Origin of the sequence: Streptomonospora nanhaiensis, assembly GCF_026642255.1 — a bacterium.
GTDB lineage: Bacteria > Actinomycetota > Actinomycetes > Streptosporangiales > Streptosporangiaceae > Nocardiopsis > Nocardiopsis tropica.
Genome location: NZ_CP113264.1, coordinates 4,843,838 through 4,901,508, shown reverse-complemented (window position 1 = coordinate 4,901,508; position 57,671 = coordinate 4,843,838). Strand labels below are relative to the sequence as shown.

The window sequence follows — 57,671 nt, the reverse complement described above, 5'->3', positions numbered from 1 at the left end:
CCGGGTCCCTGGTCAGGTTCACGTAGACCTTGCCCGGGGAGGCCGAGCGCATGGGTCGCGGCCCCGAGTCCGGCCCGGGCTCCGGCCCCAGCGCGCGGACCTTGACCGGCACCGGGACGGTGGAGTCCGGGTTCTGGCCCAGGTGCGTGGTCAGTTTCTGCAGAAGGAGCTCCCGGCCGCCGGCCGTCAGCTCCAGCCCGTTCGAGGCGAGGTCGTTCACCAGGTTCTGGAGGGCGGCCCCGGGGTCGGCGGGCTGGACCTGCCTGCCGCTGCCCTCGAACCCGGGGCGCACCTGTGCGTTGTCGGGCTTCTTCGGGTTGGGCTGCGGACTCAGGTCCACCCTGTCGCCGTCGCGGGTCGCCTTGTCCATGACCAGGTCGGCCTGCTGCGCGTCGCGGGAGTGCACGTAGCCCGAGAGCAGGTCCTTGACGGGAACGGTCCACCCGTGGAACCGGGTGTTCCAGCTCAGGGGAGGCCCGATGCTCCAGTTCTTCGCGAACTCGATCGCCTGGGTGAGGTGGCCGGAGGCGCGGAAGGCGTACGCCTTGGTGATGTTCGGGATGAACAGCACGGACGACGTGAACGCGGTCGCCTGGGTGTTCGACGTGCCGCGCGAGAAGAACGTGCGGGCGATGGAGGGGCCGACCAGCGGGATCGGTCGGACGGCCTCGGTGGGCAGGGAGTCGTCGGAGGGGTGCGGGTTCGGGTTGCGGCCCCCGCTTCCCCCGAACTTGAGGCCGACGCTGCCGGTCAGGGAGGAGTTGGTGGACACGAACACCTCGGTGCCGCCGTTCCACCGCATCTGGGCGTCGACGGGGCGGAAGTCGGTGACGGTGTCGATCTCGACCTTGGTGGCGACGGTGGCGCGGACGTCGTGCGGTGACCGGAAACCGCCGCTCATCTCCTGGCGGATACGGGAGCCCGACGGCGTGGTGGCGCTCTTGCTCGTGGCGAGTTCCTCCGCCGACAGGTGGTTCTCGAACTGTCGGCCGCCTCCGGACGACTGGGAGAGGAAGGAGTCGAGCTTGAGCCGGAATCCGTCGTAGAGGCCGCCGCGGGGCTCGGAGAAGGTCCGGAACGTCTCCTCCAGCAGCCCGCGCATGCCCCGGCTGCCGGTGTCGAAGTGGGTGTTGACGCGCTCGAAGGTGCCGCCGATGCCGCGGATCGCCTGGGCGCGGGTCTGGTTCAGGGTCGGCGGTCCCTGCTGGGGCCCACTGTCAGGGGCGCCGTCCCCGTTCCGGTCGCCGCCCGCCGGAACGGTCTGCGGCGTCGTGCCGGAGGTGGTGTCCGCGGTGGTGCCGGGGGGAGGCGGCGGGGAGAGGACGACGGCCTGGTTGTCGTTGGTTCCCGCGGTGGTGCCGGGGGAAGGCGGCGGGGAGAGGACCACCGCCCGGTTGCCGTCGGCGACGGTGGTCGTCACGGTGCCCGCGGGGGGCGCGGTGGTGTTCGGGGGAGGGGTGACGACCTGGGCACTCTCGCCGAACAGACGTCCCCAGGTGTGGACGGCCCCGTCCCGGATGACGGTCCAGCGGCCGCCCCGGTCACCGCCCGGCGTACCGCCGGGGGTGGTCTGCGGGACGAAGTTCCGGCGGATCATGTCCCGTGCCTGCTCGGGCGTGAGCGGCTGCCGGCCGCCGGTCGTGTCGGACTCCGTGTCCCCGGAGGTGTCCGTCCGCGTGGAGTCCTCACCTCGGGTGTCCGCGGCGGTCGCGGGGGTGTTCCGCGTCTCCTGACCGTCGGAGGAGGTGGCGGTGTCGCCGTCGCGGGTCGTGCCCGCCGGGTCGGACACGGTGGCCGGGGAGTCCGTGGCCATCGGGGGCATCTTGGGCGTGAGGAGGACGGTCTCGGCGTCCATCCCCTTCCCCAGGAGCGGGATGCCGTGTTCGCGCTGGGGCCGGTCGTCGCGCGCCATGCCGATGTCGTCGTGCTCGAACAGCCGCGCGGTGAAGCGGGTGCGGGACGTCCACACGTCGGAGTCCCCGCTGAACAGGACCGTCTCCTCGGAACTGTGGGAGAGGCCCTGGCTGGAGCCCTTGCCCGTGCTCAGGGAGGTGTTCAGCGAACCCGAGGGGTTTCCCAGGACCCTGGGGACGCCGCGCGCGTCGGCGCCTTCGTCGGTGCGCACGCTCGCGCCCACGTTGAGGCCGAGCGAGTGGTTGACGCTCGACCCCTTCGTGGTCGTGATGCCGGCCGAGCCCGCGAACCGGGCGCCGCCGCTGGAGGTCGTGTCGAACTGGTGCACCAGGCGGTCGAAGTCGCCGTAGACGCGCACGGTCACGGCGTCGGGACGGGACCCCTTGTCCCGCCGGAGCATCGTCGGGTCGATCACGGCGGATTCCTTGAGACGCACCGGGATGCCGTCGCCGGGCAGGTCGGACGCGCCGCTCTTGAGGCCGGACTCGGAGAGCGCCTTGATGACCTTGAGCGTGTTGTCCCGGGCCACGTCCACGTTGCGGCGCAGGCCCCAGCGCTCGCGGAAGCTGCGGAGCGGTCCTTCCGGGTCCATGCGGCTGGGACGGACGGCGTAGTCCTTGTCGGTCCGCGCCAGGTCCGGGATGACCATGCCGGGGCGCTTCTCGGAGATGGCGCTGAGCACGTTGTACGCCAGGTCGTCGTAGAACGGGCGCTGCGGTGAGGGGGGCGCCTGCGTGTCACCGTCGGCGTCGTCGTTCCCGGCGGTGTCCGTCGTGTTCGTGGCGTCGGTGTTGCCTGTTGTTCCCGTCGTCGCGGTGTCGTCCGCCGGAGGGGCCGGGGGAGCGTGGCCGAACCCGCGTACGGTGGCCCCGCTCAGGTCCGTGGGGTGGTCCACCGCGAGGTTCGGGAACGGGGGCCGGGGCGGCACGGCCGGTCCGTCGGTCGAGGTCGGGGCCTTGGACGGTTCGCCGTTGAGCAGGCGGGCGTCCTCGACCGTGAGCATCTCGACGGTGTCGGCCTCGAAGCGGTGCGGCTGCGACTCGCCCTGGATGTGGACGTAGAAGTCGCGCTTGACGTCGTAGGCCGCGTGGCCGGAGGGGGCGTGCACGACGTGGCTGCTGGTCCCCGAGGTGTTCAGGGTGGTCCCGGTGCTCTTCTCGAACGTGGCCGAGTACTCCACGAAGGGCACGTCGAGCCGGATGCTCCTGCCGTTGGGCAGGTCGATCCAGATGCCGAAGCCGCCGCCGATCGAGCCGGAGGCCACGGTGGAGTGCTTCACGCCGGAGGAGTCGCTCTTGACGAGGGTGTTGCTGTGCACGAAGTCGGCCAGGCCGGGGGCGAAGTCCTTGCGGCTGTACTCGGTCGAGACCGACCACATCTGCATGATGCGCGGACGGCTGCCGGGGATCTCGATCCGGATGTGCGCGGAACTGTTGACCATCTGCGGCAGGTACTGCTGCACCCGGTCGTTGTCGAAGGTGGACTCGATGGCCTCGCGGTACTGGTTGTCACGCCGTTCCTGTCGGGAGGGGGCGCGGCCGCCGCCCCGTCCGCCCTGGGGAGGGGTCCCCAGGAAGTGGTCGGCGAGCCAGGTGCCGAGGGTGCCCTTCCCCGGACGGCCGCCGCCGTCCGTCGTGGTGCTGTCGTCGCGGTCGCCTTCACCGCCGCGGTCGGTCCCGCCGGTGGTGCCCGCGGTGTCCCCGTCGGTTCCGTCACCGGATGCCGGGGGAACCGGGGAGAAGCGGGTGATCTCCAGCGGGTGGCCGGTGCCGATGAGCGGCCGGTTCACCGGTGGACGGTTCCCGTTCGCGTCCGCCGGTCCGTTGTCGGGCACGATGTGCCGGGGTGCGTCGGAGGGGACCACCTCCCCGGGCAGGTTCATGGTCAGCCCGTTGTACGCGGTCCCCTCCTGGACGCGCGGGGCGGTGAGGCCGGGGCCGGTGACGGAGGCCTTCATGTGCAGGTCGCCGACGTAGAGGTTCGGGGCGCCGAGCAGTTCGATCCCGCTGGCGGCGTTGGCGCTGGTCGAGGCCGACCCGGAGGTGCCCCGGACCTTCATGCCGCCGCGCCCGCCGATGGCCGCGATCGGCCCGATGTCGTTGCCGCCTGCGCTCGCTACGTACAGGGGGCTCATCGTGAACTTGGTGCCGACGGTCTTGCCCGCGCCGCGTGACCCGCCGTCGCTGGAGTCCACCCCGGGGCCGGCGTCGTGGAGCCTCAGGAACCTGGAGTCCCCGCCACCGCTCAGGTTCTCGGTGCCGACGTGGTAGAACTCGCCGTCCTCGGGGCGCAGGTCGATGTCGGCGCTCCACGTCTGCCCGTCGTGGGTGGTGCTGACGGTGTGCCCGCCCTCGCGCAGGAAGGGGCGGGGCCCCTCCCTGGTGAGGATGTCGACCACACCGTTCACGATCCCCTGCCGTGCGGGGGCGGGCATGCCCGGGGTACCGGTCAGGACGTCGTGGACGAACCCGGGCAGGTGCTCGGTGAAGAGCATGTGCGGTCCGAGGAGGGTGGACGTGGTCAGATAGCCCAGGTCGTAGCTCTGGCCGCTGCGGTCCGGAACGAAGTCGCCGCCGTAGGTGAGGGGCGGAGGCGGGCCATCCTGGGTGCTCCGGTTCGGGTCCCTGTCGTTCTCGGTCCCGGTGGTACCGCGGTCGTCGGGCGGGCCGTCGTCGCGCGTGAGGGGGGAGTCGGTGTCGAGGGTGCCGAGGGGGATGTCCCTGCTGGTTCCGCCGAGGGGGACGGGGCCGGTGTCGCGGCTCGGGCCGCCGGTGGTCTCCGGGACGGCCATGACGGTGGTCGGGCCGTCGGGGCGCAGCAGGTCGGCCTGCATCTGGGCGAGGTGGTCGTAGGCGCGGTAGGCGTCGTTGGCCTGGCGCTGGGCCTCGAAGGCCTGGGCGCGCAGGTCGGCGGCGTCGGGGCGGCCCTGGCTCTCGGCCTCGCGGGTCTGGGCGACCAGGTCCTGGGCGCGCTGGTAGCCGCTGATCGCGTCCTTGATGTCGGCCGAGGCCAGCTCTCCGAGACGGATGGCCTCTGCCATCCTGTCCGCCGCGGCCTGCGGAGAGGGGTTCCCCGGCCGGCCTGTGCTCTCGGTCATGGGGAAGGCCACGATGTCGTGGCCGCCCCGGCCCTTTCCGGGCGGAGGAGGCGGCTGCGACTCCTGCCCCGACCGGTCAGAGCCCGGCAGGTCGTCCCGCACCGGCGCCGGTTCCCCCGACCGATGGTTGACCGGTGTCCCGGACACCGGAGCACCAGCGACATCCGGATCCGGAGTCCGCGCGGCACCGGTCACCGACCGATCCGCACCAGGACCGGTGGACGACACGGCAGGCGAGCTCACGGAGGCGTCATCAGCGTCATCGGGCGGGGCGAACCGCACCGACCGCCCCGCCCCCACCGGAACCACCCGCCTACCAGAAGCCCGGGCGAGGACATCGTCGGGAACGGGGACGTCGGAGCCACGCAGAACGCGCAGCACATCGGCCAGCGCCCCCTGCTTCCGCCACGCCTTGAGCTGGTTGTACACCTCCGTCGCGGACACCGGGACCTGTCGGCCGTCCGGAACGGTGACGGTGAGGTCCCGCGCCGGTGAGCGGTGCACCATCTGGTCGAACCCGACACCGAACACATCCAGGGCCACACGCTCCAGCCCCGCCCGATCCAGGCCCGGGTCTGCGGAGACCGGTTGCAGCCCGGAGAGCAAGTGGTGGGCGACATCTCGCAGCGCTTTGTCGGGCAGGGCTCCGATCCACTCGCCGCCCGTCACCTCCAGGCCGTTGTCGGCGAGCACGCCGAGCGCTTCGACCAGCTCGCCGTTGGAACGCCACTGGTCGATCTGCGTTCGCACGTCCCCGGCGGTGATGGGAGGACGTCCCTGAACGGCGGGAATGTCGTCGATCGGCCCGTGGCCCGCGGCGTGGTCGCGCCCAGCGGCGAAGACGGCCAGCGTGTCGACGTAGGCCGGCTCATCGGACTTGGCCAGCACGTCTTGGAGCTCGCCCCGAACGTGGTCGGGCAGCGCATCGGTCATGGCGGAGGCGGGCACGCGCACCCCGCTCCGGTCGACGAGATCCAGCGCCCGCGCCAGCCGACCGTCGGCCCGCCAGCGGTCGACCTGGGCGTCGAAGGCGGCACGGGCTCGGGCCGCGCGGGTGTCAGCGCCGGAGTCGGCGCCCCGCGCCGCGGCGTCCTCGGGAGAGATGAGCTGGTCCGCGATCCGCTCACCGTCCCACCCCCGGATCAGTTGGTCCGTGGCCAGGGCGAACCGGTCGAAGACGGCGGCCCGCCGCGGGTCGGACGCGTCCAGACCGGGCGCGAGGATCTGGATGATGTCCGACTTCACCTCGTCGGACAGTTCGGCGGCCCGTGGCGGCGGCGTGTAGTCGGACGTGCCGTGCTCCACGACCGAGGCGATCGTGTCGAGGTACCCGCTCAGCACAACGGGGTCGCGGCGTGCGTACAACCGCCCGTCGGCACCGCGCTTCGTCCATGCGTTGCCCATGAGGCCGTAGCCGTGGTCATCGTCGCTGGGACGCACCGCATCGGCGTCCCTGCTCCCCCGGAAAACCGTTCCCGGCTGGAAGTACTCATCGAGCAGCCCCAGCAGGTGCGCGGTCTCATGGACACCCGATTCCACCGGGAACGTCTCGTTCCAGCTATGGGTGCCCATGATTCTGTCCCCCGGCCGGGCGTGCAGGTCGATCTCATGATGGACCTGGGCAGCGGGGGTGGAGTCGTCTGCCAAGAGGAGGCGGACGTGCAGTTGGTCCCCGCTCCCGGGCGGGGGCGGCTCGGCACCCGATGCGGAATCGGCCACCTTCATGTCGTCCGGGTCCGGGACGCTCTCCTTCCCGAAGAGGGTGTTGAACAGGTCGTCACCGAGTTTGTGCATCCGGGTGCCGTCCGCACCCACCACGGTCCCGTCCCCGCGGACCCGGAATTGCCGGTTCCACATGGCGTCCAGCTTGGCCTCGTACGCGCGCACGTACGCCTCGTACCGCTCTGGCGTCAGAGTGTCCTCGTCGCGGCGGATCCGAGGGCGGAAGGTGAGCTCCAGGACATGGGTCGGGCCCCCCTCCGTGCGGTGTTCCTCCGGAATCGGGATTCGCGCCCACTCGAACCTGCGGGTGGCCCACAGGGGGTCCATCTCCGCCTTGACGAACCGCTCCGGGTCGCCGGGCCGGGCGTCGGGGTTTTCCAGCACCGTCGCCGGGTCGACCGGGTCACCGTTGGCGTCGAGGTCGACTGGGTTGCCGTCATCGTCGAGGCCCACCGGGTCACCGTCGGGGCCGAGGTCCAGCGGCCGGGCCGCGCGGGAGTCGGCCATGGGTTCGGCGAAGTCGGCGTCCACGGATTCGCCCACCTGGTGGACCGGCGCCGCCGCCCGCGCGGCCTCCCACGCAGACGGGTCCGCCAGGCCGGTGTGCACCCGCGCGGGTTCAGCACTCTGAGGGTCGGACCAGCGGCGTGCCGGACGCGGCTCCACCATCGTCTCGATCCGCTCCAGCGTCCGCCGCGCCACATACGGGCGGTCCTCACCCCGCGCCGGATCCCCGTCCAGCATCCCCAACCGACGCAGTACCTCACCAACGCCCCGGCCATCACCATCCGCCCCCAGATCCGGCGGCACACCATCAGCCGCAGGCGGCACCGGAGACCAGACCAGCGTGGCGTGCGCCCCCTCAGAACTGGGGCTCACCAGATCGAAGCTCACCTTCAGCTGCTGTCCACCGCGCGGCAACACGAACTTGTCGTTGAACACCGCCTCGACATGCCGCTTCAACGCCATCGACGCATAGACCTGAGCCCGCATGTCCACACCCTGTTGAAGAAGAGCACGGATCCGCAGCTTCACATCACGAACCGAGGACGGATCCCCCTCACCCGCACCATCGATCTTCCTCGTCGTGGACTCGAAGAAGAGATTGTCGATCCGCACCTCAGCACGCATCGGACCATGGTTGGTGTTCACCTCCACCGTCAACGGCGGCGCACCCTCCGGCAGCTTCAGGCTCTGCGCGAAAAGGCTCGAGACCTTGCGCACCTGCGGCTGCGACTCCTGACCCCACCGGTCAGAGCCCGGGAGGTCATTCCGCACCGGCGCCGGTTCCCCCGACCGATGGTTGACCGGTGTCCCGGACACCGGAGCACCAGCGACATCCGGATCCGGAGTCCGCGCGGCACCGGTCACCGACCGATCCGCACCAGGACCGGTGGACGACACGGCAGGCGAGCTCACGGAGGCGTCATCAGCGTCATCGGGCGGGGTGAACCGCACCGACCGCTCCGCCCCCACCTGCTGCACATCCCGCCCACCAGAACCACTGCCCTCTTGAGGAACCGGAGATCCGGACGTAGAGAGACCGAAGGTCTCACCGTTATCCGCGGGACGGTCCGGGTCGCGCTGGGTGTCGGGCCTGTTCGAGTCAGGGGTGACCTCAGAGGTTCCTTCGCCGCTCCGCTCTTGGCCGTCCCCTTCGGTGGTGGAGTCCCCCTCGTGCGCGGATTCGGTGTCGTCGTCCGTGCGTTTGCCGTCCTCGCTGTCCTCGAGGCCGGATCGGTCGTTGTTCTCGTCCCCTGACCGATCCCCGTCGTCACCGGGCTGGTCTTTGTCGCGGTCCTGGGATCGGTCGTCGTTCCCGGAGGATCCCTCATCGCGCTCGTCGGACTGTTCGCCGTCGCGGTCGGAGGGGTTGTGTCCGGTGTCCTCGGTGTCGTGTTGGCCGTCGCTGTTGCTGTCTTCGGCAGCGGGAGGCGGGGACTGTGGGGTGTCGCTCGATGAGGTCTGCTGTTCGGGGGCGGGTGCGTTGTCGGGGTTCGTTCGCTGTGCGTCCGTCGGGCTGTTCGGTTTGTCCAGGTCGGTGGTGTTGCCGGTGGTCGCGGACTCCGGAGCGGGCGGTGCGCTTTCGGTCGAGGTGCGCACAACGTCGCCGTCGCGGGTCGAGCGTTGTGCGGACGGGTCCGTGGTGCGGGTGTCGCCACCGGTGCGTTGGGGCGAGCGTTCACCGCTGTTGCGGTCGGTGGGCGCGGAGCGCTGGCCGGTGTCGGAAGCAGGGTTCTGCGGACCGGGCGCGGGGGGCTGTTGGCCCGCGGGCGTCGGGGCCGCCTGGTTGATCGGCGCAGCCACGACCGGCGCAGGGGTGTGCTGTTCCTGGCCGCTCCGCTCCTGGGGCGTGGTGCGGTCCCCGTGTTCGGTACCGGGGTTCTGCGCTGCCATGGGGTTGTCGGGGACGATGGCGTTGAGGAAGTTGACGGTCAGGGGTCCGTCGTTCATGCCGGGGTGGAAGAGGTCGTTGCCCAGGCCGGGGTGTTTGGTCTCGGTGGTGGCGTAGGGGTCCTTGGCGTCCTCGGGGGACTTGAAGGGGTCGGGGTAGGGGGTGCGCACGTCCTCGTCCTGGTGGACGCGGACGGTGTCGTCGTTGGGCTGGTCGCGGTCGTCGGCGTCGCCGAAGTCGGAGTCGGTGTCGCCGAAGTCGGAGTCGGTGTCGCTGACCAGGTCGGGGACGTCGTCGATGTCGGAGAGGTCGTCGCGGTCGTACCGGGAGGAGTCGTCGACCGGCGGGGCCAGGAGGGGGCCTTCGCCGTGGCCGTCCTGCTCCGGGGACCCCTGGCCGCCGCGGTCGCGGTCGGGGGCGTGGTCGCGGTCGGGGCCGGGGGCGTGGTCGCCGCCCCGGCCGGGGTCCTCGCCGCCGCCCGTCCACGGGCCGGGGGCCTGGGGGCCGGTGGGGTTGCCGTTGCGGTTGTCGGCGGCGTTGCTCTCGGTCCGGGGCGGTTCGGGCTCGGACAGGTCGGGTTTGTCCTTGTTGCTGAACAGGTCGAGGCCGTGCAGGATGCCGTCGGTGGCGCCTTGTTGGATGCCGGCTTGGGTGGCGCCGGCGGTGGCGGAGTAGCCGGAGGCCTCCCAGCCGCGTCCGTCGGCGAGGCTTCCGAGGCCTTCGCCGAGGTAGCCCTCGAGTGCTCCGGTGCCGATGCTGCCGCCGACCTGTTGGGTGTAGGCGCCGGTGGTGGAGAAGTACTCGCCCAGGGGTTTTTGCAAATTGGTGGGGACGTCGGCGAGGTGGTCGCGCATGTGGGGCGGGAGGCGGTCGCCGATGGTGTCGCGCAGGTGCCGGCCCAGGTCGGGGTCGTTCCAGTGGCGGGCCAGGGTGGCGGCGTAGTCGCGTCCCAGGTCGCGGGCGGCCGCCTCGCCGAGGTGGTCGCCGAAGTTGCGGGCGAAGAGGTCGGCGAAGTCCTGACGGGCGGCGGCGGCCTTGGTCGCGTTGTCGAAGGCGCCGGCGCCGACGGGGCTGGCGGGGTTGTAGGGGGCGAGGAACTCGTCGTTGTGGCGGCCGAACACCTCGGCCAGGTCCTTGTTCAACGACGGCGGCGGGGGCGGTCCCTCTTTGGGCGCGGGCACGGGTGTGGGACCCGTGTCCTTGGGCGCGGGGGAGTCCGGGCCCCGGTCGGGGTTGGTGGCGGGCGGGTCGTCCTTGGGCCTGGCGGGGGGTCCGTCGGGACCGCCACCGCCGCCGGGGGGTGGCGGGGTGTCGGTGTCGCGGTTGAGGGGCGGCGGATCGTCTTTGACCGGCCCCGAAGGCGGCCCGTCGGGGGGACCGGTGGGCGGTCCGGGCGGGGGCCCGTCGGGGGTCTCGCGCAGGGGCGGGCCGGCCGGGGGCGGCCCGCCGGGCCCGTCGGGTCCGGTTTTGATCAGCGGGGGCGGGTCGGGCAGGAGTTTGAGGTCGGTGAGGCCTTTGCTGAACAGGTCGGACAGGTGTTTGCTGAACAGCCCGTCCATGCCCGCGGAGAAGACCGCGGAGAGCACGCCCTCGATCGCGGCGCCCTTGTGGGCGCTCGCGGTCAGGGCGCTGTCGCGGTGGTGGCGGGTCCCCCTGCCGATCTGGATGCGCTGGATGATGCTGTCCATGCTCGCGAAGATCTGGCTGATGATCTGGTGGCCGGGCACGGTGATGAGCAGCCAGGTCAGGATGCGGCGCATGGCCAGGCTGCGGATGGCCTTGAAGATCGGGATCCACTTCAGCGAGGCGCCGAAGGTGAACTTGGCCATGGCGATGGCCCAGGCGATCTCGGCCAGGAGCTGGACGAACTGGCCGATGACCATCATGTGCATGTACTCGACGTTGGCGCGGGCCTTGAAGAGTTCGGCGGACATGACGGTGGAGTTGTCGCGGGCCGAGCCGACGTAGTTGTTCTCGCCTCTGGTGAACTGGTCCAGGGAGCGTTCGTAGCGGTCGGCGGTGTGGCCGTCGAAGTGGCGGCGGGCGTGTTTGCGGCTGAGGTCGAACAGGTCCTCGAGCACGGCCAGGCGTTGGTCCAGGGCGGTGTAGATCTCCGAGGCGCGGCCGAGGTTGTTGATGCCGGCTTTGGGGACCTGGATGCCGGTGAGGACCTCGATCGCTTTGCGTGAGGAGTCGGACATGTTGTGGTCCAACGGCATACGCGACTCCACCTCCCCGCCCGCGCCCGTGAGAGAGATGAAGGTAACACCAGTGCACCTATATGTGGAAGTAGTTGCGCTTATGTTTCTGTTCTCGTTCGTGTGTGTTGCCTTGTGTGCGCCATGGCTGTGGTACCCGGTCCGAACGCGAGCCTCTTCCGGGGCGGGCTCCTGCGTGCTCCTCCGGTCCGTGTCGCTGCCCAGGTCGGCAGGGCCCTCCGGGGTCCCGGTGGGCGGCCACGTTGTCATTTCGCAACGGTTTCCTTCGAGCAGCGGGGGTATTCGCCTACCGTTCCCCTTCGGCCGAGATGTTCTCTCCGTGAGGAAACAGAGGACTCGATCCAATGCGCGTGGCGGACCGGGGCGCGTCGCCCTCGCGGTCAAGGGGTTGACCATCGACGGATCGGAGGACCTTGTGAGTGGTCTCAGTGCTGGTGCCACGGTTGTCAGGCCCGCAGGGGGAGTGAGTGCCACGACGACACCGTCGGGAACGGGGCGGCTCTCGGCCGCCGAGGGCAGGATCGCCAGGGCCGCCCTGGCGGAACTGCCGAGGAACGGGGTCGTCATGCTCGACGCCGGGCCGATGGCGGAGCGGATCGCGGGGCTGCTGCCCGCCGGGTGCGGGCTGAACGTCCTGACCAACGCGGTTCCCGTCGCGCTGGGGCTGGCCTCGCGTCGCGACCTCTCCGTGCACCTGCTGGGGGGCCGGGTGAGCGCGGCGGCCGGAACCACGCTCGCCTCCGTGCGCCTGTTGGAGCAGCTCCACGTGGACGTGGCTTTCATGGTCGCCGACGGGGTGTCCCCCGAGCGCGGCCTGACCTGTGCCGATCCCGCAGAGGTGATGGCCAGGAGGGCGATGGTGCGCGCCTCGGCCAGGACGGTGCTGCTGGCCGACCACACCAGGATCGGCGGCGACCGCATCGCCCGCTTCGCGCGGCTGCACGAGGTGGACTGCCTCATCACCGACGCCGGCACCGACCCCGACGACCTCCGGAGGCTGCGCGGGCGCGGTCCGCGCGTGCTCGTGGTCTGACCCCGCCCGCCGTCGGGCGCCTACGGAGGGCCTGCGGACGTGTCGCGTTCCACGCCCCGGTGTTCTCCCCCACACCGCGGCGCCCTTCACACCCCGTCCCCGACCCGTGCCGCGGGCCGGGGACGGGTGAACCGGCTTCGAGGGCGATGTCGTTCAGATGTTGTTTCGCGTGTGTTTGTCGCAGGGGCGAGGGTGTGTGGTCTTGCCGGGCTGCTGTGAGGCTGATGTCCGGAAGGTCGACCGTGTCACAGTCACAGAAGGGGCACGGGGGGTTGTTACAACAGGCGACTCCTCTATAAGCTCACGCAAGGACAGAAAAAAATCCAACCAATACCACATGGTTTCGGTCAGTCCTCGGGACCCGCCCCACGCGACTCCGGTCACGTCGGCCCCGAACCCGGGCGGAGGACCCCCTCCTCCGCTCAACGGCCCCGCGCCCGGTCCCGTGCCTCCCGGGCGCAGGAGACCGCCCCCACCCCTCGTCGGAAGGGAAAGAGCCCGCCCACCCGGGTCGGTTCCGCCGTGCACCACCCTCCCCTTCCATGGCAGTGGAGAATTCACCGATGACGACAGCCGCGAGAAGAGACGTCGCGGTCCTGCGCGCGGCCGCGGGATGCTGTGTGGCCCTCGCCCTGGCCACGGGCTGCGCGTCCTCCGAGGACGCGGGCTCCGAGGCGGGGGCGGCGACGAGCTCCCCGCCTCCTCCGGCCAACGAGGAGGAGGCCGCGGCGCTCGACGCCTACACCGGCATGTGGGATACGGTCGTGGCCGCCTCCCACGAGGGCGGCGAGGTTCCCCCCGAGCTCCAGGACTACGCCGTGGGCGGCGCCTACGCCCTCATGAGCGCGGCCCTGGAGGGGGCCGGCGCCTCCAGCGGGCAGGTCACCGGCGAACCCGTCCTCGCCCCCGTCGCCGAGGTCGAGGGACCCGACAGCGCGACGGTCGAGGACTGCCTCGACGACTCCGCCTGGAACCTCGGCATGGGCTCCTCCCCAGGGCAGGGCCCGCGCCTCGTCGAGGCCACACTCATTCACGACGGACTCGCCTGGCGCGTGTCCGACCTCAGGATCTGGGAAGCGGGATCATGCTGAGACTCGTACGACCCGCGGCCACCGCCGCGGTACTGACCGTCCTGGCCACCGGGATCGCCGCTCCGGCGCACGCCGACGACGGCTCCTTCCTCGGCCAGATCGAGTGCGGCAGCTCGGGCGGCCTCGGCTGCTCGATCCTGCTGCGCTGGTGGCAGACCCACGCGGGCCAGCAGGGCTCCAACGGCTCGGGCGGCTCCGGTGCGCCGGGCGCCCCGGGTGCCCCCGCCGACTCCGGCGACGGCGTCGACTGGAACGCCATCGACTGGGACGCGATCGACTGGTCGCAGGTGGACTGGGACGCCATCGACTGGGAATCCATCGACTACGACGGCGAGGGGGAGGCCCCCACCGACCCGGTCACCCTCATCCAGGAGTCCATGGCCAACTTCGAGCTGCCCCCGCCGCAGATCGAGACCTCCCCCGGCAGCGACTCCCTGGTCCTGGTCAACACCCCCGTGTGGCTGTGGGTGGAGTCCCAGGACTGGGAGGCCGAGGAGGCCTCCGCGGAGGTGCAGGACTGGTCCCTCACGGTCACCGCCACCCCCACCGCCACGGTGTGGAACCTGGGCGACGGTACGCAGATCCGCTGCGAGGGCCCCGGGACCCCCTTCGACCCGGCCGTGCACGACCCCGCCTCGGCCTCCCCCGACTGCGGGCACGTCTACGACCTGTCCTCCGACAGCCAGCCCGGCGGCACCTACCCCGTCAGCGTCCAGGTCGGCTGGGACGTGGGCTGGGAGCTCTCCGAGGGCGAGTTCTCCGGCGGCGAGTCGGGCGCGCTCGACTCGGTCACCACGACCTCGCAGGTCGAACTCCGTGTGGCCGAATCCCAGGGCCTGGTCACCGACACAGGCAACCGCTAACAGCGAAAGAAGACGACAGACGTGGTGGACACGAAGACGGCACCGGCGCCCGCGGCCTCCCCGCGGCAGGGGGAGACCCCTCCGGTGCGGCTCCTGGGCAGCGGACCCCGCCGCTGGCGGTGGCTGGTCCTTGCCCTCGGCATGATGACCGCGGGAGGCCTGAGCGGCGTCCTGGCCCTGGAGCAGATGGACGACCGCCAAGGGGTGCTCGTCGCCGACACCGACCTGCCCGCCGGCCACGTGGTGGCCGCGGAGGACCTGCGGATCGAGCGGATCTCCGTCGCCGACGGGGTCTCCTTCGTCGGCTCCGAGAGCCTGGAGTCGACGGTCGGCCAGACCCTCACCGTGCCCGTCACCGAGGGCGGCCTCCTCCCCGAGGCCGCCCTGGGCGCCGAGGCGGCCTTCCCCGAACGCGACCGCGCCGTGCTCGGCGTGGCCCTGCGCGTCGGCCGGTTCCCCGCCTCCATCGGACCCGGCGCCGCGGTCTCCGTGGTGGTGCACCCCGAGGAGGGTGCCACCGGCGGAGTGGAGGCCTACCGCGCACTCGTGCGGGACGTCCAGCCCTCCGCGGCCGAGGACGGCTCCGTGGAGCTCGAACTCGTCGCCTCCTCCGCCGACGCCGCGGCCATCGCCTCCGCGGCGGCCGTCGAGCGTGTCAGCGTGGTCCAGGTCAACCCCCGGGGAGGCGCGTGATGCCCCGGACCGTGGCGCTCTTCTCCCTGGGCGGAGCACCCGGCGTCACCTGCGCGGCCATGGCACTGGCCGCGGTCTGGCCCGGCGGGGCGGGAGCGGTCCTGGTGGAGGCCGACGCCTCCGGCGGCGACGTCGCCACCTGGCGGCGCCTCCAGCCCGAGCCCGGCCTGACCGGCCTGGCCGCCGCATCCCGGCACGGCGGCGCCTCCGCCGACCTGGCCGCGCACACCCAGGTCCTCCCCGGAGGGCTGTCGGTGTGCCACGCGCCCGTCACCGCGGACCGCGCCGACGGCGCGGTGCGCCTGCTGTCCCAGAACCCCGGCGTGCTCGCCTCCCCGGCGGGGCCCGCGGTCGTGCTGGACCTGGGCCGCCTGACCCCCGGCGCGGCGGCCGCCGCGCTGGCCACGTGGGCCGACGAGGCCCTGCTGCTCGTCGCCGACGACCTCGCCCAGCTGCGCCGGGCCAAGGAGGCCTCCGAGGCGCTGGCCCGCAGCCTGCCGCGCCTGCGCACCGTCGTCGTCGGCGGCAGCGGCGGCGTCCGCGAGATCGAGGGCGCGTTGGGCCCGGGCGTGTGGGGACGGCTTCCCACCGACGAGCGCTCCGCTTCCTTCCTGCGCGGGGAGACCAACCCGCGCAAGCCGGAGCGCAGGCCTCTGCTGAAGGCGGCGGCGCGCCTGGCGGCCGACCTCGCCGAGGGCGCCCGACCCGTCGGCCCGGCCGACGGCGCCGCAACCCCGGCGCCCGCGCCCGAGGCGACGGGAGCTCGCGCATGAGCAGCGGACACGACGCCGGGTACGACATCACCGACGGCTACTTCCTGGACACCGACCGGGCCCGCACCGTGGCGAACCGCGTGGAGCGGACCGTCACCGAGGCCACCCGGCGGCTGAGCGAGGAGACGCGGGGCGAACCCGAGGACTCGCCCGAGGAGTACCGGGCCCGCGCCGAACGCGTCATCGCCCAGATCCTCGACGAGGACGCGGGCCGCGCCCTGTCCGAGGGCCGGCAGGTGCTCGACGCCACGACCGAGGCCTCCGTCGCCGCGGGCGCCCTGGCCCGGGTGTGCGGCCTCGGCCCCCTGCAGCCCCTCCTGGACGACCCCGGGATCGAGAACATCAACATCAACGGCGTGCACGTGTGGGTGCGCCGCGCCGACGGCAGCCGCGAGCGGCACGACTCCCTCTTCGCCGACCCCGAGGAGGTCGTCTCCCTGGTCCGTCGCCTGGCGTCGGAGTCCGCCACGGGGGAGCGCCGCTTCGACCCGGGGGCGCCCATCCTCGACATGCAGCTGCCCGGCGGCGAGCGCCTCAACGCGGTCATGGAGGTCGCCCGGCAGCCCTCGGTGTCCATCCGACGCCACCGCTACGGCCGCACCACCCTCGGCCAGCTCCAGGAACTGGGCACGATCGACGACACCCTGGTCGCCCTGCTGCGCGCGGGGGTGCGCTCCCGCCGCAACATGGTCATCACCGGCGGCACCGGCGCGGGCAAGACGACCCTGCTGCGGGCCCTGGCCGCCGAGATCCCCGTCGACGAGCGCCTCGTCACCATCGAGGACGTGTTCGAGCTCGGCCTGGACCGCGACCGCGACGCCCACCCCGACTGCGTCGCCCTCCAGGCCCGCCCGGCCAACGTCGAGGGCGTCGGCGAGATCACCATCGCCGACCTCGTGCGCACGGCCCTGCGCATGTCGCCCGACCGGGTCATCGTCGGTGAGACGCGCGGACACGAGACCGTCCCGCTGCTCAACGCCATGAGCCAGGGCAACGACGGCAGCCTCACGACCCTGCACGCCGCGAACTCCGCGGGCGCCTTCACCAAGTTGGGCGCCTACGCCGCCCAGTCCGCCGAGCGCCTGCCCCTGGACGCCACGGCCTCCCTGGTGGCCGCCGCCGTGCACCTGGTCGTGCACGTGTCCGCACTGCCCACCGGGGGCCGCATGGTCACGAGCGTGCGCGAGGTGGTGGGCGCCGAGGGGCAGAACGTGGTCTCCAACGAGGTCTACCGGCGCGACCGCAACGGGCCACTGCCCGCGGCCCCGCCCAGCCCCAACACGCTCGACGCCCTGGCCGAGGCCGGCTTCGACCCCGCGATGCTCAGTCCCGACACGGTGGGGTGGACGCGATGACGACCCCTGTCCTCCTCGTCGCCGCCGCCGGCGTCCTGCTCGGCGCGGGGCTCTGGCTGGCCCTGGCGTCGCTGGCCGCGTCCGGCGGCGGCTCGCGCACCTCGCGGATCCCGCCCTGGCGTTCACTGCTGTTCGGCCGGCAGCGGCCGCTGCGCCTGGTCGCGGCGATCGTCGGCGGCCTGCTCGTCTGGATCCTCACCGGCTGGCCGGTGGCCGGGGTGCTCGTCGCCGCTGGCTGCTGGTGGGGGCCCGCTGTACTGGGGCCCGACCGCGGTCACCAGGAACAGGTGGACGGGATCGAGGCCGTCGCGGCCTGGACCGAGATGCTGCGCGACCTCATGGCCGGCGCCGCCGGTCTGCACCAGGCCGTCGCCGCCACGGTGCCCATCGCACCCGAGCCGGTGCGTGAGCCGGTCGCCAGGCTGGCCGACCGGCTGCGCGCGGGCGGGTCCACGCAGGACGCCCTGCGAGTCTTCGCCGACGAGGTCGACAACCCCACCGCCGACCTCGTGACCGCCGCTCTGAGCACGGCCGCCACGAGGCACGCCACTGACCTGGGCACCCTGCTGGGCACGCTGGCCGAGGCCTCCCGCGAACAGGCGGCGATGCTCGTGCGCGTGGCCGCCAGCCGCGCGCGGCTGCGCACCTCCACCCGGATCATCGTCGGCACGACCGTGGGCATGGCCGCGTTCCTGCTGGTGATCAACGGCGAGTACATGGAGCCGTTCGACGGCTTCCTGGGCCAGGTTGTCCTCGCGGGTATCGGTGCACTGTGGGCGGGCGCCCTGGTCTGGCTGTCCCGCATGTCCCGCTTCGATTTGGGGCCGCGGGTGCTCGCACCCGAACCCGCGCCCGTCCGTACCTCGGAGGCCGTCCGATGACCCCCACCCTGGCCGCCGTCCTCGCGGGCGCCGCCCTCGGGCTGGCTCTGTGGGCGCTCCTCGCGGCCCGCTGGGCGAGGCCCACGCTCGCCGAACGCCTGGCCGCCCCGCCCCCTCCCCGGCAGGACGTGGCCGCCGGCCCGGACACCGGGGTGCTCGCGCGCCTGGGCGGGATCGGCGCCCCGGTCCTGGAGGGCTTCGGCATGCCGGGGCCGCGCACGCGGCGCAACCTGCGGGTGTGCGAGCGTTCACCGGCGTCCTACCTCGCCGAGAAGTTCACCGCCCTGGTCCTGGGAATCGCCTTCCCCCCGCTGCTGGGCGGTCTACTCTCCCTCGCCGGCGTCCTTCCGTCCGGCGCGCTCGCGATGGCCATGTGGGCGGCCTTCGCCGTGATCGTGTGGTTCGCCCCGGACATGTCCCTGCGCGACGAGGCCGACAAGCGCCGGGAGCGCATGCGGCGCGCCCTGGCCGGTTTCGCCGACCTGGTCGTGGTTTCCCTGGCCGGAGGCGCGGGAGTCAACGGGGCACTGGCCGACGCCGGCGCCGCGGGCAACGGGTGGGCCATGGCCCGCATCCGGGAGAGCCTGCGCGAGGCGGCGCTCATGCGCCAGTCGCCCTGGACGGCGCTGCGCGACCTCGGCGAGCGCTACGACACCCCGGAATTCGCCGAACTCGCGGCCAGCCTCCAGTTGGCCGGCGCCGACGGCGCTCGCATTCGCAGTTCCCTGGCCGCCAAGGCCAAGACGCTGCGCACCCAGTTCCTGTCCGAGATGGACGCCGAGGCCCAGTCCGCGACCGAGCGGATGAGCCTGCCGGTGGTCCTGCTTTTTGCTGGATTCCTGGCACTCCTGGGATATCCGGCGATGAGCCACATCCTGTTCAGCTGATGAGAAACCCGACCGTTTTGGAGACCCCCGATGCAGCGCATCACCGCCTACCTCAGCTCCCTGCTGTTCAGCCGAAGGGACGACGGCTACTCGACCGAGACGGTCATCATCACCGCTGCCCTGGTGACTGTAGCCGCAGGGCTTGTTCTTGCTATCGGCGCTCGCGTGGACCTCGAAATCGCCACAATCTCCGGCGGCTAGCCTTGCGCGCTCCCCGGGAAGACCGAGGCAGCGCGGAGATGGCCGTCGCCGCGCCTGCGCTGCTGCTCCTGGTCCTGTTGGTCGTCCAGACGGCCCTGTGGATGCACGGCGACAACGTCGTCGCGGACATCGCGCGCAGGACCGCCGAACAGTCGCGCACGGCGGGCGGCGGCACGTCGGTGGCCGACGGAGGGGGGAGCTCCTTCCTCTCCGGCCTCGACGTGTCCGTCAACCGCAGTGCACAGGAGGTACGCGTGGTCGTGGACGCCGAGGTTCCCAGCCTCATCCCCGGCATCAGCTGGCCTGTTGGCCACGAGGTCACCGCGCCCGTGGAGCGTTTCGTCCCTGCGGAGGCCGCCCCGTGAGCCTTCGACAGTCCCCTGACACGAGTCAGGGGGACCGCGGTTCGGCCTCGGTGGAACTGGCGCTCCTCACCCCCGCCCTCCTGGCGTTCGCCATGCTCATGGTGCTCGCCGGGAGGGTGGCGGACGCCAACTCCACCGCCGACCAGGTGGCGCACTCAGCCGCCCGGGCGGCCTCCCTCGAACGCAGCGTCGGCGCGGCCGAGGCTGCTGCCTCGGGCACCGCCGCGAGCTCCCTCGCGGAGAACGGTCTGGTGTGCGGCGACCACTCCGTCACCCTCGACCACGGCGGCCTGACCCCCGGAGGGGCGGTCGCCGCCGTGGTCGAGTGCCGCGTCGGGCTGAGCGGCCTGACCGGACTGGGAGTCCCGGGGACCATGACGATCACCGGGGACGCCACGGTCGTCGTCGACACCTTCAGGGGGCAGCCGTGAGACGCACGGACGACAGCGGTCAGACCACGGCGTTCGTGGCCGTCCTGGCGTCGGCCTTCCTGCTGTGCCTGGGCCTGGTCACCGACGGCGGAGGCCTGCTGGGTGCCCGCAACGAGGCGGCCACCCTGGCCCAGGAGGCCGCCCGGGCGGGCGTCCAACAGCTCGACTGGGCCGCCTACCGCGAGGGCACGAGCGAGGTCGCCCTCGACCCCTCGGCGGCGTCCGCCGCCGCGCAGTCCTTCCTCAACGCCGCCGGCGCCACCGGTACGGTCTCGGTCAGCGGCGACACCGTGACCGTGACCTGTTCCGTGGGATACTCCTTCACCCTCCTGCCGATGGGCTCGACCACCGTCGACGCCACGGCCACCGCACGGCCCCACACCCAGGCGACCCCCTAGCTCCAGTGAGGCGGACATGTCCCAGATCCGACGGCTGAGCGCACTCCTGCTCGCAGCGGCGATCCTGCTCGGCATCCCCTACCTGCTCCTGTGGCACCTGCCCTGGCCGGAGCTGCCGGACTCGTGGGCCGTGGCCGCGGCACACCTGCGCGGCTGGCGTCTGCCACCGGGCGTGTTCACCGCCCTGCTCATCACCGTGCTCTGGGCCCTGTGGGGCCTGTACACGGCCGGACTGGCCGTGGAGACCCTGGCCCGCCTGCGCGGCCTGCCCAGGAGGCTGCGCCCCCTGGGGCCGCTCCAGGTGGTGGCCGCCGCTGCCGTGGGCACCGTGGCGCTCGCCCCGGCCACGGCGTTCGCCGACGCGGTCACCACACAGGACGACCAGGAGGCGGACGGGGAGCGGGACGGCGACGCGCCGTCCGCCCCCGAGGAGGCCCCGTCCGCCCAGCCCGTGGAGAGGGTGCGCACCGTCTCCGGCTTCGGCGTCGGCTCGGCCGAGCTCACCGAGCAGATGCGTGACGACCTCGCGCCCGTCGTGGACATGATCGACTCCTACGGCGACACCGAGACGCCCGTGCGCATCACCGGTCACACCGATCCCACCGGGACAGTCCAGGCGAACCAGGAGCTGTCCGAGCGCCGGGCCCAGGCGGTCGCCGACCACCTCGACGAGGCCCTGGGCGAGGACGCCCCGGAGATGACGGTGGACGGCGTCGGCTCCGAGCAGCCACGCGAGGGCGGCGCCGCCGCCCAGCGCAGGGCCGAGGTCACCTACACCGTCGTCCCGCAGCCGACCTCCCTCCAGTCCCGTGTGATGGCGGCGGCCGAGGCCGAGGAGCCTGCCGCCGCTGCCGGGGCAGGGGAAGCCGCTGACGCCGCCGAGGAGGACGACCCGGTGGAGGCGGCGGCCGCCGCCGCTGCCGAGGCCGCCGCCGAGGACGGCCGCGAGGTGCTGGTCGTGGAGATCCCCGACGGCGCAGTCACCGGAGCCGTGGCGTTCGCCGGCCTGGCCGGGGGATACCTGCTGGGCAAGCGCGGCGTCCGCATGCCCAGCGTGAACCTGAGCCTGCCCCGCCTGCCGAGGGCGTCCCGCCGCCTGGCCCTGACCGCCGGCCCTCCCCGGCCCACCCCCGGGGAGGACATCGACGAGCGCGTGACGGTGGAACTCGACCACGTGCCCGGTCTCGGGATCACCGGTCCGGGCGCCGCCGGGGCCGCCCGGCGCCTCATCGTCAACGCGCTCGACCGCCTCGACCACAACTCCGTGCGCGTGCTGCTCACCGAGGCCGACGCCGCCCGGCTGGTGGGCGAGCGGGGCCGCGACCTGCTGCGCGCGCACCCCTGCGAACCCGTGCGGATGGTCGGCACGATGGAGGAGGCCCTGACCGTCCTCCAGCACGAGCTGCACCGGATCGCCGAGGACCGGGAACCGCGGCCGGACAGCCCCCTGGCCCTGGTGACCGCGCCCGGTTCCGAGCACGAGACCGCGCTGTCGGGCCTGCTGCTGCACGGCCAGCACCAGGGCATCACGGCCGTGATCCTGGGCCGCTGGCCGCTCGGCGGCAGCTGCGTCATCGAGGAGGACGGCCTCATCACCGAGACCAGTCCGCCGCTCAACCCGGTCTTCCACTGCTCCTGGCCCGGTGCGACCGCCGAGGAGGTCATGGACGCCGTCCGCGCCTACCGCCACTCCTCGCCCGCCGTGGAGGAGGCCGAGGACCGGGTGCAGAGCCAGGAGGCCGCCCCGGCGGAGACGGTGGAGGAGGCCGGTGCCTTCGCCGAGCCGTTCCTCGGCGCCCTGGGGGAGCAGGCTGTCTCCGCGTCGGCCGAGTCCGCCGAGACGGCTGAGGTGACCGGGACGGTTGAGGTGGCCGAGTCCACCGAGTCCGCCGAGACGGTCGAGACGACCCAGGCGGTCGAGCTGGCCGAGGCGACCGAGACGTTCGAGGCGGTTGGCAGGACGGAGCCGACCGGGGCGCCCGTGAGTGAGAAGGCGGACCGCAAGGCTGGAAAGGCCACGAAGGCCGCTAAGGCCGCGAAGACCAGGAGGGCCAAGGAGGCCGACGTCGCGGAGGAGGGGTTCTGGGACGTCGACGTCTGGAACACCGACTTCTGGGAGAGCGAGACGCGCGCGGCCAGGAAGGCCGACACCGCACGGACCGAGACCGAGCAGGCCGACGCCGTCCCGTCCGTGTCCGAGCCGTCCGCCGCCGCGTGGTCCGAGACCGCGTTGACGGACGAGGCGCGGCCCGGGGCCGTGTCGGCGGATGCCGCGCAGTCGGGCGCCCGGTCGGATCGTTCCGCCGCCGAGGAGACCGCGGCGCGACCGGTTCCGTCCGAGTTCTCCGCTCCCGCGGAGGCGGTCCCCGGGCCGTCCGCCGCCGTGGCGCCGGTGTCCGAGGAGCCGGAAGCCCGTAAGGCCGCGTCCGAGCCGACCGTTCCGGAGCCGACCGCGTCCGAGCGCGTGGACGCCGCACGGACGGATGTCGCGTCCCCGGCCGCCGAGGAGGAGGCTGCCCCCGAGCCGTCCGCTTCCGCGCAGGCGGTCCCGGAGACTCCGGTGTCCCCGGAGGCCGTGGCGGAACCGTCCCCGGCCGCCGGGCCCGTCACCTCCGAACCCGCTCGGCGGGAGGCCGCCCCCGGGGAACCGGTGTCCGCACAGCGTGCGCCGGAGGAGCCCGCCCCGGAGGCGTCCACCACGGAGGAGCCCGCTCCCGTGGCGGCCGAACCCCGACGGCCCTCCGCCGAGCAGTACGCCTCCGAGCTGTCCCCGTCCGGGGGCGGCGCATCCCGGGAGCGTGCGGCCGAGGAGACCGTCCCCGAGTCCGCCGCACCGCAGGGGGGCGCGCCCGCGCGGTCCGCCCCCTCGGAGGAGCCCGTTGCCACGCGGCCCGCTCCCGGGCGTCCGAGCACGGGCACGGTCCCGTCGGTGGTCGCCTCCCCGGCCCGTGCGGAGCGCCCCGCCCAGAAGAAGCACACGGCGCCTCCCCAGCAGGAGCAGGCCCCCGAGGAGGAACCCGTCCCCCTCCGCAAGGCCGCCAAACGCGCCGTCCGGTCCCGCCGCCCGAGGCCGGACGGGGGCGCGCCCACCCCGGCCGCCCCTGCTGCCCCGACCGCCCAGGTCGGGCGGTCCGAGCCGCCCGCCGCCCCCGAGCAGTCCGCGCGTCCCGAACGGGCGCTCGCCCGCGCCCAGCGCGCGGCGAAGTCCGGGGCGGCCCGTGCCGACGCCGTCACCAGCAGGGCGGAGCGCCTGGAGAGGCTGAAGAGGGCGGAGCGCAAGAACGCCACCGCCCGTGCCGGAGCCGGCGCCGAGAACCCGGCGACGGACGCCGAGGGCGGGGAGCCGGACGAGGGCAAGTCGTCCCGGCCCCTGCTCCGCAAGCCCAAGAAGGCGGGACGCGGAAGAACCTGGCGTCCCCGGGAGAACTCCTGACCCGGGGTCCCCGGGTGTGCGCCCCTACGACGTCGGGGGCGGCGCCCCGGCCCGGTCACCGTGCGAGGCCGTGGCCCCTGGGGAGCCCGGGGTCCGTGGGCACGCGGTCCGGGCCCGTGCGCGCCCCTTTCCCGGGGCCCGTCGGGGCGGCGGCACGGGGCCGATCGCGCGGACACCCCGGCCCGGCGGGGCCCGCCGGGCCGACAGGCGCGGGTCCCGCGCCCCGGCGGGTCGTCCCCGCCACCGCGTCCGGCGATGGGTAGCATTTTCGTGACTGAAGGTAACTCATCCCACCAGGCACGGAGAGACCATGCAGCTGCCCTTCAAGACACGCGACCTGCCCCTGCGGATCATCACGGGGGCGTTCATCCTCAACTCCGGGCTGGACAAGCGCGGCGTCGAGGGGGAGGCGGCCGAGGGCATGCACGGCATGGCGGTCGGGACCTACCCCTTCCTGAGCAAGGTCGACCCCACCACGTTCGTGCGGCTGCTGTCCGCCGGGGAGATCGCCCTGGGCACCGCCCTGCTCCTCCCGGTCGTGCCCAGCCGCCTCGCGGGCGCCGGCCTCACTGCGTTCGGGGCGTCCCTCCTCGGCCTGTATCTGCGCACCCCGGGCATGCGCCGTCCCCAGAGCCTGCGTCCCACGCAGGACGGGCTCCCCCTGGCCAAGGACTCCTGGCTCCTGGGCGCAGGGCTGAGCCTGCTCCTGGACTGCGACTCCGACGCCGACCGGTGCGGCTCCCGCCGTCGCCGCTGACGGGGCCGCCCCCGGGGCGGGGCCCGGTCAGGCCCCCGAGCCCATGGCGGGCACGAACACCTGCAGTGCCCCCGGCCGCTTGGTGAAACGGACGTTCTCCGAGCCCTCCAGCACCTCGCCGTCCACGGCGAGCAGCCTCGGCTCGGAGGGGATCGACAGGGTGAGCCCGGTGGTCAGCCGCTCCACGTAGCCGTCGCGCTGCGTGATCTCTCCGAGGAGGACGTCCGCGAGGGCGCGCAGACGGGGGAACGGCTCCCGCGCGCTGAGCACCCGCACGTCCAGGCACCCGTCGTCGAGCCGCTCGCGCAGGGCGGGCACCCGGGCGTGCGTGCGGTAGCGCCCGTTGCCCACGAACGCCCACCACACCAGGGTCGGGCGCCCGTCCACGAGCGCCGGGGTCGGGTTCACCTCCCACAGGTCCTGCCACAGGGCCAGCGCGAACGCGGGCCACTTGCCGATCCGGCCTGCCCACGCGTCCCGCCGTTCCACCATGCGCGGGTAGGAGCCGAACGACGCGGTGTTGAGGAAGATCCTCCCGTCCACCTCGCCCACGTCCACCCGGGCCAGCCGCCCGTCGGAGAAGGCCCGCAACGCGATGTCGACCGACGTCAGCCCCAGCGTGCGGGCGAAGTTGTTGAGGGTGCCGGTCGGGAGCACCAGCAGCGGGCGCCCGTGGTCGAGCGCCGCCTTGGCCGCGGCGTTGACCGTGCCGTCGCCCCCCGCGATCGCCAGGACGTCCGAGGTCCGCGCGGCCTCGTCCAGGACGGCGGAGACGTCGTCGTCCGCCGACATCGGGATGATCCGCGCCTTGGGCAGGGCCCGGGCGACCCGGCTGGTGACGTCGGCGCTGCTCAGTCCCGGCACCGCGCCCGCGGCGGAGCGCGGGTTGACCACCACGGTCGTCCCGGAGCCCTCGGAGTCCACGTCCGCCACGCCGTCGGCCACCGCGTGGGCGCCGAAGACCAGTTCGGGCCGGGCCGGGAGCATCTTGCGCGCCAGCATCGCCGCGCCTGTCCCGATGGCTATCCCGCCCAGGACGTCCCCCGGGTAGTGGACGCCGCTGTGCACGCGGGAGAACGCCACCCCGCTCGCGAGGAGCGCGGCCAGCGCCGACAGCGGCCGGGGCGCGTCCGCCATGACCCCGCCCGCGAACGCGACCGCGGCCGCGGTGTGCCCGGAGGGGAACGACGAGCTGCCGTAGTGCTTGTAGGGCGTGCGCGCCTTCGGCACCGCGGAGTTGTCCGGGCGGATCCTCCTGGTGAGCTGCTTGACCACGGCGGAGACCCCGTTGGCGGTCCCGGCGGCGATGATCGCCCGCAGCGCCGTGCGCCGCAGGCGCGGCCCGCCGCTGACCGCCAGGGTCGCCGATATCACGAACCAGGGGGCCATGTTGTCGGTGGCCTGGACGAACTTGGGCGTGTACGGGTCCAGAAGTGGCATCCCCATCCCGGTCACCCGGTCGTAGATCCTCTTGTCCGTCGTCTGTAGACGCCTCAGAAGCCTCATGGCCCCAGAGTGGTGTGCGAGGGGTGAGATGTCCATAAGGGCGCGCCCGGCGTCCGACCGCGGGGAGGGGCCGCGCGGGGCCGGACCCGGGGTCCCCGCGGTCGGGAGGACGCCGTGGTGACCGGGGATGCGGACCGCCCGCGCACCGGTTCCGTCCCCGCCGGTCGGCGCGGGAACCCCCGCTCGGAGGTGTCCTGTTTCACGGGGCCCGACCTGCCGGTGCCACGCCGGGGACCGGCCCCGCGTCCCCCGGTGCGCGCCCCGCGGGCTTCCCACAGGGGGCGGCCGGCGCGGCCCGCCCCGCGCGACAGCGGTCCGGCCGGGCTCCGTCCGGGCACACGCCCCCGCCCCGACCGTGTCCGTGCCGCACGCGCGGCCCGGTCGCACGCTCCTCGCCGCCGGCCGTGCCCGTGCCGGGCCTGTCGCCCCCCGGCCACGCCCCGACCCCATTTCATCGCCATCCGGACCAATCCGCGGTCCCGTCCGCGCCGAATCACCCACACCACATCGCACACGTGAGTGAGGACGCATGGGCACAGGGCAGCACACCCTCCGGCGGCGCCGCGTCGCCGTCATCGGGTCGGGGGTCGCCGGACTGACGGCGGCGCACATCCTGAACCGGGACGACGACGTCACCCTGCTGGAGGCCGACGACCGCCTGGGCGGGCACGCCCACACCCACCGGGTGGCCGACGCGGGCGGCGGGGAGCTCCGGATCGACAGCGGCTTCATCGTGCACAACCGCCGGACCTACCCCCGTCTGCTGCGCCTGTTCGACGAACTCGGCGTGCGCACGCAGCCCACCGAGATGAGCATGTCGGTCAGCTGCGACGGCTGCGGCCTGGAGTACGCGGGTGCGCGCGGGCTGCGCGCCATGCTGCCCAACCGCTCCCGCCGCGGCCCCGCCTACCTGCGGATGCTCGCCGAGATCCCCCGCTTCCACCGCGCCGCCCGGGGCCTGCTGGCCTCCGCCCCGGACGGCGCCGACGAGGGGGAGAGGGCCGCGCACGGCGGTGCAACCGCCGGGACGCGCGTGCGGGGGGCCGGGCGGGGCACACGCGGGGTCCGCCGCCCGGCGGGCCGCCGGACCCCCTCCTCCGGCACGCTCCCGCCCGGCACGCTCCCGCCCGGCACGCTCCCGCCCGGGGCGCGGCCGGGCACGGACGAGCCCACGCTCGGCGAGTTCGTCCACCGGCACGGGTTCAGCCCGTACATGAGGGCCCACTTCCTCCTCCCCCTGGTCTCGGCGGTCTGGTCGTGCCCGCCCGGCGCCGCCACCGACTACCCCGCCCGCTACCTCTTCGCCTTCCTCGCCAACCACGGGATGCTCGGCGTGTGGGGCTCGCCCCGCTGGCGCACCGTCGTGGGCGGCTCCGGCTCCTACGTCGAGCGCATCGCCGGGAACCTGCACGCGGTGCGCACCGGCAGCCCCGTCCGCTCCCTGGCCCGCACCGCCGACGGCGTGCGCCTGCGCACCCCCACCGACACCCTCGACTTCGACGCGGCGGTCGTCGCCACCCACGCCGACCAGGCCCTCGCCCTGCTCGAACGCCCCACCGACGCCGAGCGCGAGGTCCTGGGGGCCTTCGGCTACTCCCGCAACCCGACCCTGCTGCACACCGACACCTCCGTGCTGCCCCGCGACCGCTCCACCTGGGCCAGCTGGAACCACCGGCTCGCCTCCTGCGAACCCGACCGGGACCCCGTGCGGGTCAGCTACCACATGAACCGGCTCCAGGGCCTGGACGCCGCCGACCAGTACGTGGTCACCCTCAACGGGACCGACAGGGTCGACCCCGCCCGGGTCGTGGCCGCCGCCGACTACGCCCACCCCGTCTACACGCCCGCCTCCCTGGCCGCGCAGCGCCGGCTGCCGGAACTCGACGACGGCGTGGTCGCGTTCGCCGGCGCCCACCACGGCTGGGGCTTCCACGAGGACGGCTGCGCGTCGGGCGTCCGGGCCGCCGCCTCCCTGGGGACCCTCTGGTGAGGCCCGCACCCGCGCCCGCCCTGTACGAGGCGACCGTGCGCCACGTGCGCGTCGAACCCGTGCGCAACGCCTTCGCCCACCGCACCTACTACTGGCTGGTCGACCTGGACGACCTGCCGCGCCCGCCGCTGCCGCTGCGCCTCCTGGCCGGGTTCCGCGCCGCCGACCACGGACCGGCCGGGGGCGCCCCCGCAGGGCCGCCGCGCGCGGACATCGACGGCTACCTCGCCGAGCACGGCGTCGACCTGGAGGGCGGACGCGTGCTCATGCTCGCCCACGCCCGGGTCCTCGGCCATGTGTTCAACCCCCTGACCGTCTACTGGTGCCACCACCGCGACGGCCGCCTCGCCCGCGTCGTCGCCGAGGTCCACAACACCTACGGCGGACGCCACCGCTACCTGCTGGAGGTGGACGGGCGCGGCCGTGCGCGGACCGGCAAGGCGCTGTACGTGTCGCCGTTCAACGACGTCGACGGCCACTACCGCGTCAGCCTCCCCGAACCGGGCGAGCGACTCGCCCTCACCATCGCCCTGCACCGCGAGGGCCGGCCCCCCTTCACGGCCTCCGTGCACGGCGTCCGGCGCCCCGCCACCGCCGCGTCCCTGCTCCTGCGGGCGCTGCGGTACCCCCTCGCACCCCTGGTCGGAGCCCTGCGCATCCGCGTCCAGGGCGTCGCACTCCACTTGCGCGGCCTGCCCGTCCGGCCCCGCCCCGACGGGCCGCCGCCCAGCACAGAGGAACGGAAGGCAGCACGGTCATGACCACGACCAGTCCCCACACGCCGCAGGCCCTGGACGCCCGCAGATGGCCCGACGTGGCCCGGGTCCCCGGCGTCCCCCTGCGCGCCCTCGCGGCCCGCGCCCTCACCGGGTACGCCGCCGCGCGCGGGCGTCCGCGTGCACACCGGGCCCGAGGACCCCGGCCCGGACCCGGGGGGTGACCGCGCCGGGGCCCCGGTCCTATGGCTGCGCGACCCGGACGCCTTCCACCGGCGCCTGGCCGCCGGCGGACTCATCGGCTTCGGGGAGTCCTACATGGCGGGCGAGTGGGACTCGCCCGACCCCGTCGCCCTGCTCACCCGCCTGGCGGGGGACTACGCGAACCTCGTGCCGCGGCCCCTCCAGCCGCTGCGCCACGTCACCCTGCCGCGGCGGCCCCCCTCGGACCGCAACACCCGGGCGGGCGCGCGCCGCCACATCAGCCACCACTACGACCTGTCCAACGACCTGTTCGCGGTCTTCCTGGACCGGACGATGACCTACTCGTCCGGCCTGTTCGCCGGGGACGAGCCGCGCGACCGGGAGACGCTCGCCCGGGCCCAGGAGCGCAAGATCGACCGCCTGCTGGACGGCGCCCGGGTCACCGCGGGCACCCGCCTGCTGGAGATCGGCACCGGCTGGGGCGAGCTCGCGATCCGGGCCGCCCGCCGGGGCGCCCGCGTCACCACCGTCACCCTCTCCGCCGAACAGCGCGACCTGGCGCGCGCCCGCGTCGCCGACGCCGGGGTCGCCGACCTGGTCGAGGTCGAACTGTGCGACTACCGCGACGTGCGGGGCGTCCACGACGCCGTCGTCAGTGTGGAGATGGTCGAGGCCGTCGGCGAACGCTACTGGCCGGTCTACTTCGCGGCCCTGGACCGGCTGGTCCGGCCCGGGGGCCGGGTGGCCCTCCAGAGCATCACCATGGAGCACGGCATGATGCGGGCCTCGCGCGGCTCCTACACCTGGATGCACAAGTACGTCTTCCCCGGCGGGCTCATCCCCTCGGTCACCGCCGTCCATGAGCAGCTGCGGGCCCGCACCTCCCTCGCGGTCGTCGACCGGCTGTCCTTCGGCCGCGACTACGCCGACACCCTGCGCGTGTGGCGGGAGAGCTTCGACGGAGCGGCGGACAGGGTCCGCGAACTCGGCTTCGACGACACCTTCCGCCGCATGTGGTTCTTCTACCTCGCCTACTGCGAGGCCGGATTCCTGTCCGGGATCATCGACGTCGAGCAGATCATCATGGAGCATGCCCGGTGACCACCGATACCACCACCGCGACCACCGACCCTGTCGGCACGACCGCGGCGACCGTCCCGGCGCCCGGTGCGGCGGGGGGACCGGGGGCGGGGACCTCCGCCCCGCGCGGCGCCGCCCACTTCCTCGCGCCCCTCGTCGCCGGCCTGTTCAACGGGGTCATGCCCGTCCGGCTGCGCGCCTGGGACGGCAGCGAGGCCGGACCCGCCGACGCGCCGCGCGTGGTCCTGCGCGACCGCGACGCCGTGCGCCACGTCCTGGCCCGCCCCGGAGAACTCGGACTCGCGCGCGCCTACGTCACCGGCTCGCTCGACGTCGAGGGCGACCTCACCGACGGGCTGCGCCGCGCCTGGGCGAGCGTCGCCCGCCACGGGACCTCCCTGCCCGGGCCGGTGGAGGCCGCCAGGGCAGCCCGCGCGCTCGTGGCCCTGGGCGTGGTCGGTCCGCCCCCGCCCGCGCCCTCCGCCGAGGCCGCACTGAGGGGGCGCCGCCACTCGCGCGCACGCGACGCGGCCGCCATCGCCCACCACTACGACGCCGGCAACGACCTGTACGAACTCCTCCTGGACGAGTCCATGGCCTACTCGTGCGCCTACTGGACCAGCGACGACCCCGGCTACACCCTCGCCGACGCCCAGCGGGACAAACTCGCCCTGGTGTGCTCCGAACTCGGCCTGTCCGAGGGCGACCGCCTCCTCGACGTCGGCTGCGGCTGGGGCTCCCTCGCCCTGTACGCCGCCCGGCACCACGGGGCGGCGGTCACCGCCGTCACCCTGTCCGCCCGCCAGCGCGACCACGTCGCCGACCGCGCCCGCGCGGAGGGGCTCGACGGCCTGGTCGAGGTCCGGCTCCAGCACTACGGGGACGTGGACGACACGGGCTTCGACGCCGTCGCCTCCATCGAGATGGGCGAGCACGTGGGGCGCGACGGGTACGCGTCCTTCGCCCGCGCCCTGCGCGCGCGGCTGCGGCCCGGCGGGCGCCTGCTCCTCCAGCAGATGTCCCGGCGCGGCAGGCACCCGGGAGGGGGCCCGTTCATCGAGCGCTACATCGCCCCCGACATGCACATGCGTCCGGTCGGGGAGACGGTCGGCCTGCTGGAGGACGCCGGGCTGGAGGTGCGGGGCGTGCGGGCCATGCGCGAGCACTACGTGCGCACCGCCCGCGCCTGGTCCGCCGAGCTGGAGCGCCGCCACGGGGAGCTGGTGGACCTGGTGGGCGCCGAGTCGGCGCGCGTGTGGCGGCTCTACCTGGCCGGGGGAGCGCTGGCCTTCGAGGAGGGGCGCATGGGCGTGGACCAGGTCCTCGCCGTACGGCCCGGCCGCACCCCGTCCCCCTCCGGGCACGCCCGCGCGCAGGGGGCCTGCCGTCCCGCCGGTTCCGGTGGGACGGCCGGGGCCGGGGAGCCCTGCGGGGGCGCCCGGTGAGCGCCGCCGCGCTCCTCCCCACCCTGGCCGTGTCCGCCGCGGCCGTGGCCGCGCTCATGCCCGCGACCTTCGCCGTCGGCCTGCGCGTGGGGCGGCACAGCGTCGTGGACGCGGCCTGGGGGGCGGCGTTCGTCCTGGTCGCGGCGGCCTGTGTCCTGACCGCGACCGGCGACCCGGTCCGCGTCTGGCTCCTGTTCGGGCTCACCGCCGTGTGGGGCGTGCGCCTGGCCGTCCACATCGGCCGGCGGGGCCGGGGCAAGGGAGAGGACCCGCGCTACGAGCGCCTGCTCTCCCGGGCCCCCGGCAACCCGCGCCTGTACGCCCTGCGGATCGTCTACCTCCTCCAGGGCGCCCTGGTCCTGTTGGTCGCCCTGCCGGTCCAGGCGGCCGCGCACACCACCGCCCCGCTCGGCCCGCTCGCCGCCCTCGGCGTGCTCGTGTGGCTGGCGGGGTTCGTGTTCGAGTCGGTCGGCGACGCCCAGCTGACCCGGTTCAAGCGCGACCCGGCCAACCGGGGTCGGATCATGGACCGGGGACTGTGGGCGTGGACGCGCCACCCCAACTACTTCGGCGACGCCTGCGTGTGGTGGGGGCTGTTCCTGGTCGCCCTGGACGGCTCGTGGTGGGTGCTGCTCACGCTGCCCGCGCCGCTGGTGATGACCTACCTCCTCACCCGCGGGTCGGGACAGCGCCTGCTGGACGAGCACATGGCGGGACGGCCCGGCTGGGCCGACTACGCCCGGCGCACCAGCGCGTTCGTCCCCCTGCCGCCGAAGCGGGGGAGCGGCGGGCCCCGCTGAGCCGCGGGCCGCGTTCCGGCGGCCGTCCCGGGGCCGCGTGCGCCGGGGCGGCCCGAGCCCCCGCCCCCCGCGTCCCGGCACCGCGGGCGCGCCAGGGCCTCTGCGGCGGTGGCGGGCCCCTCCGTACCCGGGGTCCGGCACCGCCCCGCCGGTGCGCCGTGCCCCCGCAGCACCCGTCAGTCCCGGTCGGGGTTCCGGTCCGGGAGCCCGGCGGCGCGCCGCAGACGGGCGAACTCCTCGGTGAGCGGCCCCAGCAGCCAGTGCGCGTTCCGGCCGCTGGGGTTGGGCAGCAGCCACACCCGGGTGTCGCCGATCGACATGTCCTGGGGCCCCACCGCCGCGCGGCGGTCGCCGAAGGCCTCCCGGTAGGCGGTGATCCCCAGGACGGCCAGCCACCGGGGCCGCCTGCGCAGGACCTTGGCCCGGAGCCTCTTCCCGCCCTCGACGATCTCCTCCCTGCCCAGCTCCTCGGCCTGGGCCGTGGCCCGCTCCACGAAGTTGGTGATCCCCAGGCCCAGGGCCAGGAACTCCTCCTCCTCGTCGGGCCGGAGCCGCCGGGGGGTGAAGCCGGAACCGTGCAGGGAGGGCCAGAAGCGCGTGCCCGGCTTGGCGAAGTGGTGCCCGACCGCGCCCGCGGTCAGACCGGGGTTGATACCGCAGAAGAGCACGTCGAGGCCGTCCCTCACCACGTCCGGGACCACTCTGCCGCGTGCCGCCTCCAGCTCGGCCTTGCTCGGGCCGGGCGTTCTCCTGGAGGCGCGCGCGGCCGGGCGCGGGGGCCCCGCCTCCGGCGGTGCGTCTCCGGTCCGTTCGCTCGCGTGGTCCATGGACTCCCCTTCCCGTGGCCCGGGGCCGGCGGCGCGGGGAACCGTGCCGCTGTCGGTGCCCCTTCCCGGGGCCGCCGCGTCCACACCCCCGGGGCGCGCCACCGTGCGGGGGCGCGTCCCGGGACACCGCCCGGACCGGCGCCCGCGGGCGCGCACGCGGCGCGCCCCGGGCCCCGGGCCCCGGCGGAGGCCGGGACCGGCCTCCGCGGAGGACCTACACCGAGGGGATCTGCCCGCCGTCCACCCGGACCGTCGAACCGGTGACGTAGGCGGCCTGGCGGCTCGCCAGGAACGCGGCCACCGCCCCGTACTCCTCCGTGGTGCCGTAGCGCCCGGCGGGGATCTGGGCGCTCGACTCGCTGCGCACCTCCTCGAACGGGCGGCCCTCGCGCTCGGCGCGGCCCCGGTCCAGCGAGTCCGTGCGGGGCGTGGTGATCCGGCCGGGGACGATGACGTTCACGGTCACCCCGTCCGCCGCCACCTCGTTGGACACCGTCTTGGACCAGGCGTGCAGCGAGGCCCGCAGGGTGTTGGAGATGCCCAGGTTCGGGATGGGCGTGATCGGCCCGGACGAGGTGCTGGTGATGATCCGGCCCCAGCCGCGCTCGCGCATGCCGCCGACCACGGCGTCGGTGAGCCGGATGACGGGCAGGACCATGGACCCGTACATGTCCTCCCACACCCCGGCCTGCTGGCCCAGGGCGGGGGTGGGCGGCGGTCCGCCGGTGTTGTTGACCAGGATGTCGACCGGGCCGAGCTCGGCGGCCACCCTTTCGACGACCCCGGCCGCGCCCCCGTGGTCGGCCAGGTCCCACTCCACGGCCAGCGCGGACACGCCGTGCTCGGCGCACGCCGCGACGGTGGCCTCCAGGCGCTCCTTGTCACGGCCGGTCACGGCCACGTGCACGCCCTCGGCGGCCAGGGCGACGGCGATGGCCCTCCCCAGGCCGGAGCTGGCCGCGGTGACCAGAGCGACCTTTCCCGCGATCCCCAGATCCATGTCTCTCCTCACGGTTCCTACCAGTGCTGACGGCATCCTGGCAGCACGCCTCCCCCGCGGTGAAACCGGGGGCCGATCACCGGGCGGCCCCGCCGGGACCGCCGGAGCGCCGCCCGCCGGGCCGGGCCGACCGGCGCCCGCGGCGCGACTCCGACCCGGGAGGGCGCCCGGCGGGGCGGCGGGGGCGGGCCGCCGCGCCGCGGGGGCGCATACGGGCAGGTCGGCGGGGTCGGGCCGGGTCGGGCGGGTGGGGGAGCGCCGGGCACGGGGCTTCAGGGGCCTGCGCACCGGGGGCGGGGCCGGGCGACCGCCCGGCCCCGCCCCCTGCCCGGCGGGTCAGCTCCCGTGCGGGACCACCACGGCCCGTCCGGAGACCTCGCCCGCCTCCAGCTTCCGGTACGCCTCCAGGGCGTCCTCCATGCCGAACCGCTCCACGTCGGGGCGGATCTGCCCCGCCCGGTACATGTCCACGACCTCCCACAGGTCCTCCACCGTGCCCCAGTAGGTGTTGGTGATGTAGGACTCGTAGGGGGTGGTGAAGAACGAGAACTCGCGGGTGCCGCCCGCGATGCCCACGACCGTCAGCCGGCCGCCCTGGGCCAGCGTGTCCGCCGCCGTCGCGATGGTCGGGGTGATGCCCACGAAGTCGAAGGCGGCGTCCACGCCCCGGCCGCCGGTGATCTCGCGGATCTCCTCCGCCTGCCGGGCGCCCGCCCCGACGGTGATCGCCCCGTTCTGCTCCGCACGCGCGCGGGCCTCGGGCTTGACGTCGGTCGCGATCACGGTGGCCCCGGTGAGCGCGCGCAGGATCTGCACGCCGATCTGTCCCAGCCCGCCCAGGCCGATGACCAGGGCGTGGCGGCCCCCGCCCTCCAGGTGCGGCAGCGCCTGCTTGACGGCGTGGTACGGGGTCAGCCCCGCGTCGGACAGCGGCGCCGCGTCCACCGGGTCGGCGTCGCCGAGCGGGACGAGGTGGTGGGCGGGCACGGTCACGTACTCGGCCATGCCGCCGTCGCGGCCGAGACCGACCGCCAGGTAGGGCATGGTCGCGACGTTCTCGCAGTAGGTGTCCTGGCCCTTGGCGCACTTGCGGCAGTGGCCGCAGCCGATCGGGCCGTAGGCCAGGTAGGCCTCGCCGACCTTCACGCGCTCGCTCACGCCCTCGCCGAGTTCCTCGACCCACCCGGCGTTCTCGTGGCCCAGGACGAACGGCGGCCTCTGCGCCCCCGGCTGCCCCTCCTTGAAGTGGCGGTAGACGCTCACGTCGGAGTGGCACGCGCCCGCGCCGGCGACCCGGAGCAGGACCTCCCCCGGGCCGGGAGAGGGCTTGGGGACGTCGGTGAGTGACGGAAACTGCTCGTAGTTCTCGAAGACCACGGCTCGCATAGGGCGCTCCCCCAACTGTCACAGGGACACGTCGGCGCGCACGTGCGGCACTCTCCGTGTCCGGTCGGCCGCTTGACGCTATCAGCGCAGTTGGCGGAAGTCTGTCAATGAACGTCCCAAAAAGCGTTCTTTGTTTTTGACCCGGACGATGAGTTCCCGGTCCCCTCCTGGTCCGTACACATGAACGAAAAATCCAGGAGAAAGGTCGCGATGAACGGCAAGACACGGACCGGCGGGGCGCCTCCGCGCGCGGACGGACGGACCTGGCTCGGCCTCGCGGTACTGGCCCTGCCCACCCTGCTGCTCTCCCTGGACATGAGCGTCCTCTACCTGGCCCTGCCGCACCTGGCGGCCGACCTGGAGCCCAGCGGCCCCCAGCTGCTCTGGATCATGGACGTCTACGGCTTCATGATCGCCGGGTTCCTCGTCACCATGGGGACCCTCGGCGACCGGGTCGGCCGCAGGCGGCTGCTGATGATCGGCGCCGCCGTCTTCGGGCTCGCCTCCGCCGCCGCGGCGTTCTCTCCCACCGCAGAGGCGCTCATCGCCGCCCGCGCGCTCATGGGCGTGGCCGGGGCCACCCTCATGCCCTCCACCCTCGCCCTGATCAGCAACATGTTCACCCACCCGGGACAGCGGGCGGTCGCCATCTCCGTGTGGACGAGCTGCTTCATGGGCGGCACCGCCTTCGGCCCGGTCGTCGGGGGCCTGTTCCTCCAGTGGTTCTGGTGGGGCTCGGTCCTCCTGCTCGGCGTGCCCGTCATGGTGCTGCTGCTGGTCTGCGCGCCCCTGCTCCTGCCCGAGTTCCGGGACCCGGAGCCGGGCCGCCCCGACCTGTTCGGCGTCGCCCTGTCCCTGGCCGCGATCCTGCCCGTCGTCTACGGCCTCAAGACCGCCGCGGGCGGAGGCCCCGTCCTGGCGCCCCTGGCCGCCGTCGCCGTCGGACTCGCGGTGGGAGCGGTGTTCGTCCGCCGCCAGCTGCGCCTGACGGAGCCGCTGCTGGACCTGAGGCTGTTCCGCCGCCCCGCGTTCGCCCCCTCCCTGGGGGTGATGATGGTCGGCGCCGTCGCCATGGGCGGCACGTTCCTGCTGCTCAGCCAGTACCTCCAGCTGGTCGCGGGACACTCGCCGCTGGTGGCCGGCCTGTGGCAGGTGCCCCCGGCGCTCGCCATGGTCGCGGCCACCCTGGTCGCCGCGCCCCTGGCGGCCCGGATCGGGCGCGCCAACGTCATCGGCGGCGGCATGTTCGTCAGCGCCGCCGGGTTCGTCCTGCTGTTCCTGGTCCCCGCCGAACAGGGCACCCCCCTCGTCGTCACCGGGCTCCTCCTGGCCTCGATCGGCCTCGGGCCCGGGGCGGCCCTGCTCACCGACATCGTCGTCGGGGCGGCGCCCAGGGAGCGCGCCGGCGCCGCCGCCGCCATGTCCGAGACCAGCGGGGAGTTCGGCATCGCCATGGGCGTGGCCCTCCTGGGCAGCCTCGCCGCCGCCGTCTACCGCACCGGGACCGCCGTCCCCGAGGGCGTCCCCGACCAGGCGGGGGAGACCCTCGCCGGGGCCGTCGCCGTCGCCGCGGAGCTGCCCGCCGACCTGGCCGCCCAGTTGCTCGGGCCCGCGCGGGAGGCGTTCACCCTGGGCCTCAACGCGGCCGGGGCGGTCGGCGCCGCGGCCATGGTCGTCTTCGGGACGGTCGCCCTCGTGCTCCTGCGCTCCGCACCGTCCGCGGAGGACGCGGTCGGGGGAAACGGGGACGGTCCCGGGCCCGGAGCCGGGGCGCCGCCGGCGGACGACGTGTCCGCGAGGGTTCGCGCGGCGGCCGATGAGTCCTGACCCCCGACCGTGTCTGTACGGGTGGGAGCCCGGAACGCCCGGGACGACACCCGGCCGCAGCCCCTCACGGGGAAGCGGCGCCGACGACCCGCGGAGGACACCATGGCCCGCCCCAACCTCGACAGCATGCTCCTGGCCACCACCGACCCCGACCGGCTGCACGCCTGGTACGCCGCCGTCCTGGACCCCCGGGCCGACGACTCCATGGACGGCTACCGGGTCCTGCGGTTCGGCACCTTCCACCTGCTCATCGACCGCCGGGACGACGTCGGCCCCGTCTCCGCCGACCCCTCCCGGATGATCCTCAACTTCGACGTGGACGACGCCCGCGCCGTCGCCGCCCGCATGGACGGGGCGGGGACCGAGTGGCTCGCGCCCCTGGAGGACCGCGGCGGCAGCCTGTTCGCCACCGCCAAGGACCCCGACGGCAACCTCGTCCAGATCATCCAGCTCAGCGAGGAGCACCGCGCCGAGATGGAGGGCGGCGCGTGAGCGGGACACGCCCCTCCCCGACAGCAACACTGTGACCAGCACAAACGCCAACATGAGGGAGAATGCCATGTTCGACACCACGAGGGCCTTCGCGTCCTTCGCCGTCCCCGACGCCGCGAGGGCGCGCGCCTTCTACGGCGACACCCTCGGCCTGGCCGTGGGCCCCGTCGAGGGCATGGAGGACGAGGGCCTGTTCGACATCGACCTGGGGGAGGGGCGGGCGGTCCTCGTCTACCCCAAGCCCGACCACGAGCCCGCCGTGTTCACCGTCCTCAACCTCGTCGTCGACGACGCCGAGGCGGCCGTGGACGAACTCGCCCGGCGGGGCGTGCGGACACTGCGCTACGACGGGTTCGACCAGGACGCCAAGGGGATCGTGCACGGCTCCCCCACGGTGGCGTGGTTCGCCGACCCGTTCGGCAACGTGTGTTCTGTCATCCAGGAGGCGTAACGTGACAGCCGTGGTGGAAAACGCGTCCGACCAGGACTTCGCCAGGCTCGCCGACCCCTACCGGCGCGAGCTGTACGCGCACTGCTACCGCATGCTCGGTTCGGTGCACGACGCCGAGGACCTGGTCCAGGAGACCTACCTGCGCGCCTGGAAGGGCTTCGACCGGTTCGAGGGCCGCTCCAGCCTGCGCACCTGGCTCCACCGGATCGCCACCACGGCCTGTCTCACCGCCCTGGAGAGGCGCCGCAGGCGCCCCCTGCCCACCGGGCTCGGCGGGCCCTCCGCACCCGACGGGGAGCTCGCCGACCGCCCGGAGGTCCCCTGGCTGGAACCGGTGCCCGACGCCCTGGTCGGCGCGGACGACCCCGGCGCGGTCGTGGCCGCGCGCGAGAGCGTGCGCCTGGCCCTGGTCGCCGCGCTCCAGTACCTCCCGGCCAAGCAGAGGGCGGTGCTGATCCTGCGCGACGTCCTGCGGTTCAGCGCCGCCGAGGTCGCGGACGTCCTGGACACCTCCGTGCCCGCCGTCAACAGCCTGCTCCAGCGGGCCCGCGCCCACCTGGCGCGCGAGGCGCCCACCGAGGAGGCGGTGTCCGAGCCGCCGCCGGGCCAGGGCGAGATCCTCGCCAGGTACGTAGAGGCCTTCGAGGCCTACGACATCCCCGCGATCACCGAGCTGTTCACCGCCGACGCGGTGTTCGAGATGCCGCCGTACACCACGTGGGTGCGCGGGGCGCGGGACATCGGCCGCCTCATCTCCACCCACTGCCCGGCCTCCGGCCCCGGCGACATGGTCCTGCTGCCGACCCGCGCCAACGGACAGCCCGCCTTCGCGGTGTACATGCGCGGCGGCGACGGCGTCCACCGGGCGTTCGGGCTCCAGGTCCTGGACCCCGTCCCGGAGGGGGTCGCCCACACGGTGATGTTCTTCGACACCTCCCTCTTCCCGCACTTCGGCCTGGCGCCGAGCCTGTAGCGGCCGGCGGTCCGGGACCGCCGGGGACGCGGGGGCCCGGCGCCGCCCGAACGGGGCGCGGGCCCCCGCGGACCGGCCCGCCGGGGCACGCCGCGCGGGATCCTCACCCCGCGCGCAGCGCCCCGTGCAGGGCCTCCGCGAACTCCTCCGTGTGCGTGTCGTACCCCAGGTGGTCGCCCGGGAAGGGGACCGGCTCCGTCCCGAGCCGGCCCGCGAGTGCGAGCCCGATGTCGTGGATGAGCGCCCCCTCGGACCCCGTGCCGAGCCCCACCACCACCCGGGCCCCGTTCCCGGACAGGGCCTCCACGTCGGGACGGTACAGGGAGATCGGCAGGAGCCCGTGGGCCAGGAAGTACTCGAAGTTGGCGCTGACCCGCTCGAAGGTGGCGGCCTCCTCGGGGTCGGAGGGGACGCCGTCGCCCTGCGCCCCCTCGCCGGCGTCCAGGCCGTTGAGCCCCAGGAACTCGCGGATGGCCGCGTCGGCGCCCTCGTTCAGGTAGGTGTCGTACACGTGCCGGTCCGCGGCCACGGCGTCGGAGGGGTCGTCGAGCATCAGCACGCAGGCCGGCTCGTGCGCGACGAGCGCCCTCACCAGGTCGGGGCGCCCGGCCGCCAGGGCCAGGCCGATCTGGCCTCCGCCGCTGGTGCCGAACACGTACGCGGGGCCGCCGCCCAGCGCCTCGACCAGGCGGGCGGCGTCGTCGCCGTGCACGTCCACCCGCTGCTCGACGGGGTCGCCGTCCAGGGCGCTGCGCGAGTTCCCGCGCGGGTCGTAGGCGACGGTCGTGTACCGGTCGGCGAGCCGCCGGGCGAGGCCGGCGAGGACCCCGGCGTCCTGCGGGCCCCCGGGGATCAGCAGCAGCACCGGGCCGGAGCCGCGGACCTCGTGGTGGATCGTGGCGCCCGGCACCTTCAGGGTGCGGACCTCGGGCTCGTGGTGCGACATCGGAATCTCCTCCTCGAAGGGTGTGCGCGGACGCGGGGCGCGGCGGCGTTCACGCGCTGCTGCTCACCACCATGCGGTTGCCCTCGCTGTCGCGGAACTCGGCGACCGTGAGCCCCGGCCGGTAGGGCGCCTCCTGCGGCTCGGTGACGATCTCGACCCCCTCGGCCCGGAGCGCGGCGACCGTCCCCGCGACGTCGTCGTCCACCAGCACCATGACGGGTTCGGGGGAGGGGGTTTCGTCGCCACGCCGGATGAAGTGCAGGGACGTGGTGGCGCCCGGGAGGCCGAGTTCGATCCACCGCCACCCGTCGTCGCCCATGGGCGCGTCCGCGACCACCCGGCAGCCGAGCTTGCCGGTGTAGAACGCCTTGGCCCGCTCCTGGTCGAACACGGGAAGCTCGGCGAACTGTACGTGCATCGTCGTCACATCTCCTCGGAAGGCCTCTGCGGAGGCCGGTACAAAACTAGACTGTCCAGTACCGTACTTGCACCAAACTAGACCGTGCAGTACCAATGGGTCAAACGGGACGGACGACGAGGACGGGCGGTCGCGCGACGGTGTCGGACACACAGAACCCTCCGGGCGGAGCCGAGGGCGGGGGCCGCTCCGCGCGCAAGCGCCGCGCCATCCTGGACGCGGCGCGGGAGGTCTTCCTCCGGGGCGGCTACCTCGGCACCAACATGGACGAGATCGCCGCGCTCTCCGGGGTGTCCAAGCAGACCGTCTACAAGCACTTCGGCAGCAAGGAGTCGCTGTTCGTCGAGATCGTCACCGGCATGACCTCCGGGGCGGGCGACACCGTCCACGAGCGGCTGCCCGAGCCCGCCGAGGACGACGACCTGGCCGAGTACCTGCGCGACTACGCGTACCGCCAGCTCACGGTGGTGCTCACCCCCGACCTGATGCGGCTGCGCCGCCTCGTCATCGGCGAGGTCGCCAGGTTCCCCGAACTCGCCCGGGTCCTCCACGAGAACGGGCCCGCGCGCGCGATGCGCGCCATGGCCGGCCTGTTCGAGCGCCTGGCCGGGAACGGGCGCCTCGACGTGGCGGACCCAGCCACCGCCGCCTCCCACTTCAACTGGCTGGTCATGGCCGAGCCCGTCAACCGGGCCATGCTCCTGGGCGACGAGGCCGTCCCGCCCCCGGAGGAGCTGCGCCGCCACGCTGAGGAGGGGGTGCGGGTGTTCCTCGCCGCGTACGGCCGCGGGTCCGGGCGGCCGGCGGAGTAGTCCGGGACGGGGCGGTGCGGCGGGCGCCGCCGCGCGCCCGGCCCGGGAGGCCGTCCGTCCGGGGGCTTCCGGAAGGGAACGGCCCGGCCGGGCCCGTCGCGGGGCGACGACGGCCGTGTTCCCCCGTACGGGCGCGGGTGCACCTGCGGTGCGCGTGCAGGTGCACCCCTCCCGCGTACGTGCCGGCCTGGTACGGGGCCGGGAGGCTTCGGTCGTGAGGGGCGCCCGCGGAGAGCGGCGGGGCGCCGGGTCACTCGGCGGGGACCGTGAACTCCGCCCAGATCGCGGCGCCCACCCCCTCGTCGGGGAACAGGGCCCGGCGCGTGCCCCAGCGCTCCGCGAGGCGGTCGATCAGGACCAGCCCCTGCCCCAGGGCCACGTCCGGCCACACCTGGCCCAGGCCCTCGCACGGGAAGTGCGGCACGGTGCTCTGCTCGCCCTCGCCGACCATCGACAGGCACAGCACCGACCCCCGGCCGGGCACGCCGTACAGGGTCAGCGTGCGGAGCATGCGGCCCCCGCGGGCGTCGGGCCCGGCGTACTCCACCGCGCTCGAGAACATCTCGCTCGCGCAGAGCACCATGTCCGAGACCAGGTCCTCCGTGACGTTCGTGAGCATCTCCAGGTCGGCGCGCAACTCGGATCTCACCCGGCTCGCCCCCGTCGGGACGCGCGGGTACACGCGGGGACTCCACCGCCATCCGGGGGCGGCGGTCTGTGGACTGTACGGCGTGATGGACATGAGACTTCTCCCTCTGGAGCTGTGCGGCGGGCCGTGGCCCGGGGCTGTCTGGCAGGGGCCGGGACGGAGGGGCCCGCCCCGGCGGGGATCACCGGCTGGACGCGAACACGGCGTGGGGGTCGTCCAGCCACACGAGCTGGTGGTCGAAGGCCACGGTCAGGCCGAACCGGGTGCGCTCCGGGCGGCCGGCCTCCACCCACAGCTCGTGCGCGGCCTCGAGCTCGTGGAACAGCCGGCGCGGGCCGTGCTGGCGGACCTCGTAGCCCTCTTCCTTGAACTCGGGGTCGATGTGCCACGAGGCCCACGACCACGTGTGCGGATCGATCAGGTAGACCGTGTACCTCGGGTCCGCGGGGTCCTCGGCGAACCGCGTCCGGTGCACCACCGTGGGCATGCGCACACCGACCGCGAAGGACCCGTGGGGGTCCCGGATCGGCTCCTCCGGCCCCAGGCGGGTCCGGGTGACCGAGAACTCCGCGTCCGCCCGCACGTAGGTGTCCACCAGCGACAGGGGGTCCTGGGCCGGCCGGACCCACGCGTGCCCGCCCCCCACCACCGGGCCGCGCGCCGTGCCGTACGCGCCCACCTCCAGGTCGACCAGCACCCCCTCGTGGAAGGAGTTGGCCCACGTGGTCAGCACACGCCCGCCGGGCTGCGTCTGCGCCACCCACGCGTAGGGGACCCGCCGCACGGCCACACAGCTGAACACCCGGTCGAACGGGGCCCTGGCCGCCCAGCCGTACTTGCCGTCCCCGCTCACCACCAGCGGGGCGAACCCGGCGGCCATCAGCGAGACCCGGGCGCTCTCGGCGAGCGCGAAGTCGATCTCCACCGACGTCACGGCGTCGTCCCCGAGCCGGTGCGACAGCAGGGCCGCGCCGTAGCCCGTCCCCGTGCCGATCTCCAGGACCCGCATGCCCGGGGACACCTGTAACAGGTCCAGCACCCGGGCCAGCCCCGAGGGGGCCGGGGAGGCCGTCACCGGGTGTCCGGGGCCCCGGCCGTCCCCGACGCCCCCGCCGACCCGGGCGGCCACCGGGAGGTCGGCGTAGGCGGCCTCCCACCACCGCGTCTCGTCGTCGCGCCGGTCCACCGGGAGGCCGCCCCCGTCCCCGTCGATGACGTCCGGCAGGAACAGGTGGCGCGGCACCGCCTCGAACGCCCCCCGCCAGGCGGGGGACAGGTCGCCGTCCACCGCCAGGCGGGCGACGAGTCTCCGGTGCGCGGGGATCATCGGTCGGCCCCGCCGGAAGCCGGGTCCCCGTCCAGAGACGGAAGGGAGTATTCGCAGGTAGTGGAAACGGAGAGTGCGCACGTGGCGGAAACGGCGGCTCCGGGCTTGTGGCCGCCACCGTTCCTGCCGTGCCCGTCGTGGGGGGTGGGGTTCATGATCTCGCTCCTCGGCGCTCCGCCGAAGAAGACGGAAACAGGGTCTTCCGCCCATTTCGGGGGCAAGCGATTCCGGGTAAGGATGTCTATGGAGATGTAACGACGTCCGCCCCTGCCCCTGGAATTCCGAGCCGATATACACCGGCGGTATGAATGCCCGAGTTACCGGTCACCCCCCGCCCGACTCCGCCACGCACCTTCTGGTCCCGCGCCGACGTGCGCCGATCCCTCGCCGACCAGGACGCGGGCGCCCTTTTTCGCCTGGTCAGGCAGTACACAGGCGCCAGCCAGCAGGCGATCGGCGCCGCCACCGACCTCGCCCAGCCGCACGTGAGCGCGATCATGGCCGGACGGCGCTCCGTGACGGCCCTGCGCACCTGGCGGCGCCTCGCCGACGGGCTGTCGATGCCCTCCGACGCCCGCCGGCTTCTCGGACTCGCCGAATCGGACGGTGGCGATATCGGCGCGGATCGGGGTACAGGCACTTCAGCGCACGGCATGGACGAATTGTGGTCTGCGCCGAGAACAGCGCAGGACATCGCCGAGATCACGCTGAAGGATCTGATGAAACGCAGGGACGCATTCGCGGTCGGTGGTGCTCTCATCATGGGCGCCACATTGACGGAAGTGCTGGAACACTGGCTGCTTCCCACACTGGCCGGTTCCGGCCACGGGCCCAGCACCATCGGGGAATCGGAACTGGGGAGGATCGAGGCCGCCACCGTGGCGCTGCGCCACTGGGACGACAGGTGGCGCCTGGGAATCCGCCGCAAGGCGGTGATCGGACAACTGTCGGAGGTCTCCGAACTGGTCGAGGAGGCCCAGCCCGCGCCCGTCCAGGCCAGGCTGTTCACGGTCATGGCCGAACTCTCCAAGATCGTCGCGGCCATGTCCTACGACGCCGGGGACCACCCCACCGCGCAGAAGTACTACACCTTCTCGCTGCGGGCCATCCACCAGGCGGGACCCGAACACCGCCTGTACGGGGTCGGCGTGCTCGCCGACATGGCCCGCCAGATGCTGGACCTGCACCGCCCCGACGACGCCCTCGACATCTCGCGGCTGGCGCTGGACAGCGCGCACGCCCACCGCGCCCCCGAACGGGTCCTCGCGATGCTGCGCACCCGCGAGGGCTGGTCGTACGCCCGTATGGGCCGGACCGAGGCCTACCGGCGCACCGTCTCCCAGGCCGAGGAGCTGCTCGACGGGGGAGGGGGCGGGGAGGTGCCGGACTGGGCGCGCAACTTCGACCACGCCGAGCTGTCGGGGGTCGTGGGGGCGCGCTACCGGGACCTCGCGGGAGGTCAGGAGGACCGGGCCGCGCGGCGCAGGTTCGCGGAGGAGTCCGCCCGGCACATCGGCCGGGCGCTCAGGCTGCGCGACCCCGCCAAGAAGCGCAGCAGGGCCTTCGACCTCGTCGGACTCGGGCGCACCTACCTGCTGCTCGACGAACCGGAGGAGTCGGTGCGGGTCGTCAGGCAGGCCGCGGACATGCAGCGCTCGCTCGACTCGGGGAGGGTGCGCCGGCGCATACACGACTGGTACACCGAGTCGGCCGCGTTCCACCGTCAGCCCACCGTGGCCGAAGCGCGTGACGAGTTATCGCGTACTCTGCTTGCCCAGTAGACGGAAAGGAATGGGACAGAGTGACGCGCATCGGAATCACTGGCCACTCGAACCTCTCCGCTGACAGTGCGGAACTGGTACGAAAAGCCCTAGTAGACGCACTGGAAGACTACACCGAGGGCGGTCTCGTCGGAATCTCCTGCCTCGCGCGCGGCGCGGACCAGCTCTTCGCCGAGGAGGTCCTCGACCTCGGCGGGCAGCTGGAGGTCGTGCTCCCCTCCGCCGACTACCGCGAGGCCAAGGTCGGCCCCGAGGCGCGCGGGGGCTTCGACCGGCTGCTGGTCCGCGCGCACCACGTGCGGTACATGAGCCTGACCGCGGGCCGCCAGGCCTACGAGGAGGCCAACGAGGCGGTGCTCGGCGGGGTCGACCTGCTCTTCGCGGTGTGGGACGGGCAGCCGTCCGGCGGCGGGGGCGGAACGGCCGACGCGGTGCGACTCGCCACCGAGCGGGGGATCCCCGTGAACGTCATCTGGCCCGAGGGGGCGCGCAGAGGGTAGTCCGGGCGGGACCCGGCCGGGGGTGCGTCCCCCGGCCGCCGGTCCCGGCGGGAGTCAGGGGTTCCGACCGTGGCCCGGTGCGGCCGCGGAGTCGTTTGCAGTCATGTGGGTTGATTGACGGTTTTCGGGTCATGTGTCCAATTTTTGAGAAGTTGGAAAAACGACCGTTCACCGTTGGTAGAGTCCCAGGTCATTCACTGTGCTCCCCGCGCACGCGGGGATGGTCCCCGGTCGGGTCAGTTGAACTGCTCAAGGTCCGCGTGCTCCCCGCGCACGCGGGGATGGTCCCCAACACCACTCACATCTGGAGAAGAGCATGCGGTGCTCCCCGCGCACGCGGGGATGGTCCCGACATGAGCAAGTCTTGTCAAAACCTGATCATGTGCTCCCCGCGCACGCGGGGATGGTCCCGGATCGGGCGAGGATGTGCGGGTGTGTCTGCCGTGCTCCCCGCGCACGCGGGGATGGTCCCATCCCCAGCTGTAGCCGATGTCCGCCCACCCGGTGCTCCCCGCGCACGCGGGGATGGTCCCCACTGCCACCCCCGCTGCGGGGGTGAGGTGGCGTGCTCCCCGCGCACGCGGGGATGGTCCCGCCGCCCTGGGGCGCATCCCCGCCGACACTAAGTGCTCCCCGCGCACGCGGGGATGGTCCCATCTGGTCGCCGCTGCTGCCCGAGCGCACCGCGTGCTCCCCGCGCACGCGGGGATGGTCCCTCCGGCCGTGCGTCGGGGGTGACCTCCTCCACGTGCTCCCCGCGCACGCGGGGATGGTCCCCTGCCCCAGGAGCGTGAGGCCATGGTGGCGTTGTGCTCCCCGCGCACGCGGGGATGGTCCCCCGTCCGACTCGTCACGCTCGCTGCCTAGCTGGTGCTCCCCGCGCACGCGGGGATGGTCCCCACAACTACGACACCCGCGGCGGACAAGGCGCGTGCTCCCCGCGCACGCGGGGATGGTCCCCTTGCGAAGGATCCACCGGCCCCGGTGTCGACGTGCTCCCCGCGCACGCGGGGATGGTCCCCCGATGAGCAAGACGACGATGACCCCCGACGAGTGCTCCCCGCGCACGCGGGGATGGTCCCCAGTCGAAGGGCAAACAGCCGATCCAGCCAAGGTGCTCCCCGCGCACGCGGGGATGGTCCCGTTTCCGCCACCGTCCTTGATCATCTTTCGGAGTGCCCCCGCGCACGCGGGGATGGTCCCCGGCCGGGGATGTACGTCGACTCCCTCGAGGAGTGCTCCCCGCGCACGCGGGGATGGACCCGTCCGGCGGAGGTCCAGGAAATGAGAGAACACGTGCTCCCCGTGCACGCGGGGGATGTCTTCCTCCGGGGTGCGGCGGCTGCGGTCAGTCGAGATCCCAGCCGTAGCGTCCGCGCGGTCCGTCGAGGCAGAGACGGTGTTCACCGGAGCGGTCGACCGTCAACCAGTAGCGATCGATACCGGGGCGGCCCTCCCGGGCCCACACACCCAACATCTCGGCGAACAGCTTCCACTTCTGCGCGCTTCCCTTGAGGGCCACCGACACCTGTCCGTCCGGGGACACGATGGCTCGGAACCACGCTCCTGAAGCGCCGTCCAGCACACAGTGGACTGCACCGCCCGGCTCGTGCCGAATGACACGAAGCCCGGAAGGCAGAAGCAGGGACAGCAGGAACTCGGACATGAAGTGGTCGTCGAGTCCCGGTACATCCTCGAAGTGCTGAACTTCATCGGGGTCACCGCCTGTGGCGGCAAGCACCCTGTCGAGGGTGGGAACCCCGGAGGCGAGAGGGGATCGCAGTCGCATGAAACCCGCCGCCTGCGGCAGAAAAGGTCCCTGAACGAACTGGTGGCTCCTGCGGGTCAGGCGTACCAACCCCAGTCCTACGTTCGCGAGGATCATTCCATCAGTGCTCAGCTGGCTCAGCCAGGACACCGGCACACGACCGAGGCCGCAGGTAGCCAGTAGCCGGTCGTAGGGTGCGTTGCCCGGGTAGCCTTCCGCCCCGTCTCCGATGACCACGGTGGGCCTGTATCCAGCTGCGGCCAAGGCGGCGCGAGCCTGTTCGACCAGGTCGGGATCTCGGTCCAGAGACGTCACGAGTCCTGAGCCCAGACGCTCGCTCAGCAACGCGACGTTGTAGCCGGTCCCTGTCCCTATCTCCAGGACCCGCATGCCGTCTTCCAACTGGAGGTTCTCCAGCATCAGAGCCATCAGTGAGGGTTCGGTGGAGGAGCTGACCGCCAGTCCTTCGTCAGAGAACCTGGTGATGAGTGTGTCGTCACGGTAGACCGCCTCCAGCCAGCCCGGTGCCTCATCGGTGTAGGAAGCAGTGCCCTTCGCGGTGCGAACGTGGAATGCCGGCACGAACAAGTGCCGCGGAACGGTGGCGAAGGCGTGACGCCACGCCGGGGAACGGAGGCTGCCCTTGGTGACCAGTTCCGCGGCCAATCGGTCGGCGTGCCCGGGGGGAGCCGGTGTCTGTCCGGAAGAGGGTGAGGGCATCACAGACTGCTTTCTCGTAGGTTGTCGGCTATCGCCTCGGCGATGGGGAGGCCCGTGGCGAGCTGTATCCATCCCCATTGGCCGTTGGGATTGAGTTCCAGGAACACCCACCTGCCATCAGGTGTCACTACGAAGTCGAGGGCCCCGAAAGTCAGATGGAGCTCACGCATCAGCTTCCTGACCGCTTTGGACACCTCTGCGGGAGGCTCGACCGGTAGGTAGGAGAGATGCCGGTAGTCGGCCCTCCAGTCGATGCGCGCGGTCGGGCTGGCGGCATCGATGCGAACCGCGAACACCATTTCCCCGGCCACCGTGACCCGTACCTCGTAGGCTTTGTCGACCCACACCTGGAACAGGTGTGCGGTGTGTCCCACGCCGGGTGTCAGCTCGTCCGCAGTGACGATTGTGGTGTAGAGGGCCTCAGCTCTCTCAAGGGCTTCACCAGGGGTAGGACCACCTGTCATGGACTTGTAGACCATGGTGCGGGCTGTGGCGGCGAACTCGCGCGCGGCCTCCACCGTGTTGGTCACAAGGCTTTCCGGCACGCTCAGCCCGACGCGTGCCGCTGCTACGAGCTGTCGTGGCTTGCGTTCTGCTGCAGTGTTGTGGCGCGGGCGGTTGATCCATCGGCAGTTGAGCGCGTCGAGTACACCGTTGAGCCCGGCGCCGGCCTCACGCTCCGACCACAGCCGATCGCGTTCGTCCAGTGCCGGATGCGAGCGTGGAGAGGTGGGACGCCGGTGATACACCGAACGAATCTCTGCGAGGTCCACTTCGCGCTCTTGCGTGCGCAAGGTGCCCGTGACCGCTCCTGTCGTCGAGATGCGGGCCTCCAATTCGAGCGTTCCGGGAAAGTCCCCGGGATCACAGCGGAGAACCGGTGTTCCGCTCCGGTGGAGTTCGTGGATGACCAGGTCGGCGGTGGGATCCAGCGGGCGGGTGAGAACCAGAACGGTCACGGGTGTCCTCTTCCGCTCAGGAGTCCGAGACCTGGTCGGTCCACGCCTGCATGTCCTCGGTGGTGGTGACCGTGCACTGTACGGCGGTGCCGAGGATCGGCTGCTCGATGAGCGGCCTGCCGGAGAGCAAGGACATCTGGGACTTCGGGTCGTAGGTGATCCCGGAGACGTCGTAGCCGGAATCGTGCTGGGGAACCGTGCAGCGGCTCAGGCCGAACGGACGGAAGTTTTCTGTCGCGGACGAGTCGTCAGTTTTGGTTTCCTGGTTGAGCATCCTTGGAAGTTCCCTTTGTGGCTATTTGTTCCTGTGGTAAGGCGTGTCCTGTGGACGCTATGAGCGTATGGGAAACAGGTTCGGGATTCAGTGGCATTCCCGAAAAGGAATATTTTCGATCCCTGCGTCGTAAGCGAGGTGGAACGACTTTATTCCACTTCGGGAATTTTCCTCGTCCGTAGTGGAAGGTGGATGGGTCACTTGGGTATTGTTGATCGAACCCCTTCGGACCACCTGGCAGGAGTGTGCGTGGTGCACAAGCCCGGTCTCACCCGTCTCACTGGTGGTGGCGGCCCCGTCTGCGACGACGATGACTGCCCCAACGTCTACCTCTCGGAGGGCGGGGGCGTTGTTGTCCAGGGCGCCCTCTACGCCGGTTTCACCCTGCCCGACGGAGAATCCGCGGTCGAGATACCTCAGTCTGTTCTCAGGGAGGCTTTCGATGCTCTTGGATGGTGATTCGTGGAGAAAGGTGTTCGACGGTTTCGGTTCGGAGGCGTGGAGGCTAGAAGTTCAGTCCACCTACACCATGCCGGGAGAGGTCGGGAGCTTTTCCCGTTTCCTCCGTGGTGAACCGAAGCCAGAGGGGCACAACTCCAGGTGGCATGAACGGATCAGGGGATATCTGGCTGATGGCAAGTGCGTCGGACGTGTTCGTGTCGTGCGTCGGCCGTTGACCGATTATCAGCGCTACCAGTTCGCCTGGGGGATTCCCGGCAACATCGCAGCTGGTGAGGACATCCGGATTCTCGACCTCACCGGGCGAGATCTGGGACTGCCGGACTTCGACTTCTGGATGTTCGACAGGGAGCGGATCGTCCGCCTGAACTATCGCCCTGACGGTACGCAGATCAACCGCGAACTGGTGGACGAGGCTCCTGCCGAATACCAGGAGTGGCAGCGGATCGCGGTCGAGGAGAGCATCCCCTTCGCAGCCTACGTAGAGTCGCAGGGTGGCGCTAGAACCTGAGGAACTCGCAGCGGCCCGGGACGATCTCGGGGCGGAACTGCGTGAACTGCGCCGGGCAGCCGGTCTCTCCGGAGACCGGCTGGCTCGGCGCTGTTCCATATCGCAGAGCAAGATCAGCAAGATCGAAACGGGCCGACTCACCCCTACCTTGGTCGACCTGGATCGTATCCTCACCGCGCTCGGTGCTACGGCTGAACAGGCTGCGCGGGTACTGCAACGGGCCAAACTGGCCAACACAGAATGGCAGGACAAGCGGACGCTCTGGCGTAAGGGGCTGGAGACCCGTCAGAGCGAACTCAAGGTTCTGGAGTCGGCGGCGTCGGAGATCCGCTTCTTCCTCCCGACGATGGTGACCGGGCTGCTGGCCACGCCCGCCTACATCAAAGCGAGCCTCACCCACTCTCCCGGGGATGTTTCCTCCACCGTGGCGAAGAAGATCGACCGGCAGGCCATCTTGAGGGAAGGCACCCGTTCTTTCACGTTCCTGCTGACGGAACAGGCTGTCCGATGGGCGATCCTGCCCCCGGGCGGTATGGCTGCGCAGAGGGAACGACTGCTCGAGGTGTCCCGATGGCAGAACGTTCGCCTGGGCGTGATCCCACTCGGTGTGCTCCTGCCGCGCGGTCCGATGAACACGTTCACTGTCTACGACGACCGCCTTGCGACAGTCGAGATCTTCACGGGTCGGTTGGCCTTCCGCGATGCGCGTGATGTGAAGGCGTACCGTGAATTGTTCGCGATGTACGAGGAGCATGCGCTGTTCGGCGACACCGGCCGCGATCAGATACGCGCATGGGGGCGCTCGTGACCTTGAGGGGCGATCGAAGCTCAAGGTGCCCTTGCCCCCAGGGAGACACGGGCTGTCGGGTAACCGGTCATGCAGATCTGGTCGCCATGTACTCCGTGAACGTCAGGGCATGGTGCCAGGCCGCATCGCGTGCCTGCAGGGCGCGAACGACTTCGGCGGGATCCTCGCTCAGAGCCGCGCCGAGCACGTTGCCGTCCTCGTCGAAGTGGAGCCGGGCGACCGTTCGGCTGTCGAACACCCAGAAGTCCTCGTCAGGGAGCGAGTCGACCACAGAGTGCTTCCTGGGGAGGTAGCGGATGTCCTCTCCCACCCCCAGGTTGTAGGGAGTGCCCCACAGCTCCCAGCGCAGGTAGTCCGAGGGAGGGTCGTCGATGATGCGGACCCGCTCCATGCGTTTCCCGGTGGCCAGCTCGTCGCGCATTATGCTCAGCCACGGCTTGAACCACTCGATGTCGGAGTCGTCGCCGGTGAGCCACCTCTGGAAGGGCTCGTTCTCCTCCATGACTCCGTAGAAGCTCCGCGTCTCCAACCGCCACGCGGTATAGCGGTAGGCGCGGAAGAGATCGTTGAAGGCCTCGCCGGACACGAGATTGGGCACGTCACTCCTTGGGGGCGAAGCGGGTCAGAAGTTCACGGGGCACCACGACGAACTGCTCGTCGGGGAGGACGTCCGACAACTGTGCCAGAGCCTCCCGGTCCGTCAACCGGTAGCCCTGGACGACGACTTCTGGATGTTCGACGGTGAGTGAATCGTTCTCCTGAACTACCGTCCTGACGGTACGCAGATTAGCCGAGGGGCCGTGAAGGAGGGCTCGGTTTCCTATCTGGAGTGACAGGGACTCGCGTTGGAGGAGAGTGTGTCCTTCCCGACCTATGTAGAGCCCCAGGGTATGACGGACATCAGTGGATCATGACTCGGGTCGGACTGGAAGGTGTTCTGTGTCCTTATGGGAGTGAACTTGGCGGAAGTGAATTTCCATGCCTTCTTGGGGCGATTGTCCGAAACCCAAGAAGTTGGAAAAATGACTGCTTGCCGCTGGTAAGTTCCCTGGTTATCCGCTCTGCTCCCCGCGCACGCGGGGATGGACCCTCACCCGGGGAGCGTTTCCGCAGTTGAAGCGGCTGCTCCCCGCGCACGCGGGGATGGACCCACGGCTCACAGCGGGCCGCCGCAAAGGCGGCGCTGCTCCCCGCGCACGCGGGGATGGACCCGTCGATCCGCGGTGGTGTCCTCGTCGTTGCGGTCTGCTCCCCGCGCACGCGGGGATGGACCCACGGCCAGGGCGGGCGGCTCGTTCAGGACGAGCTGCTCCCCGCGCACGCGGGGATGGACCCCCCCGACAATGGGGTCGATGATTTTTCCAAGCTGCTCCCCGCGCACGCGGGGATGGACCCGGGTGGCCGGCGTCCGAGCGCCGCGCCCTCACCTGCTCCCCGCGCACGCGGGGATGGACCCGGGTGGCCGGCGTCCGAGCGCCGCGCCCTCACCTGCTCCCCGCGCACGCGGGGATGGACCCTCGCCCGGATGCTCGACGCCATGCCGGTCGTCCTGCTCCCCGCGCACGCGGGGATGGACCCAAGTCCCTGGGCGTGTGGCTGTCCCGCTGAGCCTGCTCCCCGCGCACGCGGGGATGGACCCGAGGGCTACGTCAGGGGACGCGTCTTCAACCTCTGCTCCCCGCGCACGCGGGGATGGACCCGGGACCGCTCCGGCCGCGGCGCCTGCGGCACCCTGCTCCCCGCGCACGCGGGGATGGACCCTTCGCCCGAACCTTCGTCGGTGGTTCGGTCTGCTGCTCCCCGCGCACGCGGGGATGGACCCAAGAAGGAGAAGGAGGGGCAGGAGGGGGGCCCTGCTCCCCGCGCACGCGGGGATGGACCCAGGGGAGTGATCGGCGCGGTGTGGGTTCGGTCCTGCTCCCCGCGCACGCGGGGATGGACCCGACAAGGCCAAGGTGGTCATCCCGTTGCCGGACTGCTCCCCGCGCACGCGGGGATGGTCCCATCACAGGATCACGAAGACCTTCGCGACTCCATGCCCCCCACCTCTGCGGGGATCCACCCTCCATGCCCACACCACGCCCCTCGACCTCGCATGACATCTGTCATGCCCGACCCGTGCGGATCGCAGACGAATCCCGTGATCGGTGGCACTCGGTTACGGGCTCGCGCGGAAATACGTTCGTGGCATGAGCCGCAACGACGACTTCTCCGCCCCGACGACACCGTCACGACCAGCGGTTCCACCGCCCCCCACGAGCCGGGACGGCAACTCCGTGGAGACCCCGCCGCCCCCGCGCCGTCGCGGCCCACGACCGGTCCCGCCGGGTGTGGAGTACCACCGTGTGCTCGCCGACGACAAGCGCCGTATCGGTCGCGGCATCCTGGCGATCGTGCTCCTGGTCGGCGGGTTGTTCGCCTTCAACATCCTGATCGCCGTCGCTGCCGCGTTCGTTGACGCGCAGGCGGGCAGGACCAACCCGACGCTGGGCGGCACCGACTACACACCGCTCTACCACGCCGCCAATCTGGCCTCGGTCGCCCTGCTCATCCCGTGGAGCATGCTCCTCCAGCGGTGGCTCTACGGGGTGAAAGGCGCCTCGCTGCACTCCGTGGTCTCGTCCTTCCGGTTGGACGTGTTCGGCCGGGCGTTCCTGATCATCGGTCCCCTCTGGCTGCTCCTCTCGCTCGTCGGCCTGTACTTCATGCCTATGGATCAGGCCCACTGGTCGAGCACCGACCTGATCGCCGTCTTCACCGCCACCCTCCTGCTGGCGCCCCTGCAGTCGGCCGGGGAGGAGTACGGCTTCCGCGGACTCGTGTTCCGTGTCGCCGCGGGCTGGGGGCGCGGGCCGCGCACGGCGCTGGTCCTCGGAGTACTCGTCTCCAGCCTGGTCTTCACGGTCGTCCACCTCTCGACCGATCCGTGGTTCAACATCTGGTGCTTCTCGCTCTCCGTCAGCCTGGCCCTCATCACCTGGCGCACCGGCGGCATCGAGATCGCGGTTGTCATCCACGCCCTGAACAACACGCTCACCTTCCTCCTGCTCACCGTCCTGCACGCGGACCAGAACCCCGCGTTGGAGCGGTCGGCGGGCTCCCAGTCGGCCGCCCTGCTCATCCCCTGCCTCGTCCTCGTCGTGATCACGGCGGTGGTGTGGCTGCGCACACGCAGGACAGGACCTGTCCTCACCCCCTCGGACCCGCCGACGGCACGGGAGGGGCGGGACAATGGCGGCCATGAGTGATCTGCCGCTGGTCGGCGCACGCAGGTTCGAGGCCTATGTGCGCTGGTCCACGTACCTCGCCGTCTCGATCCCGGTCGGCACCCTCCTCCGGAGCGCGATCGAGGCCGACCGGCCCACCGGAGGAGCCCTGGCCGCGTTGGTCGCGGCAATGGTGCTGTCACTCGTCCTCTTCGCGGGAAACGCCCTGGTCGCGAACTGGAGCATCGACACCCTCGTCGGTCGCGAACGACGGCTTCGTACCGGCGGTGTCGTCGCGTGGGCGCTGGTCCTCGTCGCCTTCGTCGCCGTGACCTTCATGGTCCCCCTGCCCGCGATGGGCCTGACGGTCGCGGCGGCGCTCGGTTCGGCCGCCGCGAGCTTCGTCCCCGTCCTCGACGCGCGCCGGGCGCTGCTGCTCAACGCCGCGGTCGTCATTGTCGCCGTCCCGTTCATGGGCGTAGGGGACATCGTGCAACTGCTGGTCGGGGTGGCCGTGATCAGCATCGTCCTGGGGATCTGCTGGTCGAGCTCGTGGATGCTTCGGGTTCTGCTCGAACTCCAAAAGGCGCACGAGGTCCGTGCCGAGCTGGCGCTCGCGAACCAGCGCCTGCGTATCTCGCGCGACCTGCACGACGTGTTCGGCCGGACCCTGGCGACGATCGCGCTCAAGAGCTCGCTGGCGTCGGAGCTCGTTCTACGCGGTCAGGACGAGAGGGCGGCCCGTGAGCTCGGCGAGGTCCGGCGGCTGGCAGAGGAGGCGGGGACCGAGGTCCGCCACGTCGTGCGCGGCGAGCTCCGCACCACCTGGGAGAGCGAGCTGGCGGGGGCGCGGTCCCTGCTGGAGTCCGCCGGCATCCGCTGTACGGTGACCGGGGACCCGGTGCCCGAGGGGCGCGCCGAGGACCTCGCCTGGGTCGTCCGCGAGGGCGTCACGAACGTCCTGCGCCACTCGGTCGCCGCACAGGTCACGCTCGCGACCGCCGTGGAGGGCGGGCAGGTGCACCTCACGATCGCGAACGACGGTGCCGGATCCGAGGGGGCGGGGGAAGCCGGCGCCGGTGGGGGAACGGGACTGCGCGCGATGTCCGAGCGGATCGGCGCGCTTGGCGGGGAGGTCATCGCGCGCCGCGACGGAGACTGGTTCCTGCTCGACGCCATGATCCCGCTCCCGGAGGAAGGGACCGCATGACCCGCATCCTCGTCGCCGACGACGAACACCTCATCCGCGACGCCATCGCCGGACTGCTCGACCTGGAGGACGACTTCGAGGTCGTCGGCCAGGCGGCGTCCGGTGACGAGGCGCTGGCGACGGCCCTGCGGGTCCGCCCGGACGTGGCCCTGCTCGACCTTCAGCTGCCCGGGCCCGACGGCATCGAGGTGGCCCGGCGCCTCGCGGCCGAGCTGCCGGACTGCCGCTGCGTCATCGTGACCTCGCACGGGCGCCCCGGCTACCTGAAGTCCGCGCTCGCCGCGGGCGTGCGCGGTTTCCTGCCCAAGACCGTCTCCTCGCGCACCTTCGCCGAGGTCGTGCGCAAGGTCGCGGGCGGAGGCAGGTATGTGGACCCCGAACTCGCGGCCGAGGCGATCGGCGCGGGCGACTCCCCGCTCAGCCCCCGCGAGGCCGACGTGCTCGCCCTCGCGCGCGACGGCGCGCCCGTCGAGGAGATCGCCCGGCGCGTCTCCCTGTCCCGGGGGACCGTGCGGAACTACCTCGCGGCCGCCATCGCGAAGCTCGACGCGGCCAACCGCCACGAGGCCGCTCGCATCGCGGAGGAGCACGGCTGGATCTGAGGGGCGTCACCTTCGCAGCCCGGCCAGTCTCGGAGCCGCGGCCCCTCCCCGCGCGGGGAGGGGCCTGCCGGGTTCGTGCGCTACTTGGACTCGACCCGCCCGAAGCCCTCGGGGCCGCCGGTCAGCGCGTCCTGCGCCTCCTGCCACGCGTCGTCGCCGGGGCGGAACCGACTGCGGAGGTAGGCAGCGGAGAGCCGTCCCAGTGCAGCGACCCGCTCCGGGCTCTCGTCGGTGGTCTCGTCGGCGTCGTATCCGGCGACCCCTCCGAGCCCGTGCTCGGCGCCGAACAGGGTGAGCAGGGTCTTGGGGCCGGGGGAGAGACGGTAGGGGTCGGCGTACCAGTCCGGCCCCATGTCCGTGAAGTGCCGGGGATCGTCCCTGTCGCCGGCCACGACCAGCGCGGGCGTGGCCATCGTGGAGAAGTCGATGCTCCGCAGGACCGGGATCCGATCCACCATGGGCCCGGTCAAGGCGTCGCCGCCCCGGCCCGGCGCGGCCAGCAGCACCCCCTGCCCGATCCGGGGTTCGACGAGGTTCACTTCCTCCCCGGTGTCGGGGTCCGTGACCCGGGCGCCCAGCAGCAGGGCGGCGGTGAAGCCGCCGAGCGAGTGCCCTGCCACGGCGACGCTGCCCTGGTCCACGCGTCCGGCGAGCTGCGGCACGGTGTTCTCGATCGTGTCGAGCCGGTCGAGGACGTGGGTCATGTCCTCGGCGCGGGAGCGCCAGGACATGGGTTCCGTGGGGGTGTCCGCGAGCGCGTGCCGGAGCGTTGCGGAGCTCAGGTGGGTGGGCTGGACGACGACGAAGCCGAGCGCCGCCCAGAGGTTGGCGAGGGGGCCGTAGCCGTTGAGCGAGGACAGGTTGTTCGAGAAGCCGTGCCCGTGGGAGAGGAGGATGACCGGCAGGTCGGTCCCGTTCAGGGGTGACGTGACACGGACCTGCATGTCCACGGGGCGTCCGGGAACGGGCAGGACCACGGGGCTGAACGACAGCACGGGGGCGGGCGGGACGACGGTGACGCGGGTGGAGGCCGCTGAACTCATGGTGTGCCTTGTCTTTCGGGGTTCGTGCCGGAAGCCTTCGCTGCTGCTCTCGTGGCGCCGGTGGCGTGTGAGGGCGGCCGGGCGGCGTCCGGCGTAGGATGAAAACAAGCGGAACGTTGCTCCGCTTACGATACGGAGCGCTGTTCCGTTTTGCAAGTGGAACACTGCTCTGCTTCATTGGCGGCTGGAGGAAGGAGGGCGTATGCCCGCATCGGACAAGGCAGGGAAGGCCGCGGGGCCGAGCAAGCGGGCCGACGCGGTGCGCAACCAGCAGAAGCTCCTCGCCGCAGCGGCCGAGGTCTTCGTGGTCTCGGGCGTCGACGCGCCGATCCGCGAGATCGCCGCCAAGGCGGGGGTCGGGATGGGGACGATCTACCGCCACTTCCCGACGCGCGCGGACCTCGTGGTCGCCGTCTTCCGCCACCAGGTCGAAGCCTGTGCGGAGGCCGGCCCGAGGCTGTTGGCCGAGACCG

The 57,671-nt window shown here is 72.7% G+C and carries 47 protein-coding genes, 1 pseudogene and 2 CRISPR repeat arrays (2 of these 50 running past the window's edge); of the genes and pseudogenes, 33 read left to right on the top strand and 15 right to left on the bottom strand.

Annotated elements, in window-relative coordinates:
* A protein-coding gene (locus OUQ99_RS21360; RefSeq protein ID WP_267945572.1) for a hypothetical protein crosses the window boundary here: on the bottom strand, positions 1–11,347 show its 5' portion. Its footprint begins 14,606 nt before the window's first position; only the first 11,347 of its 25,953 coding nucleotides appear in the window; the start codon lies at positions 11,345–11,347; the stop codon falls past the left edge of the window.
* A 463-nt stretch (positions 11,348–11,810) separates the two neighbouring features.
* Between OUQ99_RS21360 and OUQ99_RS21355 the strand changes: the two genes are divergently transcribed.
* The 14 genes from OUQ99_RS21355 to OUQ99_RS21290 all read left to right on the top strand — a co-directional run bounded on the left by OUQ99_RS21355 (position 11,811) and on the right by OUQ99_RS21290 (position 24,508).
* Positions 11,811–12,380, top strand: a complete 570-nt coding sequence (locus tag OUQ99_RS21355) for a DeoR/GlpR family DNA-binding transcription regulator (protein ID WP_267945571.1) — start codon at positions 11,811–11,813, stop codon at positions 12,378–12,380.
* Between the two features lie 563 nt (positions 12,381–12,943).
* On the top strand, positions 12,944–13,471 hold the full coding sequence (locus tag OUQ99_RS21350) for a hypothetical protein (RefSeq protein WP_267945570.1): 528 nt from the start codon (positions 12,944–12,946) through the stop codon (positions 13,469–13,471).
* On the top strand, positions 13,465–14,334 hold the full coding sequence (locus OUQ99_RS21345) for a hypothetical protein (RefSeq protein ID WP_267945569.1): 870 nt from the start codon (positions 13,465–13,467) through the stop codon (positions 14,332–14,334). Before OUQ99_RS21350 ends, OUQ99_RS21345 begins: the two co-directional genes overlap by 7 nt.
* Before the next feature lie 21 nt (positions 14,335–14,355).
* Positions 14,356–15,027 carry an SAF domain-containing protein gene (locus OUQ99_RS21340; protein ID WP_267945568.1) on the top strand — a complete coding sequence of 224 codons (672 nt, stop codon included), beginning with the start codon at positions 14,356–14,358 and terminating at the stop codon, positions 15,025–15,027.
* Positions 15,027–15,800 carry a hypothetical protein gene (locus OUQ99_RS21335; RefSeq protein ID WP_267945567.1) on the top strand — a complete coding sequence of 258 codons (774 nt, stop codon included), beginning with the start codon at positions 15,027–15,029 and terminating at the stop codon, positions 15,798–15,800. The genes OUQ99_RS21340 and OUQ99_RS21335 overlap by 1 nt, the downstream gene beginning before the upstream one ends.
* Positions 15,797–17,155: a CpaF family protein gene (locus OUQ99_RS21330; protein WP_267945566.1), complete on the top strand. Its 1,359-nt coding sequence runs from the start codon at positions 15,797–15,799 to the stop codon at positions 17,153–17,155. The genes OUQ99_RS21335 and OUQ99_RS21330 overlap by 4 nt, the downstream gene beginning before the upstream one ends.
* On the top strand, positions 17,143–18,036 hold the full coding sequence (locus tag OUQ99_RS21325; protein ID WP_267945565.1) for a type II secretion system F family protein: 894 nt from the start codon (positions 17,143–17,145) through the stop codon (positions 18,034–18,036). Before OUQ99_RS21330 ends, OUQ99_RS21325 begins: the two co-directional genes overlap by 13 nt.
* A complete protein-coding gene (locus OUQ99_RS21320; RefSeq protein ID WP_267945564.1) occupies positions 18,033–18,923 on the top strand; it encodes a type II secretion system F family protein in 891 nt (296 codons plus the stop codon). The genes OUQ99_RS21325 and OUQ99_RS21320 overlap by 4 nt, the downstream gene beginning before the upstream one ends.
* 30 nt (positions 18,924–18,953) lie before the next feature.
* Positions 18,954–19,124, top strand: coding sequence for a hypothetical protein (locus OUQ99_RS21315; protein WP_267945563.1), 171 nt, complete (start codon positions 18,954–18,956; stop codon positions 19,122–19,124).
* A gap of 38 nt (positions 19,125–19,162) precedes the next feature.
* On the top strand, positions 19,163–19,489 hold the full coding sequence (locus OUQ99_RS21310; RefSeq protein ID WP_267945562.1) for a TadE/TadG family type IV pilus assembly protein: 327 nt from the start codon (positions 19,163–19,165) through the stop codon (positions 19,487–19,489).
* Positions 19,486–19,920: a TadE/TadG family type IV pilus assembly protein gene (locus OUQ99_RS21305; RefSeq protein WP_267945561.1), complete on the top strand. Its 435-nt coding sequence runs from the start codon at positions 19,486–19,488 to the stop codon at positions 19,918–19,920. The genes OUQ99_RS21310 and OUQ99_RS21305 overlap by 4 nt, the downstream gene beginning before the upstream one ends.
* Positions 19,917–20,318 carry a pilus assembly protein TadG-related protein gene (locus OUQ99_RS21300; RefSeq protein WP_267945560.1) on the top strand — a complete coding sequence of 134 codons (402 nt, stop codon included), beginning with the start codon at positions 19,917–19,919 and terminating at the stop codon, positions 20,316–20,318. The genes OUQ99_RS21305 and OUQ99_RS21300 overlap by 4 nt, the downstream gene beginning before the upstream one ends.
* A gap of 16 nt (positions 20,319–20,334) precedes the next feature.
* On the top strand, positions 20,335–23,751 hold the full coding sequence (locus tag OUQ99_RS21295; RefSeq protein WP_267945559.1) for an OmpA family protein: 3,417 nt from the start codon (positions 20,335–20,337) through the stop codon (positions 23,749–23,751).
* A 310-nt stretch (positions 23,752–24,061) separates the two neighbouring features.
* Positions 24,062–24,508, top strand: a complete 447-nt coding sequence (locus tag OUQ99_RS21290) for a hypothetical protein (RefSeq protein ID WP_267945558.1) — start codon at positions 24,062–24,064, stop codon at positions 24,506–24,508.
* A gap of 27 nt (positions 24,509–24,535) precedes the next feature.
* Here OUQ99_RS21290 and OUQ99_RS21285 read toward each other — a convergent pair whose 3' ends face one another.
* On the bottom strand, positions 24,536–26,014 hold the full coding sequence (locus tag OUQ99_RS21285; RefSeq protein ID WP_267945557.1) for a bifunctional phosphatase PAP2/diacylglycerol kinase family protein: 1,479 nt from the start codon (positions 26,012–26,014) through the stop codon (positions 24,536–24,538).
* 529 nt (positions 26,015–26,543) lie between these two features.
* On the opposite strand from OUQ99_RS21285, the gene OUQ99_RS21280 reads away from it, so the two are divergent.
* The 5 genes and pseudogenes from OUQ99_RS21280 to OUQ99_RS21260 all read left to right on the top strand — a co-directional run bounded on the left by OUQ99_RS21280 (position 26,544) and on the right by OUQ99_RS21260 (position 32,249).
* The gene (locus OUQ99_RS21280; protein WP_267945556.1) at positions 26,544–28,004 is read left to right on the top strand and encodes an NAD(P)/FAD-dependent oxidoreductase; all 1,461 of its coding nucleotides are present in this window, start codon (positions 26,544–26,546) and stop codon (positions 28,002–28,004) included.
* Positions 28,001–28,765 (top strand): DUF1365 domain-containing protein, encoded by a 765-nt coding sequence (locus OUQ99_RS21275; protein WP_267945555.1) that lies wholly within the window; start codon positions 28,001–28,003, stop codon positions 28,763–28,765. The genes OUQ99_RS21280 and OUQ99_RS21275 overlap by 4 nt, the downstream gene beginning before the upstream one ends.
* Positions 28,762–30,025: pseudogene (locus OUQ99_RS21270) on the top strand (class I SAM-dependent methyltransferase). The gene OUQ99_RS21275 and the pseudogene OUQ99_RS21270 overlap by 4 nt, the downstream one beginning before the upstream one ends.
* Positions 30,022–31,449: an SAM-dependent methyltransferase gene (locus OUQ99_RS21265; protein ID WP_267945553.1), complete on the top strand. Its 1,428-nt coding sequence runs from the start codon at positions 30,022–30,024 to the stop codon at positions 31,447–31,449. The pseudogene OUQ99_RS21270 and the gene OUQ99_RS21265 overlap by 4 nt, the downstream one beginning before the upstream one ends.
* A 56-nt stretch (positions 31,450–31,505) precedes the next feature.
* Positions 31,506–32,249: a DUF1295 domain-containing protein gene (locus tag OUQ99_RS21260; protein WP_431061534.1), complete on the top strand. Its 744-nt coding sequence runs from the start codon at positions 31,506–31,508 to the stop codon at positions 32,247–32,249.
* 176 nt (positions 32,250–32,425) lie between these two features.
* Here the strand turns inward: OUQ99_RS21260 and mug are convergent, their stop codons facing one another.
* The 3 genes from mug to OUQ99_RS21245 all read right to left on the bottom strand — a co-directional run bounded on the left by mug (position 32,426) and on the right by OUQ99_RS21245 (position 35,462).
* Positions 32,426–32,971 (bottom strand): G/U mismatch-specific DNA glycosylase, encoded by a 546-nt coding sequence (mug, locus tag OUQ99_RS21255; protein ID WP_344185904.1) that lies wholly within the window; start codon positions 32,969–32,971, stop codon positions 32,426–32,428.
* A gap of 319 nt (positions 32,972–33,290) precedes the next feature.
* Positions 33,291–34,076, bottom strand: coding sequence for an SDR family oxidoreductase (locus OUQ99_RS21250; protein ID WP_267945550.1), 786 nt, complete (start codon positions 34,074–34,076; stop codon positions 33,291–33,293).
* Between the two features lie 336 nt (positions 34,077–34,412).
* Complete coding sequence (locus OUQ99_RS21245) at positions 34,413–35,462, bottom strand: NAD(P)-dependent alcohol dehydrogenase (RefSeq protein WP_267945549.1); 1,050 nt, start codon at positions 35,460–35,462, stop codon at positions 34,413–34,415.
* Positions 35,463–35,672: 210 nt separating this feature from the next.
* Here OUQ99_RS21245 and OUQ99_RS21240 point away from each other — a divergent pair, with 210 nt between their 5' ends.
* The 4 genes from OUQ99_RS21240 (at position 35,673) to OUQ99_RS21225 (ending at position 39,205) form a co-directional block, all read left to right on the top strand.
* Positions 35,673–37,289, top strand: coding sequence for an MFS transporter (locus tag OUQ99_RS21240; protein WP_267945548.1), 1,617 nt, complete (start codon positions 35,673–35,675; stop codon positions 37,287–37,289).
* A 102-nt stretch (positions 37,290–37,391) separates the two neighbouring features.
* Complete coding sequence (locus tag OUQ99_RS21235; protein ID WP_267945547.1) at positions 37,392–37,781, top strand: VOC family protein; 390 nt, start codon at positions 37,392–37,394, stop codon at positions 37,779–37,781.
* 67 nt (positions 37,782–37,848) lie between these two features.
* On the top strand, positions 37,849–38,232 hold the full coding sequence (locus OUQ99_RS21230) for a VOC family protein (protein WP_267950437.1): 384 nt from the start codon (positions 37,849–37,851) through the stop codon (positions 38,230–38,232).
* 1 nt (position 38,233) lies between these two features.
* Complete coding sequence (locus tag OUQ99_RS21225; RefSeq protein WP_267945546.1) at positions 38,234–39,205, top strand: sigma-70 family RNA polymerase sigma factor; 972 nt, start codon at positions 38,234–38,236, stop codon at positions 39,203–39,205.
* 103 nt (positions 39,206–39,308) lie between these two features.
* Here the strand turns inward: OUQ99_RS21225 and OUQ99_RS21220 are convergent, their stop codons facing one another.
* Together OUQ99_RS21220 and OUQ99_RS21215 are read right to left on the bottom strand one after the other, a co-directional pair.
* Positions 39,309–40,151 (bottom strand): alpha/beta fold hydrolase, encoded by an 843-nt coding sequence (locus tag OUQ99_RS21220; protein WP_267945545.1) that lies wholly within the window; start codon positions 40,149–40,151, stop codon positions 39,309–39,311.
* A gap of 49 nt (positions 40,152–40,200) precedes the next feature.
* Entirely contained in the window at positions 40,201–40,569 is a 369-nt protein-coding gene (locus tag OUQ99_RS21215) for a VOC family protein (RefSeq protein ID WP_267945544.1), read from the bottom strand.
* 140 nt (positions 40,570–40,709) lie between these two features.
* Between OUQ99_RS21215 and OUQ99_RS21210 the strand changes: the two genes are divergently transcribed.
* Positions 40,710–41,381 (top strand): TetR/AcrR family transcriptional regulator, encoded by a 672-nt coding sequence (locus tag OUQ99_RS21210; RefSeq protein WP_267945543.1) that lies wholly within the window; start codon positions 40,710–40,712, stop codon positions 41,379–41,381.
* A 250-nt stretch (positions 41,382–41,631) separates the two neighbouring features.
* Here OUQ99_RS21210 and OUQ99_RS21205 read toward each other — a convergent pair whose 3' ends face one another.
* A complete protein-coding gene (locus OUQ99_RS21205) occupies positions 41,632–42,030 on the bottom strand; it encodes an ATP-binding protein (protein ID WP_267945542.1) in 399 nt (132 codons plus the stop codon).
* Positions 42,031–42,211: 181 nt separating this feature from the next.
* The gene (locus OUQ99_RS21200; protein WP_267945541.1) at positions 42,212–43,357 is read right to left on the bottom strand and encodes an rRNA adenine N-6-methyltransferase family protein; all 1,146 of its coding nucleotides are present in this window, start codon (positions 43,355–43,357) and stop codon (positions 42,212–42,214) included.
* A gap of 371 nt (positions 43,358–43,728) precedes the next feature.
* Here OUQ99_RS21200 and OUQ99_RS21195 point away from each other — a divergent pair, with 371 nt between their 5' ends.
* Together OUQ99_RS21195 and OUQ99_RS21190 are read left to right on the top strand one after the other, a co-directional pair.
* Positions 43,729–45,138, top strand: a complete 1,410-nt coding sequence (locus OUQ99_RS21195; protein ID WP_267945540.1) for a helix-turn-helix domain-containing protein — start codon at positions 43,729–43,731, stop codon at positions 45,136–45,138.
* A 20-nt stretch (positions 45,139–45,158) separates the two neighbouring features.
* Positions 45,159–45,638: a hypothetical protein gene (locus OUQ99_RS21190; protein WP_267945539.1), complete on the top strand. Its 480-nt coding sequence runs from the start codon at positions 45,159–45,161 to the stop codon at positions 45,636–45,638.
* Positions 45,639–45,837: 199 nt separating this feature from the next.
* Positions 45,838–46,902: direct repeats of the CRISPR family, unit length 29 nt; unit sequence GTGCTCCCCGCGCACGCGGGGATGGTCCC.
* Positions 46,903–46,986: 84 nt separating this feature from the next.
* On the opposite strand, the gene OUQ99_RS21185 is transcribed toward OUQ99_RS21190, so the two are convergent.
* From OUQ99_RS21185 to OUQ99_RS21175, 3 genes are read right to left on the bottom strand one after another with little or no spacing between them, the layout of a single operon-like run.
* A complete protein-coding gene (locus OUQ99_RS21185) occupies positions 46,987–48,072 on the bottom strand; it encodes a methyltransferase domain-containing protein (RefSeq protein ID WP_267945538.1) in 1,086 nt (361 codons plus the stop codon).
* Between the two features lie 53 nt (positions 48,073–48,125).
* Entirely contained in the window at positions 48,126–49,085 is a 960-nt protein-coding gene (gene tgmB / locus OUQ99_RS21180) for an ATP-grasp ribosomal peptide maturase (RefSeq protein ID WP_267945537.1), read from the bottom strand.
* Between the two features lie 16 nt (positions 49,086–49,101).
* Positions 49,102–49,359, bottom strand: a complete 258-nt coding sequence (locus tag OUQ99_RS21175; protein WP_267945536.1) for a hypothetical protein — start codon at positions 49,357–49,359, stop codon at positions 49,102–49,104.
* 249 nt (positions 49,360–49,608) lie between these two features.
* Here OUQ99_RS21175 and OUQ99_RS21170 point away from each other — a divergent pair, with 249 nt between their 5' ends.
* The 3 genes from OUQ99_RS21170 to OUQ99_RS21160 are packed head-to-tail and all read left to right on the top strand — an operon-like array spanning position 49,609 to position 51,137.
* Entirely contained in the window at positions 49,609–49,818 is a 210-nt protein-coding gene (locus OUQ99_RS21170) for a hypothetical protein (protein WP_267945535.1), read from the top strand.
* Positions 49,802–50,329 (top strand): DUF6879 family protein, encoded by a 528-nt coding sequence (locus OUQ99_RS21165; RefSeq protein ID WP_267945534.1) that lies wholly within the window; start codon positions 49,802–49,804, stop codon positions 50,327–50,329. Before OUQ99_RS21170 ends, OUQ99_RS21165 begins: the two co-directional genes overlap by 17 nt.
* Complete coding sequence (locus tag OUQ99_RS21160; RefSeq protein WP_267945533.1) at positions 50,313–51,137, top strand: helix-turn-helix domain-containing protein; 825 nt, start codon at positions 50,313–50,315, stop codon at positions 51,135–51,137. Before OUQ99_RS21165 ends, OUQ99_RS21160 begins: the two co-directional genes overlap by 17 nt.
* Before the next feature lie 67 nt (positions 51,138–51,204).
* Here the strand turns inward: OUQ99_RS21160 and OUQ99_RS21155 are convergent, their stop codons facing one another.
* Positions 51,205–51,735, bottom strand: coding sequence for a DUF6879 family protein (locus OUQ99_RS21155; RefSeq protein ID WP_267945532.1), 531 nt, complete (start codon positions 51,733–51,735; stop codon positions 51,205–51,207).
* A gap of 1 nt (position 51,736) precedes the next feature.
* A complete protein-coding gene (locus OUQ99_RS21150) occupies positions 51,737–51,922 on the bottom strand; it encodes a hypothetical protein (protein ID WP_267950436.1) in 186 nt (61 codons plus the stop codon).
* A 276-nt stretch (positions 51,923–52,198) separates the two neighbouring features.
* Positions 52,199–53,141: a CRISPR direct-repeat array (repeat unit 29 nt; unit sequence CTGCTCCCCGCGCACGCGGGGATGGACCC).
* A gap of 185 nt (positions 53,142–53,326) precedes the next feature.
* On the opposite strand from OUQ99_RS21150, the gene OUQ99_RS21145 reads away from it, so the two are divergent.
* Genes OUQ99_RS21145 through OUQ99_RS21135 form a run of 3 tightly spaced genes read left to right on the top strand, consistent with a single transcriptional unit; the run spans position 53,327 to position 56,155 of the window.
* Entirely contained in the window at positions 53,327–54,385 is a 1,059-nt protein-coding gene (locus tag OUQ99_RS21145; protein ID WP_267945531.1) for a CPBP family intramembrane glutamic endopeptidase, read from the top strand.
* Positions 54,378–55,553 (top strand): sensor histidine kinase, encoded by a 1,176-nt coding sequence (locus OUQ99_RS21140; protein ID WP_267945530.1) that lies wholly within the window; start codon positions 54,378–54,380, stop codon positions 55,551–55,553. The genes OUQ99_RS21145 and OUQ99_RS21140 overlap by 8 nt, the downstream gene beginning before the upstream one ends.
* Positions 55,550–56,155 carry a response regulator transcription factor gene (locus OUQ99_RS21135; protein WP_267945529.1) on the top strand — a complete coding sequence of 202 codons (606 nt, stop codon included), beginning with the start codon at positions 55,550–55,552 and terminating at the stop codon, positions 56,153–56,155. The genes OUQ99_RS21140 and OUQ99_RS21135 overlap by 4 nt, the downstream gene beginning before the upstream one ends.
* A gap of 80 nt (positions 56,156–56,235) precedes the next feature.
* Here the strand turns inward: OUQ99_RS21135 and OUQ99_RS21130 are convergent, their stop codons facing one another.
* Positions 56,236–57,198, bottom strand: a complete 963-nt coding sequence (locus OUQ99_RS21130; protein ID WP_267945528.1) for an alpha/beta hydrolase family protein — start codon at positions 57,196–57,198, stop codon at positions 56,236–56,238.
* A 202-nt stretch (positions 57,199–57,400) separates the two neighbouring features.
* On the opposite strand from OUQ99_RS21130, the gene OUQ99_RS21125 reads away from it, so the two are divergent.
* Positions 57,401–57,671, top strand: partial view of a TetR/AcrR family transcriptional regulator gene (locus OUQ99_RS21125; RefSeq protein ID WP_267945527.1) — the 5' portion only. It continues 326 nt past the right edge of the window; the window shows 271 of its 597 coding nt (coding positions 1–271); the start codon lies at positions 57,401–57,403; its stop codon lies off the right edge, out of view.

Coding starts and splice junctions, on each gene's coding strand:
- OUQ99_RS21350 (WP_267945570.1), top strand. CDS start 12,944: ATGACGACAGCCGCGAGAAGAGACGTCGCGGTCCTGCGCGCGGCCGCG.
- OUQ99_RS21345 (WP_267945569.1), top strand. CDS start 13,465: ATGCTGAGACTCGTACGACCCGCGGCCACCGCCGCGGTACTGACCGTC.
- OUQ99_RS21335 (WP_267945567.1), top strand. CDS start 15,027: ATGCCCCGGACCGTGGCGCTCTTCTCCCTGGGCGGAGCACCCGGCGTC.
- OUQ99_RS21330 (WP_267945566.1), top strand. CDS start 15,797: ATGAGCAGCGGACACGACGCCGGGTACGACATCACCGACGGCTACTTC.
- OUQ99_RS21320 (WP_267945564.1), top strand. CDS start 18,033: ATGACCCCCACCCTGGCCGCCGTCCTCGCGGGCGCCGCCCTCGGGCTG.
- OUQ99_RS21315 (WP_267945563.1), top strand. CDS start 18,954: ATGCAGCGCATCACCGCCTACCTCAGCTCCCTGCTGTTCAGCCGAAGG.
- OUQ99_RS21310 (WP_267945562.1), top strand. CDS start 19,163: ATGGCCGTCGCCGCGCCTGCGCTGCTGCTCCTGGTCCTGTTGGTCGTC.
- OUQ99_RS21295 (WP_267945559.1), top strand. CDS start 20,335: ATGTCCCAGATCCGACGGCTGAGCGCACTCCTGCTCGCAGCGGCGATC.
- OUQ99_RS21290 (WP_267945558.1), top strand. CDS start 24,062: ATGCAGCTGCCCTTCAAGACACGCGACCTGCCCCTGCGGATCATCACG.
- OUQ99_RS21285 (WP_267945557.1), bottom strand. CDS start 26,014: ATGAGGCTTCTGAGGCGTCTACAGACGACGGACAAGAGGATCTACGAC.
- OUQ99_RS21280 (WP_267945556.1), top strand. CDS start 26,544: ATGGGCACAGGGCAGCACACCCTCCGGCGGCGCCGCGTCGCCGTCATC.
- OUQ99_RS21260 (WP_431061534.1), top strand. CDS start 31,506: ATGCCCGCGACCTTCGCCGTCGGCCTGCGCGTGGGGCGGCACAGCGTC.
- OUQ99_RS21250 (WP_267945550.1), bottom strand. CDS start 34,076: ATGGATCTGGGGATCGCGGGAAAGGTCGCTCTGGTCACCGCGGCCAGC.
- OUQ99_RS21245 (WP_267945549.1), bottom strand. CDS start 35,462: ATGCGAGCCGTGGTCTTCGAGAACTACGAGCAGTTTCCGTCACTCACC.
- OUQ99_RS21240 (WP_267945548.1), top strand. CDS start 35,673: ATGAACGGCAAGACACGGACCGGCGGGGCGCCTCCGCGCGCGGACGGA.
- OUQ99_RS21235 (WP_267945547.1), top strand. CDS start 37,392: ATGGCCCGCCCCAACCTCGACAGCATGCTCCTGGCCACCACCGACCCC.
- OUQ99_RS21230 (WP_267950437.1), top strand. CDS start 37,849: ATGTTCGACACCACGAGGGCCTTCGCGTCCTTCGCCGTCCCCGACGCC.
- OUQ99_RS21220 (WP_267945545.1), bottom strand. CDS start 40,151: ATGTCGCACCACGAGCCCGAGGTCCGCACCCTGAAGGTGCCGGGCGCC.
- OUQ99_RS21215 (WP_267945544.1), bottom strand. CDS start 40,569: ATGCACGTACAGTTCGCCGAGCTTCCCGTGTTCGACCAGGAGCGGGCC.
- OUQ99_RS21200 (WP_267945541.1), bottom strand. CDS start 43,357: ATGATCCCCGCGCACCGGAGACTCGTCGCCCGCCTGGCGGTGGACGGC.
- OUQ99_RS21175 (WP_267945536.1), bottom strand. CDS start 49,359: ATGCTCAACCAGGAAACCAAAACTGACGACTCGTCCGCGACAGAAAAC.
- OUQ99_RS21165 (WP_267945534.1), top strand. CDS start 49,802: ATGCTCTTGGATGGTGATTCGTGGAGAAAGGTGTTCGACGGTTTCGGT.
- OUQ99_RS21145 (WP_267945531.1), top strand. CDS start 53,327: ATGAGCCGCAACGACGACTTCTCCGCCCCGACGACACCGTCACGACCA.
- OUQ99_RS21140 (WP_267945530.1), top strand. CDS start 54,378: ATGAGTGATCTGCCGCTGGTCGGCGCACGCAGGTTCGAGGCCTATGTG.
- OUQ99_RS21135 (WP_267945529.1), top strand. CDS start 55,550: ATGACCCGCATCCTCGTCGCCGACGACGAACACCTCATCCGCGACGCC.
- OUQ99_RS21130 (WP_267945528.1), bottom strand. CDS start 57,198: ATGAGTTCAGCGGCCTCCACCCGCGTCACCGTCGTCCCGCCCGCCCCC.